The organism is Promicromonospora kroppenstedtii (assembly GCF_044389675.1).
Taxonomy (GTDB): domain Bacteria; phylum Actinomycetota; class Actinomycetes; order Actinomycetales; family Cellulomonadaceae; genus Promicromonospora; species Promicromonospora kroppenstedtii.
In genome coordinates this window covers 113945-171386 of the sequence record NZ_JBIRYI010000007.1, presented here as the reverse complement: position 1 = coordinate 171386, position 57442 = coordinate 113945, and the positions used below count along the sequence as shown (strand labels likewise).

The window sequence follows — 57442 nt, the reverse complement described above, 5'->3', positions numbered from 1 at the left end:
TCAGACGTACAGGTCCCCCGAGGGGCCTGTACGTCTGACCCGTACTACTTGGCCGGGCGGGCCGCCAGCGCCGCCGCGTACAGGTCCCGCTTGGCCACGCCCGCGGCGTCGGCCACCTCGGCGACCGCGGCCTTGAGGCGCTCGCCCGCGGCGACCCGTTCCAGGACCTCGCCCACGACGTCGTCCACGCTGGCCTGGACGGCGGGCGCCCCGCCGACCACCACGCAGATCTCGCCGCGGAGCTGCTCGGCGGCGGCACGCTCGGCCAGCTCCGCGAGCGGTCCGCGCAGCACCTCCTCGTAGGTCTTGGTGAGCTCGCGTGCGACGGCGGCCGGGCGGGTGCCGCCGAACGCGACCGCCATGGCACCGAGCGTCTCCGCGATCCGGTGCGGCGCCTCGAAGAACACCATGGTGCGCGGCTCGGCGGACACGGCGGCGAGCGTGCGGGACCGGTCGCCGGCCTTGCGTGGCAGGAAGCCCTCGAACGTGAACCGGTCGGTCGGCAGTCCGGACAGCGCGAGCGCCGTCAGCACGGCGCTCGGCCCGGGGGCGGCGGTCACCCGCAGGTCGCGCTCGATGGCGCGCTCGACCACGCGGTACCCCGGGTCCGAGACGGAGGGCATGCCCGCGTCGGTCACCACGACCACGGTGCCGCCGTCGGCGACGACGTCGAGCAGCTCGTCCGCGCGGGCCGTCTCGTTGTGCTCGTGGTAGCTCGTCACCTTGCCGCGCACCTCGACGCCGAGCCGCCCGGCGAGCGCGTGCAGGCGGCGGGTGTCCTCGGCGGCCACGACGTCGGCGTCGGCCAGCAGGCGGACCAGCCGGGGTGAGGCGTCCTCGGGGTTGCCGATCGGGGTGGCGGCCAGGACGAGGGTGCCGGCCTCGGGCGCGGGCCCAGGAGCCGGGGACGAGTCGGTCATGAACCACACTGTCCCACGCTCTATGCTGGCCCGGTGTCTCAGCAGCCTGAAGCCACCGGAGCGCATCACGCCACAGTGCCCCAGGCTCTGCCCGGAACGTACGGAGCACACATGCGCCGCGAGGCGGTGGGCGCGCGGATGACGTCCACGGGATCGTTCCCGGCCGTCCCGCCGGCCGAGCCGCCGGTGCGCGATCGTCTCCTGCGCGACCTGCTGGGCGAGCGCCGCCTCGCGCTGGGACGGCGCGCGTCGGACCGCTTCTGGGGCCTCTTCGGTGCCCTGGTCGTGACGGCGATCGCCGCGGGCGCGCGGCTGTGGGCGCTGGGCCGCCCGGGCAAGCTGGTCTTCGACGAGACGTACTACGTCAAGGAGGGCTGGTCGCTGGCCAGCCTCGGCTTCGAGGCCGCGTGGCCCGACAAGCCCAACCCGGCGTTCGAGGCCGGCGACGTGAGTTCGTACAAGACCGACGAGGCCGAGTACGTGGTCCACCCGCCCGTCGGCAAGTGGATGATCGCCATCGGCATGCGCCTCATGGGCGGGGCGACCGACCCGATGGCGTGGCGCATCGCGAGTGCCGTGATCGGCATCGTGGCCGTGTTCCTCATGGTGCGCATCGCGCGCCGCCTGTTCTCGTCCACCCTGCTGGGGCTGGCCGCGGGCCTGCTGCTCGCGGTCGACGGCGAGGCGATCGTGCACTCGCGCACCGGCCTGCTGGACCAGTTCCTCATGTTCTGGGTGCTCGTCGCGTTCGGGTGCCTGGTGATGGACCGCGAATGGGCCAGGCGCAGGCTCGCGGACCGCGTGGCCCAGATCGTCGAGGCGGGCGGCGCGGTCGGGCAGTACGGACCACGGCTCGGGTTCCGGTGGTGGCGCCTCGCGGCGGCGGTGTCGCTGGGCCTCGCGTGCGGCGTCAAGTGGTCGGGCCTCTACTTCGTCGCCGCGTTCTGCCTGCTCACCGTGGTGTGGGACGTCACGGCCCGGCGCACGGCCGGCATCGGCCGGTGGTGGGAGGACGCCCTGGTGGTGGACGCCGTCCCGGCCGCCCTGGTCGTGCTGCCCACCGTGCTCGCGGTGTACGTCGCGTCGTGGTCGGCGTGGTTCGCGCACCCGAAGTCGTACCTGCGCGACTGGGCCGTGGTCAACGGCGTGAACCCGCCGGGCTGGTGGCCGGACTGGGGCTGGGCGCAGGGCGCCTGGGAGGCCGGGCGGTCGCTGTGGGAGTACCACCGCATGATGTGGGACTTCCACACCGGCCTGAACTCGGACCACAACTACGCGTCGCACCCGCTGGGCTGGATCGTGCAGTGGCGTCCCACGTCGTTCTTCTGGGAGAAGTTCGCGCCCGGCCAGGGGCCCTGCCCCGCCGACGCCACCAGCGACTGCGCCACCGCCGTGACGTCGCTCGGCAACCCGCTCTTGTGGTGGCTGGGCGCCATCGCGATCCCCGTGGCCCTGGTGCTCGTGTTCCGGTACCGCGACTGGCGGGGCACCGCGGCCCTGGTGGGGATCGCCGCCGGCTGGCTGCCCTGGTTCCTCTACTCGTGGCCGCTCGCGGACCGCACCATCTTCACGTTCTACTCGATCGTGTTCACGCCGTTCGTGATTCTCACGCTGGTGTACCTGCTGGCCGTGGGGCTGGAACGGACCCCGCGCCGCAGCGCGGACCGGCGGATCGTGTGCTGGCTGGCCGCGGTGCTGATGCTGCTGATCGTGGCAGTGAGCGTGCTCTACTACCCGATCTGGACGGCGATGCCGGTGCCGTACGAGTACTGGCAGCGACTGATGCTGCTCCCGAGCTGGATCTAGCGGCAACGGCTGGTCGAGCCGCCTCTCCGGAGGGGCGGTGTCAGAGGGCCGAGGAGTCCCGGAGGTCCACGCCCGCGGCCCTCAGCTCGCGCTCGGCCTCCTCGCCCTGGGCGGGCGAGACCGGGATGGTCAGGTCGGTCAGCACCCGGGCGTGCAGGCCGGCGCGGCGCGCGTCGAGCGCGGTGTGCTTGACACAGTGCGACTCCACCAGGCCCACGACGTCGACGGCGGTCACCGCAGCCTCCGACAGGACCGTCGTGAGGCTGCGGCCGTGCTCGTCGGCGCCGTCGAAGCCGGAGTAGCCGTGGGAGTACTGGCCCTTCAGCAGCTTGGCGTCCGGGACGAGGTCGGCCAGGGCCGGGTGCAGCTCGGCGTTCGGTGAGCCGGCGACGCCGTGCGGCGGCCACGAGTCCACGAAGTCCGGGGTCTCGCTGAAGTGCTCGCCCGGGTCGATGTGCCAGTCCTGCGTGGTCACCACGGTCGTGTACCGGTCGCGGTGGGCCGCGACGTACGCGGCGACGCGGTACGCGATCTCGTTCGCGCCCTCCGTGGCCAGCTCGCCCCCCTCGCAGAACGTGGGCTGCACGTCGACGACGATGAGCGCCCTGCGCTCGGTTCCGGACTCGGTAAGGCTCATGTCCTCACTCTTCCACCGTGATGGCTGCGCGGGTACCCGCCCTGGTCTGTAGTTCGTCACATGATCGGCAGCTCCGATTGCCGATCATGTGACGAACCACAGACCACACGGCTTCCCTCGGTGCTTGGATGGGGACCGTGGACCCTATTGCGCGTCGGTTGGCAGTGCCCGTGCTGGTCTCGGCCCTGCTCGTGGGGGTGGCCGGGTGCGGCGGGGCGGCAGAGCCCGGCGTCGTGTCGCCGAGCCCGACCGCCTCGGCGAGCGAGGCGCCGTCGGGCGGTACCGCGCCCGCGGACGGGGCGGACCCCTCGGACGGCGGGGTGACCGCCGAGGCGGAGGTGGTGGCCCAGGAGCTCCCGGTCCCGTGGGGCATCGCGCCGCTGCCGGGCGAGCGCTTCCTGGTCACGATGCGCGACGACGCGTCGCTCGCCGTGGTGCACCCGAGCGGCGACGTCCACCCGCTGGAGGAGTCCGACGGCGTACGGGAGGTGGCCGACCAGACGGTGCCGAACGGCGAGGGTGGCCTGCTCGGCGTCGCGGTCGACCCGGAGGACACCGGGCCCATGTTCACGGTCTACCTGTACCGCACGGGCGCCGAGGACAACGCGGTGCTGCGTGCCGAGCTCGACCTGGACGGCATGACGCTGCGCGACGTCACCACGATCCTCGACGGCATCCCCAGCGCCTCCAACCACAACGGCGGCCGGATCGCGTTCGGGCCGGACGGGTACCTCTACGTCGCGACCGGCGACGCCGGCGACCCGGCGAACGCGCAGGACCCGGACTCGCTGGGCGGCAAGATCCTGCGGATCACGCCGGACGGCGAGCCCGCGCCGGGCAATCCCGACCCCGGTTCGCCCGTGTGGTCCCTGGGGCACCGCAACGTGCAGGGCCTGGGCTGGGACGCGAGCGGCCGCATGTTCGCCAGCGAGTTCGGGCAGAGCGCGCTGGACGAGCTGAACGTGATCGAGCCGGGTGGCAACTACGGCTGGCCCGACGTCGAGGGGCCCGGGGACCAGGAGGGGTTCGTCGACCCGGTCGCGTGGTGGCCGACGTCGGAGGCGTCGCCGTCGGGCATCGCGGTCACCGACGATGCGGTGTACCTGGCCGCGCTGCGCGGTGAGCGGCTGTGGCGCGTGCCGCTGCTCGGCACGGCAGAGGAGGTCGAGGCCGGTGAGAGCCCGGGTTTCGGCGAGCCGCAGGCGCTGCTGGCGGGCGAGTTCGGTCGCCTGCGCGCGGTCCAGGCCGGGCCCGACGGCGAGCTGTACGTGCTGACCGGCAACACCGACGGCCGGGGCGAGCCCGCGACCGAGGACGGCCGGGTGGTCGACGACCGGCTGCTGCGCGTCACGGTGGCCGCGGCGGAGTAGCGGGCTGGGGGAGCATCCACTGGCAGACGTCTAGGGCTGTGGATATCCTGGCTGCCGGGAACGGGCCGCGTCGTAGGCTCGGACCACCGGTTCTCGAGAGGGGTGAACAGGATGTCCGCAGAACCTGGCGGGTACCGCACGGTGCCGCGCGGCTACGTCTACGCCGACCACATTCCGTACGTCACCCCGGAGTCCCTGGACGACCTGAAGGGGCCGACGAAGGGCAGCGTCACCGTGGGGCCCCATATCGACACGAGCCTGAACCCGACGTACGACCTGGGCGACCCGGACCGGCAACGGAACCTGTACGCGAGAGTCGTGCGGTCGGGGTTCGTCCCTGACCAGGTCCGGTTCCTCGACCAGCGGACGCTGCTGGTGCTCTGGCCGTCGCTGAACCTGCCGGACAGGTGCAGGACCGTCTGGGAGCGGAAGTTCCCGGTGCTGGCCGCCCGGTCCGGAAAGCCGCGGGTCGCCTGATGCTGCCGTTCCATGAGCGCCTGGCCCGGATCGGGCTCCAGGCGCTGGAGGGTCATGGGTTCGTGCTCGCCGGCGGCTACGCCATCTCGACCAACGGAATCGGGAACCGCCCGTCCGCCGACGTCGACCTCTTCACCAACGTCTATGCGCCGAGCCTGTTCGAGGTCGCCGTGGCCAAGCTCCGTGCGGCGTTCCTGGGGGCGGGGTTCTCGGTCCACGACAACTTGATCGGGCAGACGTTCGCCGACTTCAGCGTGACCGATGACGCGACCCAGGAGACCAGCTCGATCCAGATAGGCGTGAACTACCGGGAGTTCGCCCCGGCGAGGTTCGAGATCGGGCCGGTGCTCGACGTGCGCGATGCCGTCGCGGGAAAGATGAGCGCGCTCTGGTCGCGCGGCGAGACCCGGGACTTCATCGACATCGACGCGGTGGTGCAGTCCGGTCGCTTCTCCCGGGACGAGGTGCTGGCGATCGGGGACCGGCAGGAGGCGCTGCCGTTTGACCGGGCCATGCTCGCCGACCGGTTCCGGGCGGCGCAGGGCAAGGAAGCGGCCGAGTTCGCGGCCTACGAGGTCGGGGACGCCTGGCGGCAGGAGATCGTCGACCGCTTCCTCGACTGGGCCGACGAGATCGACCCCGCCGTGGCCCGCTGACCCACCCATGGTGTGCGGCCCCCGCGCAACTACCATTGACGCCATGCCGGAAGCCCAGAAGTCCTTCTACCTCACGACGCCGATCTACTACGTGAACGACGCCCCGCACATCGGGCACGCGTACACGACGGTCGCCGCCGACGTCGTGACCCGCTGGCACCGCCAGCGCCAGGAGAACGTCTGGTTCCTGACCGGCACGGACGAGCACGGCGAGAAGGTGCTGCGCACCGCCGAGGCCAACGGCGTGAGCCCGCAGGTCTGGGCCGACCGGCTGGTCGAGACCGCGTGGAAGCCCGTGCTGCAGACGCTCGACGTGCGCAACGACGACTTCATCCGCACCACGGAGGAGCGGCACGAGACGGCGGTGCAGGCGTTCCTGACCGACCTGTACGACAAGGGCGAGATCTACGAGGGCTCGTACGAGGGTCCTTACTGCGTGGACTGCGAGGAGTACAAGCTCCCGGGCGACCTGCTCGACGGCACGGGGGAGTACGCGGGCCAGAAGGTGTGCTCCATCCACGGCAGGCCTGTCGAGATGCTCTCCGAGCAGAACTACTTCTTCCGGATGAGCGCGTACGCCGAGCGGCTGCTCGCGCTCTACGAGGAGCACCCCGAGTTCGTGCAGCCGGCGTCGGCCCGCAACGAGGTGGTCAGCTTCGTGCGGCAGGGCCTGCAGGACCTGTCGATCTCGCGTTCGACGTTCGACTGGGGCGTCCCCATCCCGTGGGACACCTCCCACGTGCTCTACGTCTGGTTCGACGCGCTGCTCAACTACGCCACTGCCGTCGGCCTGGACAGCGGCGACCCGGAGCGCAAGGCGCAGTTCGCGCGGACCTGGCCGGCCGACGTGCACCTGGTCGGCAAGGACATCCTGCGGTTCCACGCCGTGATCTGGCCGGCGATGCTGATGGCCGCCGGGCTGCCGCTGCCCAGGACGGTCTTCGCGCACGGCTGGCTGCTGGTGGGCGGCGAGAAGATGAGCAAGTCCAAGCTCACGGGCATCGCGCCGGCCGACATCATCGACACGTTCGGCTCGGACGCGTTCCGGTACTACTTCATGCGGACCATCGCGTTCGGCGGTGACGGCTCGTTCTCCTGGGAGGACATGACCGCCCGCTACAACGGCGAGCTCGCCAACGGGTTCGGCAACCTGGCCTCGCGGACCGCCGCGATGATCGGCAAGTACTTCGGCGGCTCCCTGCCTGCCCCGGGCCCGCTCACCGACGCCGAGACCGACCTTGCCCGGGTCGCGGCCCAGGCCGTGGCCGACGCCGAGGCGGCGATCGACCGGCTGGCGATCCACGACGCGGTCTCGGCGGTCTGGACCCTGGTGGACGCCACCAACGGCTACCTCGCGGACACCCAGCCGTGGAAGCTCGCCAAGGAGCCCGGCGAGGTCGACGAGTCCGGCGCGGGGGTCGACGGCGGTCGCCTGGCGACGTCGCTGGTCACCGCCACGGAGGCGCTGCGCTCGCTCGCGGTGCTGCTCAACCCGGTCACGCCGCGCGCGGCAGCCGGGCTCTGGGAGCTGTTGGGCGCGGAGGCGGCGCTCGGAGCCCTGGACGCCCAGCCGCTCCACGGCGCGGCGACGTTCGGCGCGCTGCCCGCCGGCACCATCGTGACCAAGGGCGCCGCCCTGTTCCCGCGCCTCGACGACACGGCCGCCTGAGCCGACGATGGCCAAGCGCACACGTGAACGCGGTTTCCCGGCCGCCCCGGAGCCCCTGCCCGTCCCCGTCGTGGACAACCACACCCACCTCGACCACATCGCCTCGGTGCTGCCGCCCACGGCGCCCGACGGCGAGCCGGGCACCTGGCCGCCGTCCGTGACCGACCACCTGGCGCGCGCCGCGGCCGCGGGCGTGGACCGCGTGGTCCAGGTGGGCTGCGATCTTCCGTCGGCCCGCTGGACCGACGCCCTCGTCCGCAGCGAGGCGCGGGCGGTGGGGGCGCTCGCGATCCATCCCAACGAGGCCACCCTGCACGCGGGCATCGACGAGGTCGGCCCGGACGGCCTCGTGCCGGAGCCCCAGGAGCACCACTCCGTGGGTCTCGACGACGCCATCGCCGAGATCGCCGACCTGGCCAAGGGCAACGACCGCGTCCGCGCGATCGGCGAGACGGGTATGGACCTGTTCCGCACCGGCCCGCGCGGTGAGGAGGCCCAGCGGCAGGCCTTCCGCGCGCACATCGCGCTGGCCAAGGAGCTCGGCCTGGCCCTGCAGATCCACGACAGGGACGCGCACGCCCAGGTCATCGAGGTCCTGCTGGCCGACGGCGCCCCTGAGCGCACCGTCTTCCACTGCTACAGCGGCGACGCCGAGATGGCCCGCGTCTGCGCCGAGAACGGCTGGTACCTGTCCTTCGCCGGCCCGGTCACGTTCAAGGCGAACGACCACCTGCGCGCGGCTCTGACCGAGGCACCGCGGGAGCTCGTGCTCCTGGAGACCGACGCCCCGTATCTCACGCCGCACCCGTACCGGGGGCAGCCGAACGCCCCCTTCGCGGCGGCCCACACGGTGCGGGCCATGGCCGCCTACCTCGGGGAAGACCTCGCCACGCTGTGCGCCGACATCAGCGCCAACTCCGGGCGTGTCTACGGCAACTGGTAAGAATGGCGCATTGGGCCGGAGAATGCGGCATTTGATTTCATAACCCCACATCTTTTCCTGCGAGGTTTGTTCCGTTACGGTCTGGTGCTCGTGGTGAGGTACGCACGGCCGTGGCTCGCGAGCAAACCGGCCCGCTGGCTGGTCCGTGGTGCCGTCGTCGGCATGCTCGCGGGCGTCAGCGGCGTGTACGTCGCCAACGCGGCGACCCTCACGATCGACTACAACGGCGACGTCCGCACGGTCGGCGTCTACGGCAGCACCGTGGCCGAGGCCCTCGCGTCGCAGCACATCGACCTGGAGCGCGACGACGTCGTGCAGCCGGCCGCCACGTCCGCCGTCGGTGCGGGCGGGACCGTGGTCGTCCGTACGAGCCGCGACGTGACCGTCGAGCTCGACGGCCAGATCATGACGCTGCGCACCACCGCCGGCACGGTGGGCGAGCTGCTCGCGGCCCTCGGGCCGCGCGGTGACGGCGCCGTCGCCACGGCGTCCCGCACCACGCAGCTCGACCGTGATCCGGTGCGGTTCTCCACGGTCAAGGAGGTCAACATCGCCGTGGACGGCTCGGTGCTCGAGTTCAGCACCACCGGGTCCACGGTGCGGTCCGTCTTCGAGGAGGCGGGCATCGCGCTGGCGAAGGGTGACGTCACGTCGGTGCCGCTCGACGCCGCGGCGGTGGACGGGATGATCGTCATGGTCAGCCGCGACGCGTCGTCGTCGCGCACGGTGACCGAGGTGGTGCCGTTCGAGACCGAGACGGTCGAGGACCCGAGCCTGCCCCAGGGTTACGAGTCCATCCGCACTGCGGGCGTGGCGGGCGAGGCCAAGGTGACGTACGAGGTCAAGACGGTCGGCGGCGCGGTCGTGGAACGCACCCTGGTGGACCGCAAGGTCACTCGCAAGCCGGTGAACGAGGTGCTCGTGGTCGGCACGATGGACGTCGCCACCGCGCCGGTGGACCCGGGCTCCGCGCGAGCCCTGGGCCAGGCGATGGCCGCGGAGCGCGGCTGGGGCGCCGCCGAGTTCTCCTGCCTGGACCAGCTCTGGCAGAAGGAGAGCGGCTGGCGCTGGAACGCCGACAACCCGAGCAGCGAGGCGTACGGGATCGCCCAGGCCAACCCGGGCTCCAAGATGGCCACCGTCGGGAGCGACTGGCTGACCAACCCGGCCACCCAGATCGGGTGGGGTCTGGGCTACATCTCCGGGCGGTACGGCACGCCGTGCGGTGCCTGGGCGCACTCCGTGGACATCGGCTGGTACTGATCCGGGGACGTTTTCACCCCGGAATATTTTGGACATTAATGGATCTATCCGTACGTTTCGGCGTGTCATTCCTCGAATAGGTCTTGCATTTGATAACGGCAGGGTTACGGTCTCCTGGACCGCCGGATCGGCCGGTCGGGCCCGCGCCCCGCGCGGGAGGTGCGTGCGACTCGTACCGTCCCGGCCCCCGTGCCCGGACCGCGCGAGGACTGGACCCGCGTGTCATCTCCCCACCCCGCTCAGGGCAGCCCCGACGGACTGTCCCCCAACCCTGAGGCCGGCGCCACCGCCGGAATCACCGAGATCTTCGATCCGCCCCCGACGGATCACACCCCCACCGAACCGGTCGTCCAAGTGCCGGTCACCCCTCTGCCGGCCCCGCCACGCAGACCCCGCCGCAGAGCGGCCTTCCTCGCCGGGGCGGCGGCCATCGCGGTCGTCGGTGCCGGCAGCATCACCGCTTTCGCCTCGGCCCACAAGTCCGTCACGCTGGACGTCGACGGCAGGGTCACGACGGTCGAGACCTTCCAGGGTGACGTCGCCGGCCTCCTGGCCGACCAGGGCGTCAGTGTCACGAGCCGGGACGCGGTGACACCCGGCACGGACGGCACCCTGCGGGACGGCGGGATGGTCGTGGTCCGCTACGGCCACGAGGTCACCCTGCGGGCCGACGGCAAGGAGCGGTCGACCTGGGTCACCGCGCTCGACGCCGACCAGGCGCTCGCCACGCTCGCCGAACGAGCCGACGACGTCGCCCTGGTCCCGTCCCGGTCCGGCGGCCGCGTGTCCCTCCCGCTGCGGCTCGACGCCGACAGCCCGGTCAACCTGGTGGTCGGCGGCGAGACCCAGCAGGTGGCCGACGGCGCCGCGCAGCTCGACGACCTGCTCGCTGCGAACGACGTCACCGTCGACGCCGACGACCGGGTCACCGTCCAGCGCGACGCCCCCGAGGGCGGGCAGCCGGCGGGCGCCGGCACGCCGACGCTGTCCGTCGTCGTCGAGCAGGTGCGGACCGCCGAGCGGGAGACCGTGACCAAGCTGTCGTACGACAAGGTGCGGAAGGCGGACCCCGACCGGTTCGAGGACCTCGAGCCCTACGTGGCGACGAAGGGCGTCGTCGGCAAGCGGGTCACCACGTGGGACGTCACCACGGTGGACGGCAAGGTCGTGGAGCGGGAGAAGCTCTCGTCGAAGGTCGAGCGCAAGCCCGTGGACCAGGTGACCGTGTACGGCACCAAGGTTCGTCCGGAGCCCGAGCCGGAACCCGAGCCGGAACCGAAGCCCGTGGCGCGGGAGAAGTCCGAGAGGACGGCGTCCGAGCCGAAGGCGGACGTCGTGGCGACCAGCGGCGTCTGGGCCCAGCTCGCGCAGTGCGAGTCGGGCGGCGACCCCACCACCAACACCGGCAACGGCTACTACGGCCTCTACCAGTTCTCGCAGCAGACCTGGGCGGCGATGGGCGGTTCCGGCCTCCCGTCGGACGCCTCGGCCAGCGAGCAGACCATGCGGGCCCAGAAGCTCCAGGCGCAGTCCGGCTGGGGACAGTGGCCCGGCTGTGCCGCGAAGCTCGGCCTGCTCTGACCCCCTCTTCCCTCGTGTCAGACGCACAGGTCACCCAAGTGATCTGTGCGTCTGACACGGGGGGCGAGTTGGACGGTTGTCCTAGACGAGTGATCGACAACACAGCCTGACAGCACCGAGAAACTTGGCCGGACGATAACGGATCAGTTACGTTCGGTTGTCCTCGCTGGCGTGAGGGTGCGAAGTGGTGTAGGCCACAGCGTCACCACGCCGGCCGGGGCGGCATCGGACGCGACCCGTCGTGCCCGATGTGAGACCGCCGGATCGGCCGGTCGAGACCGCGACGGCTCGCAAGAGTCGCCTGGCCCCCAGGCCGAATCGTGGTAGGGACACTCGCGCCTGCGCGTGGCCCGGCTCGCCGCCCGTGCCCGGGACGTCCGACGACTGGACACGAGTGAACCCCCGTTCTGAGCAGCAGAGTTCTGGCTCCATCCCCAGCATCAACTCAGAGTCCGAGGCCACGACCTCTCGGACGACCCCCGCGAAGCGCCGCCGCCGCTGGCCCCTGGTCGCCGGCCTCGCAGCCGTAGCGATCGCCACCTCCGGATCGGTCGCCTTCGCCGAGGCACGCAAGACCGTCACCCTCGACCTCGACGGCACCGTCAAGACCGTCACCACCTACTCCGGCTCCGTACAGGGCATGCTCGACTCGCAGGGCGTCCGCCTGGGCGAGCGCGACGTCGTCGCCCCCGGGGCCGGCGCCAAGCTCTCCGACGGCGACCAGATCGTGGTCCGCTACGCCCGCCAGGTCACCATGTCCGACGGCGAGGACGAGCGCGACGTCTGGGTCAACGTGACCGACGCCGCCGAAGCCCTGACCACGCTCGCCGAGCGTGGCGGCGACGTCGCCCTGGTGGCGTCCCGCTCCGGCGACCGCGCCTCGCTGCCGCTGCGCCTGAACGACGACGGCCCCGTCGCCGTCGTCGCGGACGGCGAGACGCGCGTGATCGAGGACCACGCCGACAGCGTCGACAGCGTGCTGAACAGCACCGAGATCGAGCTCGACAAGGACGACCTCGTCAACGTCGTCCCCGTCGCCACCCTGGCGAAGGACAAGACGATCGACGCGAAGTCCGCCGAGACCGCCGAGCAGGCGGGCGCGGACGTCGCCCTCCAGGTGCAGCGCGTCGAGACCAAGAAGGTCACCCGCGACGGCGCCGTGGGTTTCGACACCCACACCAGCAAGGACTCCGACCGGTACAAGGACGAGGGCAAGCTCGTCAAGAGCAAGGGCACCAAGGGCGTCCGCACCAAGGTGATCCAGGTGCGTACCGTCGACGGCGAGATCGTGCACCGTGAGGTGATCTCCAACCGGGTGACCAAGGAGCCGGTCGACCGAGTGGTCGTGTTCGGCACCAGGGAGCGCCCGGTGGAGAAGGTCCAGGCCACCAGCACCAAGAAGTCCACCAGCACCTCGGTGCCGTCCGGCTCGGTCAAGGAGATCGGTCAGCAGATGGCCGCCGCGCGGGGCTGGAGCGGCTCGGAGTGGACCTGCCTCGAGTCCCTCTGGGAGCGTGAGTCCGGCTGGAACTACAAGGCCGCCAACCCGTCGTCGGGTGCCTACGGCATCCCGCAGGCGCTGCCCGGTTCCAAGATGGGCTCAGCGGGCTCGGACTGGGCGACCAACCCGGCCACCCAGATCAAGTGGGGCCTCGGCTACATCGCGGACCGCTACGGCACGCCGTGCGGTGCGTGGGGCCACTCGGAGTCGGTGGGTTGGTACTGATCCACTGATGGTGACAATCTCCAGTTAGGCTCACCTGCATGAACGACACCTCAGGCGCCCTGCTCGGTCCCGCGGAGATCCGCGACCTGGCAGGGCGCTTGGGCGTCCGGCCCACCAAGACGCTCGGCCAGAACTTCCTGCACGACGGCGGCACCGTCCGCAAGATCGTGCGCACCGCGGGGCTGCGGCCCGGCGAGCGGGTCGTGGAGGTCGGGCCCGGGCTGGGCTCCCTGACACTGGGCCTCGTGGAGGCCGGCGCCTCCGTCGTGGCGATCGAGATCGACCCCGTCCTGGCCGGGCAGATCGCCGACACCGTGCACACCCGGTTCCCGGACTCCGACTTCGAGGTCGTGCTGTCCGACGCGCTGGACGTCACCGTCCTGCCCGGCGAGGCGCCGACGGCGCTCGTCGCGAACCTCCCGTACAACGTGGCCGTCCCGGTACTGCTCACCATGCTGCAGCGGTTCGACTCGCTCGAGCGCGTGCTCGTGATGGTCCAGGCCGAGGTGGCCGACCGCATCGCCGCCGTGCCGGGGAACAAGATCTACGGCATCCCGTCGGTGAAGGCCGCCTGGTACGCCTCGGCCCGTCGGGCGGGGACCATCGGGCGCAACGTGTTCTGGCCCGCCCCGAACGTCGACTCCGCGCTCGTGTACCTCGAGCGTCGGGACCCGCCGTCGACCACAGCGTCGCGTGAGCAGGTCTTCGCCGTCGTGGACGCCGCGTTCGCGCAGCGCCGCAAGACGCTGCGCGCCGCCCTGTCCGGGGTGTTCGGCTCCGGTGCCGCCGCCGAGGCGGCGCTCCGGGCCGCCGACGTCGACCCGGGCGCCCGGGGTGAGACGCTCGTGGTCGAGCAGTTCGCGCGCATCGCGGAGCAGCTTCCCGACGTGTCAGACCCTCAGGCCACCCGGGTGACCCCTGCGTCCGACACCGACGTGCAGGAGGGGGACCAGTGATCCCGCGTCTCGCGGCGGCCCCGCCGCCGTCCGTCCGGGTCCGCGCGCCCGGCAAGGTGAACCTCGGCCTGCGCGTGGGTCCCGTCGGCGACGACGGCTACCACCCGCTCGCGACCATCTTCCAGGCCGTCTCCCTCTACGAGGAGGTGACGGCGACCCAGGTGGCGCCCGGGTCCGGAATCTCGCTGACGGTCTCGGGGCCACAGGCCGACGTCGTCCCGACCGACGAGTCCAACCTCGCCTGGCGCGCCGCCGCGCTGCTGGCCGAGCGCACGGGCCTGGCCGCCGACGTCCAGCTGCACATCACCAAGGGCGTGCCGGTCGCCGGCGGCATGGCGGGCGGTTCGGCCGACGCCGCCGCGGCGCTCGTGGCCTGCGACGCGCTCTGGGAGGCCGGCATGCCCCGGCCGGAGCTCGTGGAGCTCGCCGCCGAGCTCGGCGCGGACGTGCCGTTCTCGCTGCTGGGGCACACCGCCGTCGGCACGGGCCGGGGCGACCTGCTGACCCCCGCGATGACGCGGGGCGAGTTCCACTGGTGCTTCGCGACGCAGCGGGAGGGGCTCTCGACGCCCACCGTGTTCCGCCGGTTCGACGAGCTGGCCGGCCCGTCGACGCCGCGGGTGGCGCCCACCGACGACACCGCGATCATGCACGCGCTGCGCGCGGGCGACCCCGTCGCCCTCGGCAAGGCGCTGCACAACGACCTGGAGGGCCCGGCGCTCGACCTGCGCCCCGAGCTCGCCGACGTGGTGGAGGTCGCGACCGAGTCCGGTGCCCTCGGCGTCGTCGTCTCCGGGTCCGGGCCCACGGTCGCGGCCCTGGGCCGGTCCCGGCAGCACGCGCTCGCGCTGGGCGCCGCGTGGACGGCGGCCGACGTCGTCGACGCGGTCTGGTGCGCCACCGGGCCCGCCCCGGGGACCCAGGTCATCACCCCGGTACGTGCGTAGCACCCCGCCGAGGAGAAGAGGTAGAAGAAGGTCAGTACGCGACCTGGGGCACGAAGACGTTCGCCAGGTGCGTGTGCCGCGTGACCCAGCGGGTGCGCCGCGTCGTCAGGTTGCTCTCGGCGGTCAGCACGCACTCGACCACGCGCTCGACCGAGCCCGTCATCGCGGCGAGCGCGAGGGCGGCGTTGCGGCCCCACTCCTCCAGCAGCACCTGGGCACCCGCACCCTGGGTGAGCTGCAGCGGCGTGCTCGCCCGGCGGGCGAACGCGACCAGCGAGTCCTTGTGCGCCGCCGGGATGTCGCCCTCTACCAGGGCGCACGCGAGGTCGGGCAGCAGCCCGGCCGCGGCCACCGCCGCGGCCGCCACCGGGCCGGTGCCCAGCACGGCGACCCGCGACGGGTCCACGCTCTCCAGCGTCCGCAGGGCCTGCACCGCCCGGAACGCATCGGTGAACGCGCCGCGGTTGTACGGGTCGTCGAGGTCGTCCGGTGGCACCTCGACGACCAGGTGGGCGAACCCGGCCGACGCCAGCCACTCGAGGTCGCGCGCCGCGGCCCCGCCGGCCGGGCGCAGCTCGACCAGCCCGGGCAGCGTCGCGGCCGCGCCGACGGGCAGCAGCAGCCAGCCCGTCACGGGGCGGCCCTGGAACCCGGCGAACGTCACCGTCTCCGCCTGGAGGTCCCGCGAGCGCGTGCCGGCGGTCGCGAGGGTCGGCGCCACCTCGATGTCCCGGTGGGCGGCGAGGTTCGCCGCCCAGAACGCGTCGAAGTCCTCGGGCTCGTCGGTGGCGGGCGGAGCGGCCGGCGCCACCGTGACGAGTGGCAGGTCGTACTCGGGCACGGGCGGTACCTCCGGGTCTTGGGCGTGCGCTCGGAGCGTACCGCCAGTCCCCGACACTCCCGACGCCGGTCCGGGACCCCCGGCCGTCAGATGATCTTGTTCAGCCATGCGAGCTTGCGGGGGAACCGGTAGTCCCCGCCGCCCTCGTGGTTGTTGTAGGGGTAGACGTCGATCTCCTTGTCCACCGCGCGGGAGCCGCCCGGCCCCCAGCCGTTGTACGCGGCGTACACGGTGGACGGCGGGCACGTGCCGTCCATCAGCGCCACCGAGAACAGGCCCGCCCCGCGGGCGCGCCGGGCGAACGACACCCCGTCGAGGTACGAGAACGTGCGCCAGACCTGCTCCTCGACCGCCGGGTCGCGGTGCACCGAGAGGTACTTCGTGATCTCGCTGTACGGCGCGTTGTCCGTGATCGACACCGCGCGGCGGTAGTGGCACAGGAACGGCACGTCGGGCATCGCGGCCACGACGTCGGGCACCAGGCCCGCGACCGCGATGGTGATGCCGCCGCCCTGGCTGCCGCCGCTCAGCGCCACGCGCGCCGGGTCGAGCCCGTCGATCGCCCGCACCGCGTCGACCGCGCGGACGCCGTCCGTGAAGACGCGCCGGTAGTAGTGGTCGTGCGGGTCCAGCACGCCGCGGGTCATGAACCCGGGGGACGCGGGGCCCGAGCCCACCGGGTCCGGCGTGTCCCCGCCCGCGCCCCAGCCGGAACCCTGGCCGCGCGTGTCCATCATGAGGTGCGCGTAGCCCGCGGCCGCCCACTGGATCCGCTCGTGCGGCAGGCCCCGGCCGCCGCCGTAGCCCTGGTACTCCACGACCACCGGCAGGTCGCCGGTCGCGTGCGCGGGCCGCGTCAGCCACGCCTTGACAGGGTGCCCGCCGAACCCGGGGAACGTCACGTCGTCCACCAGGATCTCGGTGAGGCCCACGTCGAGGCGCTCCACCTGCGGCGCCGTGTCGAACGTGCGGGCCTCGGCCACCGTGGCCGACCAGAACTCGTCGAAGTCGGCGGGCTCGTCGACCTCCGGCGTGTACTTCTCGAGATCGGGCAGCGGCATGTCGAACTGGGCCACGTGGATGCTCCTCGGCGTCATCGTCGTTCTGGGGTGCGGCGGCGAAGTCCTGCTGCGCGGCGCCGCGCCGTCCTGAGCTTGTCGAAGGGTCGACCGGGGTGAGCGTAGCGCGCGACTACCCTTGGTAGGTGGCACATCTCCTCGGCGCAGACGGCATCGCGCTGACCATCGGTACTCGCACCCTCCTCGCGGACGTCTCGCTGGGGCTCGACGACGGCGACCGCGTCGGCATCGTCGGCCCCAACGGCGCGGGCAAGTCCACCCTGCTGCGCATCTTCGCGGGCACCGCCCTGCCTGACGGCGGACGGGTCACCCGGGTGGGCGGCTCCACCCTGGGCATGCTCGACCAGCGCGACGAGCTGCCCGAAGACGCCACCGTGCTCGACATCGTGCACGGCGACGCCGAGACCCACGTCTGGGCCTCGGACGCGCGCGTGCGGGAGGTGCACGACGGCCTGATCGCCGAGCTCGCCTGGGACGCCCCGGTCGCCAAGCTGTCCGGCGGCCAGCGTCGCCGCGTGGCGCTCGCTGCCCTGCTCGTGCAGGACCCGGACGTGCTGCTCCTCGACGAGCCGACCAACCACCTCGACGTCGAGGGCGTGGCCTGGCTCGCGGCCCACCTGCGCGAGCGGTACGGCCGCCCGGGCACGTCGGGCGCGCTCGTCGTCGTCACCCACGACCGCTGGTTCCTCGACGAGGTCTGCTCCCGCATGTGGGAGGTGCGCGGCGACGGGACCGGCGCCGTCGACGGGTACGAGGGCGGGTACGCGGCCTACATCCTGGCGCGTGCCGAGCGGGCCCGGCAGGCCGCGACGGCCGCCGAGAAGCGCGACAACCTGCTGCGCAAAGAGCTCGCCTGGCTCCGCCGCGGCGCGCCCGCGCGCACGTCCAAGCCGAAGTTCCGCCTCGACGCCGCGTCCGCGCTGATCGACGACGAGCCGCCGCCGCGCGACTCGATGGAGCTCACCCGCATGGCGACGCGGCGGCTCGGCAAGGACGTGCTGGACCTCGAGTCGGTGTCGGTGACGGTGCCGGGCAAGGTCCTGTTCGACGACGTGACCTGGCGTCTCGGGCCGGGCGACCGGTACGGCGTCGTGGGCGTCAACGGGGCGGGCAAGACGACGCTGCTGGCGCTGCTGGCAGGCCGCCGCGAACCGGACTCGGGCCGGGTCAAGCGCGGCAAGACCATCCACGTGCAGGAGCTCTCGCAGGACGTCGCCGAGCTCGACGAGCTGGGGTCGCTGAAGGCCGTCGAGGTCATCGAGCAGGAGAAGGGCCGGGTCGTCGTCGACGGCAAGGAGCTCACCGCGGCGCAGCTCACCGAGAAGCTGGGCTTCACGCGCGAGCGGGCCTACACGCCGGTGCGGGACCTGTCGGGCGGCGAGCGGCGCCGGCTCCAGCTGCTGCGGCTCCTGGTGTCCGAGCCCAACGTGCTGCTGCTCGACGAGCCCACCAACGACCTCGACACCGACACGCTGGCCGCCGTCGAGGACCTGCTGGACGGCTGGCCGGGCACGCTGATCGTGGTCTCGCACGACCGGTACCTGCTGGAGCGGGTGGCCGACCGGCAGGTCGCGCTCCTCGGCGACGGAACCATCCGCGACCTTCCCGGGGGCGTGGAGGAGTACCTGCGGCTGCGGGCGGCAGCCAGGTCCACCGGCATCTCGGGCGCGGCCGCGGGTGGCGGCGCGCGCACGGGTTCCGGCAACCGCTCCGGCGGGGCGGCGACGGGGTCGGCCCCGGCGTCGGACGGTGCCCCGGCCGAGGAGCTCTCGCAGCGCGACATCCGCGCCGCGAAGAAGGAGGTCTCCCGAATCGAGCGGCAACTTGCGAAGATTGCCCAGAAGGAGGCCGAGCTGCACGAATCCATCGCGCAGCAGGCAACGGACTACCAGGCCGTCGCGCGGCTGGACGCGGAGCTCCGCGACCTCGGGACCGAACGCGACGAGCTCGAGGCGGCCTGGTTGGAAGCGGCGGAGGTGGCGGGATGACCGACAACGATCTGACACCGCTCGACGGGGTCGACAGGGCACTCGTCGACGCACTGCGCAAGGACGGCCGCACCACGCTCGCGGTGCTGTCCGAGATATCGGGGCTCTCCCTGTCCGCGGTGCAGGTGCGGGTGCGCAAGCTGGAGGCGCGCGGCGTCATCACGGGCTACCGGGCGGTCGTGAACCCGGAGGCGGTGGGCCTGCCGCTCTCCGCCTTCATCGAGATCACGCCCCTGGACCAGGCGCAGGAGGACGACGCGCCCGAGCGGCTGCGCGGCATGACCGGCATCGAGTCGTGCTACTCCGTGGCCGGCAACGCGAACTACCTGCTCACCGCACGCGTGGCGTCGCCGCGCGCGCTGGAGGAGCTGCTCGGCAAGATCCGGCGCACGGCCAAGGTGTCCACGCGCACGACGGTGGTGCTCCAGACGTACTTCGAGGGGCAGGCGGCCGAGCTCGACTGAGCCGGGCTCCACCGGGCCCGGCTCGGTCCGGTCGGGGCGCTGCCCCTCAGAGCGGCGCCAGGGCCGGGCGGTCGAGCGTCAGCGTGCCGGCGTCGGCGTCGAGCTCCGCCGCGACGCCGAACGGCACGGTGATCGGGTCGGGCCCGTGCCCGAACCCCAGCTCGCCCAGGATCGGGATGCCGAGCGGCCCGAGCAGGTCCAGGACGACCGGCTCGGCGGGCTCGCAGTCCTGCCACGAGCCCAGCACGATGCCGGTCGCGCCGTCGAACCAGCCCGACCGCAGCAGGTGGGTCAGGAACGAGTCGATCCGGTAGGCCTTCTCCTCGATGTCCTCCAGCAGCACGAGGCCGCCTGCGGCCGACGGCGAGGTGGGCCCGACGCCGACGGACGTCGTCAGCAGCGAGAGGCAGCCCCCGGTCGTGATGCCACGGGCGGTGCCCCCGACCAGCGGGTGGGCAGCCGGGCCGGTGAGCACCTGCGTGCTGCCCGGCTCGAACAGCGTGCGCCGCAGGTGCTCCCGGGAGGGCTCCGACTTGAGGAACGACATGGTCCCGGACATCGGCCCGTGCAGGGAGACCAGCCCGAGCCGGTTCGCGACCGCCTGGTGCAGCACCGTGCAGTCGCTGTACCCGACGAGCACCTTGGGGTCGGTGGCGGCGAGCGCGTCCCAGTCGACCAGGTCCACCATGCGCGCCGCCCCGTAGCCGCCCCGGGCCGCGACGACCGCCCGGACGTCGGGGTCCAGCCAGGCCTCCTGGAAGTCGGCCGCACGCGCCTCGTCGGTACCGGCCAGGTAGGCGCGGCCGGGGTGCTGGTCCAGGACGTGCGGCATGACCTGCACGTCGAGGCCCCAGTCCCGCAGGTGCCGCACTCCGTCGTCGAGCCGGTCCGCCGGCACGGGGCCGGACGGGGCGACGACGGCCACGGTGTCGCCCGGGCGCAGGTGCGGCGGGCTGGTCAGGGGACGCAGCATGTCGCCGACGCTACTCCCTGGTAGGGGTTGCGTCCGTCGGCGTCACTTTCTTTCAATCATCTGAAATCTGGCTCCGCAGCGCGGTGAGCCGGCCGAGCCACGCTGCATGGTCGATTCCAAGGGGTCGGTGGTCGTAGGCGGTGGCGCTGCGGCGGATGTCGGTTCCGCTGCAGCACATCGCTGGCGACGCTGCAGTCACCGCCGCCCGACCTCCGAGGTTCTGTTCAGGCCACGAACTTCTGCCCGCGAGAGCGAGCTTGAAGCGATACAACCTCGCGGCCTGAACAGAACCTCATGAGGTCGACCAGCAGCAGCGGCAGCAGTCCGGGTGCAACCGCCGGCCACGTCACCTCCATCGGAAAGCATGAGATCCGGTTTCGACTGGTGCGTCGCTTCCGTCTTGTAAGTGCAGATTGTTACCCTCGCACCTGCCAGTAGACCCGCCCGGCTCCGCCGTCGGGCACGAAGGAGCGCCGAGCGAATGCCCACCACCCGAACCTGGCTGCAGGCGGGCGGTGGCACCGTGGTCGTCGCCCTGATCGTCGCCGCCGTGGTCCAGGCGGCGAACTCGAGCGCGACCTGGGTGTCGAACGACCCGGTCGGCCAGTGCGGCAAGACCTCCGGCGGCCAGGTGGTCGCGGCCCAGAACGTCTTGTCGGCCGCCACCGGGCTGGAGCCGGTGGACGGCGGCTGGGACGCCGAGTCGGAGGTCGCGACCCGCGCGTTCCAGGCGTACAACGGGCTGCCGGTCGACGGCTGCGTGGACACCAGCACCTGGGTGACGATGCGCGCGCTGGCGATCTCCCTGTGCGACCCGGACTACAGCTGCCAGGGTCCCGACCACCGCATCCGGTACGCCGCCGCGGACGGCGCGCGGGACGCCTACCTCGCCGAGAACGACTGCGACTGGGGTTCCTACGTGCTGCCCGGCGTGGCGCGCAGCCCCGTCGCGTCGAACAAGATCATCGCGCTCTCGCGGGACGCCGTGACCGAGATCGAGTGCGGGGGCTGACGTGGTCACCACGATCGACGAGCCCAGGATCCGGCCCGAGTGGCTGCTCGGCGGTGCCGTGACACTGCTCGGCGCGATCATCATCGTGGTGGTCACGATGGTGCTCGGTTCGGGGGAGGAGAAGCCCGTCGTCGTCCCCGCGGACGCCACGGAGCTCACCGCCGGGACCTGTGCCGAGGACCTGCGCCAGCCGCACTGGGTGCCCGAGGACGTGCGGCGCGCCGTCGTCGAGTGCCCAGCCGAGATCTCGGCGGGGATGGGCCGCACCACCGCGGAGGACCACCTCGGCACCTGGATCACGTACGTGCTGGACGGTCCCGAGAACGAGGAGACGTTTCGCGGCGGCCCGGGCCCGGCGTGGCCGGAGGAGGACGTGCGCAGCGGTGCGTACCACCCGGCGTCGGCCGTGATCTACGTGGCCTACCCGGGGGCGCAGGAGCTGTCCGGCAAGCTCGCGGGCGACAACGTCACGATCGAGTGGCAGGACCTCAGGGAGTCCGGCCTGGAGGCGCGCGTCACCCGGGTGGACAACAACGGGTTCGGCCCGGTCCGCGTCGAGTGGACCGACGACGCCGGGTCCTACCTGCTGCTCTCGACCATCGGCCGCACGCCGACGGCGAACGCCGGGCCGTCGGTGGCCGAGCTGATCAGGATCGCCGACAGCGTCGCGGCCGACGACGAGTGAGCGAGGCCAGGCGCTCGGGAGGTCTGGGATCCCGAGCGCCTGACCGGTCCGTCAGAGGACGGCCGTCAGCGCCTCGTCGAGCGCCTGGACGCCGGCCTCAAGTGCTTCCGTGGTGACGGTCAGGGCGGGGCGGAACCGCACCGAGCGCTCGCCGCAGCCCAGCAGCAGCACGCTGCGCTCGGTCAGCGCGGCCAGCACGCGGTCGCGGACCTCCCGCGAGGGCAGGGTCAGCGCGCACATCAGGCCGCTGCCGCGCACGTTCGTCACGCCCTCGTGCCGCGCGGCGAGCTCGGTGAGGGCGTCCTTGAGCCGCTTGCCCATGGTCCTGGCCCGGTCGACCAGGCCTTCCTCCTCGTAGGTCTCCAGGATCCGGCGGGAGCGCACCATGTCGGTGAGGTTGCCGCCCCAGGTGGAGTTGATGCGCGAGGAGACGGCGAAGGCGTTGTCGGGGACCTCGTCCACGCGGCCGCCGGCCATGATGCCGCAGACCTGCGTCTTCTTGCCGAACGCGACGACGTCGGGGGCCACGCCGAGCTGCTGGTAGGCCCACGTGGTGCCGGTGATCCCGGCGCCGGTCTGCACCTCGTCCATGACGAACAGTGCGTCGAACTCCTGGCACAGCGCCTGCATGCCCTGCAGGAACGACGGACGGAAGTGGTGGTCGCCGCCCTCGCCCTGGATGGGCTCCATGATGAAGGCCGCGATGTCGTGCGGGTTGGCCTCGAACGCCGCACGGGCGGCCCCGAGCGCCGCGGCCTCGGCGGCGTCCATGTCCTTGCCCTCGGCGATGTACGGCGAGGGGATGCGCGGCCAGTCGAACTTGGGGAACCGCGCGACCTTGCCCGGCTCGGTGTTCGTGAGCGACATCGTGTAACCCGAGCGGCCGTGGAACGCGTGCTCCAGGTGCATCACCTTGGTGCCGAGCTCCGGGGACCGGCCGTTCGCCTCGTTCTGGCGGGACTTCCAGTCGAACGCCACCTTGAGCGCGTTCTCGACGGCGAGCGCGCCGCCGTCGATGAAGAACAGGTGCGGTAGGGCAGGATCGCCGAGCACACGCGCGAACGTGTCGGCGAAGCGCGCCATCTCGACCGTGTAGATGTCGGAGTTGGAGGGCTTGTTGATCGCGGCGGTGGCGAGCTCCTCCCGGAAGGCCGGGTCGTCGGCCAGCGCGGGATGGTTCATGCCGAGCGGTGAGGAGGCGAAGAAGGTGAACAGGTCCAGCCACTCCCGGCCGTCCCGCGCGTCGACGAGCGTGGAGCCGTGCGACCGGGTGAGGTCGAGGACCAGGTCGAACCCGTCGACCAGGAGGTGCTCGCGAAGGGTGGGGAGCACGGCGGTGGGCTCAAGGTGAGTCGTCATGCTGGAAAGGTAGGCAATGATCCTGCCAACTTTCAATGATTCTGGAAAAGTTCCTGCTATGGCCGGCGGGGCCGACGGCGGGTCGCGACCAGCTCGGCCGTGCCCAGTGCCAGCGTGGACCCCAGCATGACCAGCAGCGCCGCCGTCCAGCCGCCCGACGCCGCGTGCACCGCCCCGATCACCGCGGGTGCCGACGCCGCCACCGCGTACCCGAAGGCCTGCACGGCGGCGACCGTCCGCCGGGTCTGCGCGACGGTGCGGCACTGCTGCGCCACCACCGTGAAGATCACGACGAAGTTGCCGCCCTGCGCGATGCCCGCGAGGCTCACCCACACCAGCCACCACTGCGGCGCGAGCAGCAGTCCCACGGGCAGGGACACCCAGAGCAGACCCATCACCACCGCGGCGCCGCGCATCGGCACGCGGGCCGCCAGCGCGAGCGGCACGAGCACGCTGCCCGCGATCGCGAGGCCCTGGAACGGGGCGGCCGCGTTGCCCGCCGTGGTCACGGACACGCCGAGCAGGTCGCGCAGCAGCTCCGGGAGCCACCCCGTGACCGCGAAGTAGGAGAAGGACTGGCCCGCGAACGCGATGGTCAGCACCCACGTGATCGGACGGCGCAGCACCCCGCCCCAGGTCTCCTCCGGCCGCTCCGCCACGGGTGGAGCGGCCGTGCGTGCGGGCCGGTCCGGCAGGCGGTGCGTGGTGACCTGCCACACGACGAGCGCCACCACGGCGACGACCGACCACGAGGCGATGGCGCCCCGCCAGCCGAGCAGCGCCGCGAGAGGCGCGGTCAGCGACGTCGCGAAGACCGACCCGAGGTTCATCGTCGACGAGTACAGGCCGGTGGCCAGCGCCGTCCGCGCCGGGAAGTCCCGCGCGATGATCACCGGGACCACCACGTTGCCCACCGTGATGGCCGCGCCCAGCACCACGGTGCCCGCGAACGCCGCGACCGCACCCGTCGTGCCCGAGCCCGCCGACCGGATCAGCGTCCCCGCGATCACCCCGACCAGGGCGACCGTCACCGCCGCGTACGGGCCGACCCGGGCGATCAGGGTCGACGCCACCGGCGCCACCACGCTGAAGCAGAGCGCCGGGATGCCCACGAGGAGGCCCGCGAGGGTCTGGTCCAGGCCCAGCCCGGCGGCGACGTCGCCCATGACGGGCGGCAGCGAGGTGATGGGGGTGCGCAGGTTCAGGGCGAAGACGAGTACCGCGACGAGCAGCGCGGAGCCGCCGGCCGCTGTGCGGGTGTTGCTCATGATGCATTCATTGTGCGTGACGGTGTCGGTTGGTTGCGCGGGGCGTCCATCACATCGCCACAGGGTGTGCTGCTCGTCATCCCCGTTCCGCCAGGAGGTGTTCCGGCATCCCCGCTAGATTGGGCGACCGGTCACGACTGGAACAGCTGAGGTGTGGAATGAACCAGCGACAGGTCCTCCCCGCGGTGGGAGCACTCGTCGGCGTACTCCTGACGTCGGGCTGCGGCTTCGACCTGGGCAAGATCGACTACACCGAGCCGGAGTTCGTGGGCTCCTACGTGGGTGACGGCGCCGCGACCGTCGTCGCCCTCGGCGAGGACCGGACGTTCACCGCCGTGGGGGTTCCGGACGAGCTGCTCGGCGACGCGGTGGGTGGCGCTCCGGCCGAGATCGAGGGCACCTGGAAGTACAACTCGAAGAGCTCCGCGGACCATGTCGAGCTGACGGTCACCGACGCCGACGGCATGCCGGCCGAGCTCGGCGAGCTGCCGCTGTACGTCGCCGATGCCGACGACCTGTTCTTCCTGCCCGACCAGGTCGGGCGCGAGAAGGTCATGGTGACGCGGGACCGCTGAGCCTCCGGCTCAGGCTCTGCTTGTCTGACGACTGAGCCTGCGGTTCCGCTCCGGGCAGGTGCCTCGTCCCTCGGCCCCCACCCTGCGCTGCACCTCCGGCTCAGTCGTCGAACTGTGCGGTCACCGCGCGCAGGAGCGCAGCGAGCTGCGGGCGCTCCGCGGGCGACAGGGCGGTCAGCACCTTGGCCTCGATGTCGAGCAGGTCGCTCATGGCGGCGTCGACCCGGGCCAGGCCCTCGTCGGTGAGCTCGACGAGCACGCCGCGCCTGTCATCCGGGGAACGGTGCCGCTTGACGAACCCACGCGACTCCAGCCGGTCGATCCGGTTGGTCATGGTGCCGCTGGTCACCAGGGTCTGCGTCACGAGCGTGCCGGGCGACAGCCGAAAGGGTTCGCCGGCGCGGCGCAGCGCGGAGAGCACGTCGAACTCCCACGTCTCCAGGCTGTGCCGGGCGAACGCGGTGCGGCGCGCGAGATCGAGGTGCCGCGCCAGCCGGGACACCCGGCTGAACACCGTCAGGGGTTCGAGGTCGAGGTCGGGGCGCACGTGGTGCCACGCGGCGACGATGCGGTCGACCTCGTCGCCGTGACCTGAGTGCTCCATGGCGTGAGGCTACCGGATGTCTCGATATCAAGAATCTCGACAGGATGCACGGGGTGAAGCACGTGGTCGGCGGCGGCGCGGCGACCGTAGGCTCAGGCATCGTGGGAACAGACATCCATGTGCACGAGGTGTACGCCGGTCGAGTGCTGCAGGGTGCCGGGGCGCGGACCCTCGTGCCCGACGAGATCGAACGGCTCGGGGCGCGGCGGGTCCTGGTGGTGGCCGCACCGTCGTCCGCCGGGACGGCGCAGGACGTCGCCACGAGCCTGGGGGACCGGTACGCCGCGACCTTCGGCCGTCCCGTCCAGCACACGCCCGTCGAGGTGACCGCGCAGGCGCTGGCCCTGGCCCGCGAGGTGCGCGCCGACGCGCTCGTCGCGATCGGCGGCGGGTCGGCGATCGGGCTGGCCAAGGCGCTCGCCGTGCGGACCGGGATGCCGCAGGTCGCCGTGCCCACCACGTACGCCGGCTCCGAGGCGACCCCCGTGCTCGGCGAGACCGAGGGCGGCGTCAAGACCACGCGGCGCGAACCGGCGCTCGCGCCCGGCACCGTCGTGTACGACCCCGAGCTCACGCTGTCCATGCCCTACGGGCTCACCCTGACCTCCGCGCTCAACGCGCTGGCCCACGCCGTCGAGGCCCTGTGGGACGCCGAGGCGAGCGCGGCCACCCGGGCGTACGGGGTCGAGGCGGCGGACGGCATCCTCTCCGCGCTCCCCGCGGTGCTGGACCACCTGGGCGACGTCGGCGCGCGGGCCCGGCTGCAGGAGGCGGCCTGGCTCGCGGGCGCCTGCCTGGCGCAGGCGCGGATGGGCCTGCACCACCAGCTCGCGCACGTGCTCGGCGGCACCTACGGGCTGCCGCACGCGGAGCTGCACGCCCTGCTGCTGGCCCACGTGATGCGGTTCGACCTGCCCGCGGCTCCCGACGCCGCCGCCCGCCTGGCCCGCGTCGCGGCCGGCGACCCGGTCGGCGCGGTCGCGGCCCTGGCGGCCCGGCACGACGGCCCGACGACGCTGGGCGCGCTCGGCCTGCCCCGCACGGCGCTGCGCGAGGTGGCTGAGCGCGTCGCGGCCGCCCCCTACCCGAACCCGCGTCCCGTCGCGGCGGACGAGGTCGAGGAGCTGCTGCTCGGCGCCTGGTAGGCGCGTCCGGGGGCTTGTCCAGGGAGCCGCGCCCGGTGCGCTCAGGCGGCCTTGCGGGCCAGGAGGTGCGCCTGGGGGAAGCCGCGCACCGGGTCCTCGCCCGGCGCGAGCACCAGGCGGGCGACCTCGGTCACGCCGGACTGCCCGAGCAGGCCGAGCACGTGGCCGGGGGCGTACCGCCAGGCGGGCGACACCCGGTGGTCGAACGCCTCGCTGGTCCCGTCCGCGTCGTCGAGGGCCTGGAACGCGATCAGCAGGTGGCCGCCGGGCGCGAGCACGCGGCACAGCTCGGCGAGCGTCGCCGGGAGCGCGTCGGGCGGCGTGTGGATGACCGAGTAGTTCGCCAGCACCCCGGCGAGACCCGCCGTGGGCACGTCGAGCGCGCCCATGTCGCCGACGTCGAACCGCACGCCCGGGTGCGCCGCACGGGCGATCGCCACCAGCTCCGGCGAGAGGTCGACGCCGAACGCGTCGACGCCGCGCTCCCGCAGGTAGCCGGTCACGTGCCCGGGTCCGCAGCCGACGTCGGCCACCTGGCCGCCTCCCGTCTGCCGGACCAGGTCGGCGAAGGCCTGGACCAGCACGTGGTTCAGCGGCTGGTCGGCGAAGGCCTCGCCGACGAACGCGGTGTAGGCCTCGGCCATGTCGTCGTAGTCGGCACGGACGGTCGCGAGCTGCTCGGAGGACGTCACGCGCCGCAGCCTAGACGTGAGCCGTCCGGCGCCGCCCCCGCAACTGACTCCACTTCAGAAATATGTCCATTTCGTGGCGGACCATGGTGCAGTTTCACCCCCAATATCACAGGGTGAAACCGGGCGCGCATTAAACGCGAATATCCATTTCCCGTTGCAGAGTCCGTGTCGTGTGCTTAATGTATGGAACGCGAACACTGTTCCGCTCGCAGGTGATCATCCTGCGATTCCCGTTTTCCGGAAGGAAAAGCACCATGTCTGTTGTTGACATCGTCTCGACCCTGCTCGACTCCCTCGGCATCACCCTGGCGCAGATCCGCGTCCTGCTGGGCCTCTGAGCAGGTAGAACGAGGGCGCGGTGTTTTAAACCCGCGCTTGCAACATCCCCAGCCAAAGCGAATGCCCTCTGCGCAGAAAGCGCAGGGGGCATTCGTTCTTCTGCGCCCGCGCACACATTGTTGCGCGGACGCAAACTGACTTGACTGCATCGGGCATTTCAGGGTTGTCCGGCAATTTGCCGCGTTGCTGACGCTCGGTCAGCTATTCGACGGCTCCGGTTCAGCGGCCGAGCTTTGTCAGGGTCGGCTTCTTGTCCATGTTGTGCAGCCCGTTCCACGCCAGGTTCACCAGGTGCGCCGCTACCTCCGACTTCTTGGGGCTGCGAGCGTCCAGCCAGTACTGGCCGGTGAGCGCGATCATGCCGACGAGCATCTGCGCGTAGAGGGGCGCGGCCTTGGTCTCCAGCCCGTTGGCCCGGAACTGCGGCTCCAGGATCGCCTCCACCTGGGTGGCCACGTCGCCGATCAGGCTGGAGAACGTGCCGGTCGCCTGGGCCACGGGGGAGTCGCGCACGAGGATGCGGAACCCGTCCTCGGACGACTCGATGTAGTCCAGGAGGGCCAACGCCGTCCGCTCCAGGAGCACCTTGGGGTGCCCGCCGGAGCCCAGGGCTCCCGACAGGGCGTGCGTGAGCGCCTGCACCTCGCGGTCCACGACGACGGCGTAGACGCCCTCCTTGCCGCCGAAGTGCTCGTAGACGACGGGCTTGGAGACCTCGGCGCGGGACGCGATCTCCTCCACGCTGGTGCCCTCGAAGCCCTTCTGGGCGAACAGGCCGCGGCTGACCGTGAGCAGCTGCTCACGCCGCTGGCTGGCCGTCATGCGAGGTCTATGGGTACGTCGGTTTTCGGCGGCCATGAGGTTCATTGTGCCCGAGCGGCCGTTCCGGGCGTTGCCTGGCGGCCCGTGTGCGTGGACGTGCGCGCGGATGTGCGCGGATGTGGCTGACGACTCCACCCCTCCGGCATGGGGCACACCCCGGGACCTGGCAGACTGTTCACGGACGTGCGACGGTGGCACACGCCTGCTTCGGGTCACGACGGAGCCTCCCGCGCGCCCGGTCCGCCTTGGTGTAATCGGCAGCACAGAGGTTTTTGGTGCCTTTAGTCCAGGTTCGAATCCTGGGGGCGGAGCCATCCGGATCTGACGAACCCACCGATCGGAGCACTCGTGACCGAGACACCTCAGCCGGCAGCAGTGATCGTCCTCGCCGCCGGCCAGGGCACCCGCATGAAGTCAGCGTTGCCGAAGATCCTGCACCCGCTCGGCGGCAAGCCGATGGTGGGGCACGCGCTGACCGCCGCGCGGGAGCTCCAGCCCGGTCGGGTCGCGGTGGTGGTCCGGCACGAGCGCGACCTGGTCGCCGAGGCGGTCGGGCGGCTCGATCCCGAGGCGATCCTCGTGGACCAGGACGAGATCCCCGGCACGGGCCGCGCCGTGCAGTGCGCCCTGGAGGCGCTCGACTCCAAGGCGCAGGCCGCCGCGGCCGCCGCCGGCCTCGCCGACGGCGAGGTGGTGGGCGACGGCATCGAGGGTTCCGTGGTCGTGGTCGCGGGCGACGTCCCGCTGCTCGACGGCGCCACGCTCGGCCAGCTGCTGGCGGCGCACCACGCCGACGGCAACGCCGTCACGGTCCTGACCACCGAGGTGGACGACGCGACGGGTTACGGCCGCATCGTCCGCGAGAAGGACACCGGCGACGTGCTCGAGATCGTCGAGCACAAGGACGCGAGCGCGGACCAGCTCGCCATCCGGGAGATCAACTCGTCGGTCTACGTGTTCGACGCCGACACGCTGCGGCGCGGCCTGACCGGCCTGGACAGCAAGAACGCGCAGGGCGAGGTCTACCTGACCGACGTCGTCGCGTTCGCCCGCTCGCAGGGCCTCCACGTCCGGGCGCTGCTCGCCGACGACCCCATGCTGGTCGAGGGCGTCAACGACCGCGTCGCCCTCTCCGTCCTGGCCCGCGAGATGAACCGCCGCATCGTCGAGGAGTGGCAGCGCGCGGGCGTGACCGTGCAGGACCCGGCGACCACGTGGATCGACGTCGACGTCGAGCTCGCCCCGGACGTCACGCTCCTGCCCAACACGCAGCTCCAGGGCGCCACCGTGGTGGCCACGGGCGCCACGATCGGCCCGGACACCACGCTGACCGACGTCGAGGTCGGGGCCGGCGCCACCGTGGTCCGCACGCACGGGTCGCTCGCCGTCATCGGGGAGAGCGCGACCGTGGGCCCGTTCGCCTACCTGCGTCCGGGCACGAGCCTGGGCCGCAAGGGCAAGATCGGCACGTTCGTCGAGACGAAGAACGCCGAGATCGGCGAGGGCAGCAAGGTGCCGCACCTCTCCTACGTCGGCGACGCCTCGATCGGCGAGCACACCAACATCGGCGCCGCGTCGGTGACGGTCAACTACGACGGCGTGCACAAGCACCGCACGGTGATCGGCTCCCACGCGCGCACCGGGGCGGACAACATGTTCGTGGCCCCCGTGACCGTGGGCGACGGCGCGTACACCGCCGCCGGCTCCGTGATCCGCCGGGACGTACCCGCGGGCGCGCTCGGCGTCACGGCCGGGCAGCAGCGCAACATCGAGGGCTGGGTCGGCCGCCGCCGGCCCGGCACGGCCGCGGCGGACGCCGCAGCCGGCGCCCTCGGCGCCGAGTCCGGTCTGGGTGACCAGGCGCAGCGCCAGCTCGCCCAGCAGAACGCAGCCGGGGCCCCCACGGCCCCGCAGGCCGCGGCCACCCAGGCCGAACCGGCCGACCAGGCTCCCGCACCTGGGGCCGACAAGGAAGGAAAGTCCCACTGATGTCCAACTCCACTCCCGGACCCAACCGCCACCCGCTCGTCCTGGCCGCGGGCCGGGCACACCCCGAACTGGCGAAGAACGTCGCCAAGGAGCTGGGCATCGACCTGCTGGGCGTGTCCGCGTACGACTTCGCGAACAGCGAGACCTACGTCCGCTTCAGCGAGTCCGTGCGCGGCATGGACCTGTTCCTCCTCCAGTCGCACACGATGCCGGTCAACCAGTGGATCATGGAGCAGCTGCTCATGGTCGACGCCGCCAAGCGCGCCTCGGCGCACTCCGTCACCGTGGTTGCGCCGTTCTTCGGCTACGCCCGCCAGGACAAGAAGAGCCGCGGCCGCGAGCCGATCTCGGCCCGCCTCATCGCGGACCTGTTCAAGACGGCGGGTGCGGACCGCCTGATGAGCGTGGACCTGCACACCGCGCAGATCCAGGGCTTCTTCGACGGGCCGGTGGACCACCTGTGGGCCATGCCGATCCTCGTCGACTACGTGCGTACCCGCGTCGACGTCGAGAACGTCACCGTCGTGTCGCCCGACGCCGGCCGCATCCGCGTCGCCGAGATCTGGGCGTCCAAGCTGGGCGGCGGCCCGCTGGCCTTCGTGCACAAGACGCGCGACGTCACGCGGCCCAACCAGTCCGTGGCCAACCGCGTCGTCGGCGACGTCCAGGGCAAGGACTGCGTGCTGGTGGACGACCTGATCGACACCGGCGGCACCATCGCCGAGGCCGTCAAGGTCATCATGGCCGCGGGCGCCAAGTCGGTCACCGTCGCGGCCACGCACGGTGTACTGTCCGGTCCGGCCAAGCAGCGGCTCACGGAGTGCGGCGCGCGCGAGGTGGTCGTCACCGACACCCTGCCGATCGAGGAGGACCGCCGGTTCGACACGCTCAAGGTGCTCTCCATCGCGCCGCTGCTGGCCTCGGCGATCAACGAGGTCCACTCCGACGGGTCCGTGACCTCGCTGTTCGACGGCAACTCCTGATCCGGAGCGCCCGGCGGGGCACTTGACTCGGGCGCGGTCAACGGGAGACCGTGTCTTGACATCTATGGGGGAGGGTCAGTGACCGTCACCGTCGTGGTCCCGACGTTCAACGAGGGACCGAACGTCCGGGCGCTCACCGAGCGGCTCTGTGCCGCCTTCGGAGTGCTGCCCGACGGCGGTCGCGCCTCCGGCGTCGTGCAGGGACCCGAGGGCGGGCCCGCCCCCGTGGGGGCTCCCGCCCTGGCGGAGATCCTCTTCGTCGACGACTCGACGGACGACACCCCCGACCGGATCCGTGAGGTCGCGGCCACCACACCCGTCCCGGTGCGGCTGCTGCACCGGGAGAAGCCGGAGGGCGGCCTGAGCGGCGCGGTGGTGGCGGGCCTGCGCACCGTGACCACCGAGTGGGCGGTCGTGATGGACGGCGACCTGCAGCACCCGCCGGAGCTGGTGCCGGCGCTCGTCACTCGCGGCCGCGAGGCGGGGCTCGACCTCGTGGTCGCCTCCCGCTACACGGGCGACGGCGATGCCGGCGGCCTGGACGGCTGGTGGCGGCACGGCGTCTCGATCGCGTCGGCCCTGCTGGCGCGGTCCATGTTCCCGGTGCGGCTGCGCAACGTCACCGACCCGCTCACCGGCTTCTTCGCCGCCCGGGTGGACGCCCTGGACCTCGACGCCCTGCACCCGCGCGGCTTCAAGATCCTGCTCGAGCTGCTGGCGCGCAACACCCTGGCCGTGGGGGAGGAGCCGTTCGTGTTCGGCGAGCGGTACGCCGGGCACTCCAAGGCGACCTTCAAGACCGGCCTGCGCTACCTGGAGCAGCTCGCCGCACTGCGGTTCGGGCGGATGTCGCGGTTCGCGATCATCGGCGGCTTCGGAGCCGTGCTCAACGTGTTCATCCTGTGGCTCCTGACCGCGCTGGGAGTGCACTACGTGCAGGCCGCGGTGATCTCCGCCGTCGTCACGATCCTGATCAACTTCCTGCTGCAGGAGCGGCTCGTCTTCCGCGACCTGCGGAACGAGGGCCGCGGCGTCTGGTCGCGGTTCGCGCACTCGTTCGCGTTCAACGGCACCGAGGCGGCGATCCGCCTGCCCGTGCTGTGGTGGCTGGTCGAGCACACGGGCATGTGGCCCGTGCTGGTGCAGGCCGTGACGCTGGTCGTCGCGTTCCTGCTGCGCTTCGTGTTCCACGTCCAGGTGGTCTACAAGCCCAGGCGCACCCAGCCGGCGATCGGGGTCACACCGCCCCTCGGTGCGGACCGGGCGGACGAGCGGGTACAGTAGTCAGGTTGCCTCGGCGAGGGACGCCTGACGGCCGCGGCGGGACCTGATCCCGCAAGCACTTCGGCCGGCGTCCGTGATCGACTGGGCGGCCGTCGGCGGCCCCGGGCGGAGTACCCCTCCAGCACCTCGCCCCGCGTGCCCGCTCCGCGCCCGTCACGTGTCCCGCGCCGACGCAGCCGCCATCTTCGAGTTGCACACATATCTTCCAGGAGTGAATTCCCATGGCCGAGATCAAGCTCGCCGCTGAGCCCCGCACCGAGTTCGGCAAGGGTGCGGCCCGCCGCATCCGCCGCGACAACAAGATCCCCGCTGTCCTGTACGGGCACGGCACCGACCCGGTGCACGTGACCCTGCCGGGCCACGAGTCCATGCTGGCGCTGCGCCAGACCAACGTGCTGCTCAACATCGAGGTGGACGGCAAGGGCCAGCTCGCCGTCGCCAAGGACGTCCAGCGCGACCCGGTCCGCAACGTCATCGAGCACATCGACCTGCAGGTCGTGCGCGCGGGCGAGAAGATCACCGTCGACATCTCCGTGAACATCGTGGGCGAGTCGGCTCCCGGCACCATCCACCTCGTCGAGGAGCAGACGCTCTCGGTCGAGGCCGAGGCCACGCACCTGCCCGAGTCCGTCGAGGTCTCCATCGAGGGCCTGGAGTCCGGCGCGCAGGTCCACGCCGGCGAGGTCGCCCTGCCGGCCGGCTCGACGCTGCTCACCGACCCGAACGCGGTCGTCGTGCTCATCACCGAGCCGCGCGGCGAGGCCAGCCCGGACGAGGCCGAGGAGTCGGCGGAGTCCGCCGGTTCGGCCGCCGAGGCGTCCGCGGAGGGCTGAGCCCCTCCCGCGTCCCAGAGCGTCCCGGCCTGAGCCGGACGTACCGGGCCGAGGTGGAACTTCCTGGCGCGCGCACGAGACGATCGTGCGCGGCGCGGGTTCCACCTCGGCCCGACCTGTATGCGCCGCGGGGCGGGCAGCCCGCCGCCGTGACCACCGTGACCGCTGTCGTGGAAGGAACGTGACATGAGCGACCGGCCCTGGCTCGTCGTCGGGCTCGGCAACCCCGGTCCCAAGTACGCCGGTAACCGGCACAACGTGGGACAGATGGTGCTGGACCTGCTGGCCGAGCGTGCCGGCGCGCGCTTCTCGAAGCACGCGCGGGCCCAGGCCGTCGTGGCGGAGACCCGGCTCGGCGTGCTGCCCGGCGGGGCCCCCGGCCCCCGGGTGGTCCTGGCCAAGCCGACCACGTACATGAACACGTCCGGCGGCCCGGTCAGCGCGCTCGCCAAGTACTACGACGTACCCGCCGACCAGGTGGTCATGGTGCACGACGAGGTGGACATCCCCTTCGACACCATCAAGCTCAAGATCGGCGGAGGCGAGGGCGGCCACAACGGGCTGCGCGACACCTCCAAGGCGCTCGGCACCAAGGACTACCACCGGGTGCGCGTCGGCGTCGGCCGGCCGCCCGGCCGCATGGACACCGCGGACTACGTGCTGCGGGACTTCAGCGGAACCGAGAAGAAGGACCTGCCGATCCTGGTCGACGACGCCGCCGACGCCGTCGAGATGCTGCTCACGCAGGGTCTGCTGGCGGCCCAGGGCAAGTTCCACGTCGCCAAGGCCTGAGCCGACCCGGCCCGACGTGTCAGACCCCCAGGTCCCTCGGGCGACCTGGGGGTCTGACACGTTCTGAGGCGCCCGGGAGCGCCGTGGGCAGCCGGGTGAACCGGGGGTGATCTCCCCGTCCTGGTGCGACATCCTGGGCATCGCCGCTCCTAGGGTTGCGATGTGGGCAGCACCTTCGCACTTTCGTCACACCGGACCCGCCTGGGCCGTCGTCCCCTGGCGGCCTTCGTGGTCGCCGTGCTCGCGGTTTCCTCGGCGCTGTTGACCGTGGCCCCCGCGGCGACCGCCGAGCCCTGTGCTCCCGGGGGCAACCCGATCGTCTGCGAGAACTCGAAGCCCGGCACCTCTCCCCAGGTCTGGGACATCGAGGGTGCGGGCGACCCGAGCATCCAGGGCTTCGCGACCCAGATGAGCACCGACGCCGGCAACCGGGTCGACTTCAAGATCGACACCGACGCCCGGAACTACACGGTCGACATCTACCGCACCGGCTGGTACCAGGGCCTCGGCGCCCGCAAGATCGACTCGGTCACGCCGAGCGCCACCCTGCCGCAGAACCAGCCGGAGTGCGCCTGGGACGTGACCACCGAGCTGGTCGACTGCGGCAGCTGGGCCGTCTCGGCGGGCTGGAACGTCCCGGCGACCGCCGTGTCCGGCGTCTATGTCGCCCTCCTGACGCGGACGGACAACGGCGGCCAGAGCCACATCACGTTCGTCGTGCGCGACGACGGGTCCACCTCCGACATGGTCTTCCAGACGGCGGACACGACGTGGCAGGCCTACAACACGTACGGCGGGTCCAGCTTCTACTCCGGCGGCGCCAACAACCGGGCGTACAAGCTCAGCTACAACCGCCCGTTCGCCACCCGCGGCCTGGAGCGCGGCCGTGACTTCTACTTCAGCTCCGAGTACGCGATGGTGCGCTTCCTGGAGCAGAACGGCTACGACGTCACGTACATCGCGGGGGCCGACACCAGCCGCGACGGCGCCCGGCTGCTCGACCACAAGACGTTCCTCTCGGTGGGGCACGACGAGTACTGGTCCGGCCCGCAGCGGGCCGCCGTCGAGCAGGCCAGGGACGCCGGCGTGCACCTCGCCTTCTTCGCGGGCAACGACGTGTACTGGCGCACGCGCTGGGAGCCCTCGACGGCCGGTCCCTCGACGAGCCACCGCACCCTGGTCTCGTACAAGGAGACCTGGGGCAACGCCAAGATCGACCCGTCGAGCGAGTGGACCGGGACCTGGCGTGACCCGCGGTACGCCAGCCGTACGGCCGGCGCGGGCCGCCCCGAGAACGAGCTGATCGGCACTCTCTACACGACCAACTACTCCGACCTGCCCGTCACCGTCCCCGCGGAGGAGGGCGACCTGCGGATCTGGCGGAACACCGGGCTGGACGCCCTGCCCGCCGGGACGTCCCAGGCGCTGGCGGACCACACGGTCGGGTACGAGTCCAACGAGGACCTCGACAACGGGTCGCGGCCCCCGGGCCTGATCCGCATGTCGAAGACCGTCGGCGAGGTGCCCGAGTACCTGCAGGACTTCGGCAACGTGGTGGCGGCCGGCACGACCACGCACACCATCACGATGTACAAGGCGGCCAGCGGCGCGCTCGTGTTCTCGGCCGGCACCGTCCAGTGGGCGTGGGGTCTGGACCAGACGCACGACGGGAACGGCGCCCCGGCCGACGCCCGGATGCGGCAGGCCACCGTGAACCTGTTCGCGGACATGGGCGTCCAGCCGGACACGCTCGCCTCCGGTATCGCGCCGGCGACGAAGTCCACCGACACCACGGCGCCGACCGTCCAGATCACCGGTCCCGCGGCGCAGGCCCAGGTCGGCGGCGGCTCCCGGGTCACGGTCAGCGGCACGGCGGCCGACACCGGCGGCCGGGTCGCGGGCGTCGAGGTCTCGCTCGACGGCGGCGACACCTGGCACCCCGCGAACGGTCGCGCGAGCTGGACGTACACCGGCCAGGTCTTCGGCACCGGCGCCGTCGAGCTGCGGGCGCGGGCGATCGACGACAGCGCCAACATCGGTACCGCCGCCACCCGCGGCGTGCAGGTCGCCTGCCCGTGCAACGTCTTCGGCGACGGGCCGCCGCCGAACGGCGCAGCCGACGACTCGTCCGCCGTCGAGCTCGGCCTGCGCTTCACCGCGGCCGACGACGGCTATGTCAGCGGCGTCCGTTTCTACAAGGCCGCCGGCAACACGGGGGTGCACGAGGGCACGCTGTGGAGCGCCGCCGGCGCCCAGCTCGCCCGCGTGCAGTTCGGCGGTGAGTCGGCCACCGGGTGGCAGACGGCGTCGTTCACCACGCCTGTCCCCGTCCTCGCGGGGCAGAAGTACGTGGTCTCGTACACCGCCCCGAACGGCCGCTACGTCTCGACCCCCTGGGCCTTCCAGACGCACGGCCGGTCCGCCGGCCCGATCACGGTCGAGGGTGGGTTCGGGGCCGCTCCCGCGGGCCTGTACGGTGCGCCGGGCACCGTCCCCACGGAGTCGTGGGACAACTCCGCCTACTACGTGGACCCGGTGTTCACGGCGACCGACAACTCGGCGCTGCGCGTCAGCACGCGGGCCCCCGTGGACACGGAGGTGAGCGTCCCGCTGGACGCCCCGGTGCGCGCGACGTTCTCCAAGAACGTCGTGGCCTCCTCGATCGGCGTCGTGGTCAAGGACGCAGCGGGCGCCACGGTGCCCGGCACGGTGTCCTACGACGCACCGACCCGTACCGCCACGTTCACGCCGTCCGCCGCGTGGGCCGGCTTCGTCGAGCACTCGGTGACGGTCACCGCGCAGTCTGTCGACGGGCTCCCCGTGTCCGAGGGCGGCACATGGAGCTTCCGCACCGTCCGGCCGCCGTCGACCGTGTGCCCGTGCGGCCTGTACGACGACACGGTGGTGCCGGACATCACCGCGGCGGCCGACCCCGACGCCGTCGTTCTCGGCACCCGGTTCTCCCCGACCGCGGCCGGCGCGGTCTCCGGGATGCAGTTCTGGAAGTCGACGCAGATGGAGGGGCCCTTCGTCGCGTCCCTCTGGGGACCGTCCGGTCAGGTGCTGGCCCAGGCGACGATCGACGACCCGGTGGCGCAGGGCTGGCAGGAGGTCGAGTTCGACACCCCGGTCGACCTCACCGCGGGCCAGGAGTACACGGTGGGTTACCGCGCGCCGTCCGGCCGCTACCCGGCCACGCTCGGCGGGCTCGGGGAGGCACGGACCGTCGGGAAGCTGAGCACGCCGCAGAACGCCGGCGTCTACACCTACGGCACAGGGCGCCCGACGACGGCGGTGTCGACGGCCTACCTCGTCGACGTCCAGTTCGAGCCCGCCGCGTCCACTCCCACGATCGTGTCGCGGACGCCGTCGGCCGCCGCCGTCGACGTGCCGCTGGACACCGATGTGTCGGTCACCGCCTCGGAGGCGCTCGCCTCCGGCACCACGCTCACCCTCACGACGCCCGGCGGTCAGCCCGTCGCCGGGACCCTCACCCGGGACGGTGCGACGGCGACGCTGGCGCTCACGAACGACCTCGGCGCAGGCGCCACCTACACGGCGTCCTTCACCGGGAAGACCTCCGCGGGGGCGACGATCGGGCCCGTGACGTGGTCGTTCACGACGCAGGCGGCTGCGGGCTCGTGCCCGTGCTTCGTGTTCGGCAGCGCGGTGCCGCCGATCGCCGCCGCCGACGACGGCGCCGCCGTGGAGCTGGGCACCCAGTTCTCCGCCGACCGCGCCGGGTTCGTGACGGCGGTGCGCTTCTACCGGGGTCCGGGCAACACCGGGCCGCACACGGTGACGGTGTGGTCGGCCTCCGGGACGGCCCTGGCGTCCGCCGTGGCCCCGTCGGGCGGCGCGGAGGGCTGGCAGACGGTCCAGCTCGCCCAGCCGGTCCCGGTTACCGCGGGTACCACGTACGTCGTGTCCTACCTCGCGCCGCAGGGCCGGTACGCGGCCGGGCAGGGGTACTTCGCGCAGGCCCGGACCGTCGGGCCGCTGACCGCTCCGGTGGACGCCGGCCGGTACGCGTACGGCGGCGGGTTCCCGCAGTACTCGTGGCTCAGCACCGGGTACTGGGTCGATCCCGTGTTCGTCGTGGAGTGACGCCGCGCTGACACCCGTCGTGGCGTCGTCCTCCTCCGGGGGACGACGCCACCGGCTCGCCGACGGACGGGGGGCGGCTCAGCCGGCCGAGAGCGTGGCGAGCAGCTCGACGTCGCAGCCCTTGCGCTTCGGGGAGGTGACCAGCACGACGGTTCCGTCGTCCCGCTCCAGGGTCACGGTGGTGCGGTCGGGGCCGGCGGTGGTGCCGGTCTCGGCGAAGCCCCCGGTCGTGAACCACGAGCGGTACCCGAGCAGCACCTCGGTGCAGCCGTCCTTCGTGGTGACGTCCAGTGCCACCTGGAAGCGCCCGTCCTGCCCGGTCACCGAGCTGGTGTCCACGGTGGCGTCGTCCGGGACCCGCACGACGTCGGCGGGGAACTGGGCCACCAGGCCCGGCCCGTCGGCGGACCTCTGGGAGCGGCTCATCCGGCCGGCCGCGGGGAGCTCGGCGACGCGCTCGCCCGGCGAGGCGCCCGCCTCCCCGGCGTCGTCGGGCGGGGCGAGCTCGCTGCCGTCGCCGCCGCTCTGCCCGGCGCTGCCCCCGCTCGGCATGGGCGCGGTCCGCCCGTCCTCCTGGGGGTCCACCTCCGCGTCCGCGGTGGGAGGGGCGCTCGGCGCGGACCTGTCCTCGTCCGGCGCGTCGGAGCCGGTGCCGCTCGGCCTGGGGGACGCCGCCGCCGTGCCCTGCCCCTGCGCCGCCTCGGTAGCCCCGGACCCGGGCGGCGAGCCCGTGCAGCCGGTCAGCGCCAGGACCGCGGCCAGCAGCGGGGCGGTCGCGAGCGGCACGGTGTACCGCGGCGACGTGGCGGGCCGCAGCGGGGCGGCGGACCGGCCGGAGGCCGGCGTCGTCGGGCGGGTACTGCTCCTGCGGATCGTGCGCATGGTGTCATCCCCTGACCACGCTCGGGGACCAGGCCTGCGGGATGGCGACCACCGGATCGGTCGCGCCGTCCGCGGGCAGGGCCCAGACGTCGGTGGTGCCCGGCTCGTCGGCGCGGGGCAGCCCGTAGAGAAGCGTGGTGTCGTCGAGCCAGGTGATCTGGTCGTCGACGTTCCGCTCCTCGGTGTCGAGCACGGTGATCGCCATCGTGTCGAGGTCGAGCACCGCCGGGGTCCAGTGCGGCGTGGCCGTACCGGGCTCGCGGGCGTCGTGCTTGAAGGCCAGCCGGGTCCCGTCCGGCGACAGGGAGGGGCACTCCACGCCGTCGAGCAGCGTCACCAGCGTGCGGTCTGCGAGGTCGCCCCGCACGAGCCAGGTGCGGCCCAGCGACTGCGACTGGACCGTGGCGTAGAAGGTCCGCTCGTCCGCGAAGGTCACACCCCACACGTTCCGGTCCACGGGGGCGATCCGCTCGCCGTCGACCACCAGCGTGAAGTCCTCGAGGTTGCCGGACATGTCCGAGCCGTCGGCGCGGTGCACCGTGGTCTCGGTGGAGAAGCCCGTGGACGCGTAGGAGTGGCCCGAGACGAACGCGGTGGTGGCCACCAGGCCGTCCGGCGAGAGCCGGGTGCGGCTCGGGATGCCTGGCAGGGGCCAGCTCGCGGTGGTCTGCCAGGCGCCGTCGAGCACCTCGGCCTCGTAGGTGGTGACGACGCCGCGGCGGGTGTGCAGGCAGACGGTCGTGTCGCCGTCGGAGTCCACCCGGTCGCAGACGACGGGCGTCACCTCGCGGGGGCCCGACAGGTCGTCCAGGGCGACGGCGGACACCCGGCCGTACAGGTCGCCGGGCGCGGTGCCGCGGAACAGCACGTGCGGTCCGGCGAGCACGCCCTCCGCCTGCTCGACCGCGCTCGGGGCGGCCTGCTCGGCCCGGGCGCGCAGCACCTCGGTGGTGACGAACCAGCCGGTGGCGGCCAGGACCACGACGGTGAGCACGGCGAACGCCGTCCGGCGGCGGTGGGTGGGCGGTGCGCTCATGCGGGCGACCTCCGCAGCAGGAAGGCGCAGACCGGGACGGCGACCACGAGCGCCGCCGTGGCGATCCACAGGGCGTCGACCCGGCCGGCCGCGTACCAGAGCACGCCGAACCCGGCCGAGGCCGCCATCCGCGCCACGGCGGTGACCGTCTGCGCGGTGCCGATCGCGGTGCCCCGTACGTCGGCGGGCACGAGCGCGCTGGTCAGCGCGGAGAGCACGCCGTCGGTCGCGGCGTAGAAGGCGCCGAGCAGGACCAGGGCCACCACCGTCGTCGTCGCGCCCGCGAACGGGGCGGCCGCGCAGGCGTACGCGGCGGCGAGCAGCACGTGCCCCCAGACCAGCACGCGCGCCCGGCCGAACCGGTCGGCGAACCGGCCCACGGGCGCGGCGAGCAGCATGTACACGGCGTTCGTGCCCACGTACAGCAGCGGGAACCACTGCGTGGCGAACCCGTCGCGGTCCTGCAGCGCGAGGTAGACGAACCCGTCGCCGACCGTCAGCAGGCCCAGCAGCCCGGCCACGACGAGGATCCGCACCGTGGCGCCCCGGCGCAGGAAGCCCCACGAGAACGGCCGTCCGGTGAGCTGCAGGCCGCCGGGCGCCTCGCACGTGCAGCCCTTGCACTTCGGCAGCCCGCGCGACTCGCGGCTGCGGTGGGTGCGCAGCCAGGCGGCCTGCCGGGGCCGCAGGTCCGGGACCAGGAACACGAGGGCGCCCACACCGAGCACGGCGGCGCCGAGCGAGATCACGAAGACGGTCGTGTAGCCGTCCGGGATGGCCCAGAGCACCACGAACGCAAGCAGCGGGCCCAGCGCGGCCCCCGCGGTGTCCAGCGCCCGGTGCACCCCGAAGGACCGGCCGAGGTTGCGCGGGTTGGCGGACGCCGCGATCAGCGCGTCGCGCGGCGCCGTCCGCACGCCCTTGCCGACCCGGTCCGTCACCACGAGGCTCGCGATCGCCGGCAGCCCGGCGGCGAACAGCAGGCCCACCCGCGTCAGTGCGGAGAGTCCGTAGCCGACGGCGGCGACCCACTTGGGCCGGTCGGTCCGGTCGGAGGCCCAGCCGCCGGCCACCCGGACCAGTGCTCCGGCGCCCTGCACCAGCCCGTCGACGACGCCGTACGCGACCACCGAGAGGCCGAGCGCCGCGGTGACGTACAGCGGCAGGATCGCGGTGACGGCCTCGGAGGAGACATCGGTCAGGAAGCTGACGACGCCGAGCGTCACGACGGTGGACGACACCCGTCCCGCGCGGCGGCGGGCGGCGTCGGACCGGCCGCCCGATCGCGTGCCCGGACCGCCGGCTGATCGCGTGCTGGGTCGGTCGGCGGACGGAGATCCGGCCTGCGTGCCGGTCTCTCCCGGGGCGGCGCGGAGGAGCCCTGACATGTCGCTCAGGCTACGGCGGAGGCCCGGGCCGACGGCTTGTCGAACAGGGGTGAACTACGTTGTTCACCCGGGTGAGGCGGTTTCGCTGAGCGGTCGGCAGTTGGCATCGAGATCGGCTCAGCCCTGAGCCGATCTCGATGCCAACTGCCGAGTCCGCGGTGCGAACCAGCTGGGCGGGGCGAACAGCCAGCGCGCGCCGACCCGCGGCGCCAGCGCGCCCAGGCCCAGGCCGGCGCCGATCGCCGTCGCGCAGAGCGCCACCGGCAGCCACTGCGACTGCGGCGCGGGGATCCAGATCCCGTTGCTGTACAGCAGGTAGAGCAGCGCGAGCACCACGGACGTGTGCGTGACGAAGACCGGCAGCGTGCGCGCGCCCAGCCAGCGCAGCCCGAGCGCACCCGGCACGCGCGAGACCAGCACGCTCACGGCCACCCCGGCAGGTACGCCGGCGAGGTTGGCCAGAAGGTAGCAGCCGGGCACGTCGGCCAGGCCGAGCTGCCGCACCGCGACCTGGACCGTGAGCCAGAGGGCCATGGCGCCCAGCGCCCAGTACCACGTCATGCGCTCGGCGAACCGTTCGAGCAGCGACCGCAGGTGCAGGCCGCCCAGGAAGAACAGCGCGAACTGCGCCGTGCCGCGCCACGCGATGCTCTCCGGCTCCCAGCCCGCCAGCGCCCAGCCGCTCACCGCGGCCGCCGCCAGGAGCTGCAGCGGCACGGGCACCCGGCGCAGCGCCCGCGCGGCCACGAAGAACGCGGCCAGCGTCCAGAGGAACCACAGCTCCGAGCGGGGGACCAGCAGCGACCAGGCGAGCTGGTCGGCGAGGGTGCCCCAGTCGGCGTCGGCCACCTGGTAGTAGCCCGTGACCAGGCGGACCACCAGGGAGATGGGCTCCCACAGCACGAACACCCACGCGAAGTGCAGCAGCTTGCCGCGGGCCAGCGTGGTCCACGGCACCGCCGTCCACTTGCCGGCGAACATGCCCGCCACCGCGAAGAAGAGCGGCATGCGCAGGCTGCGCAGGGTCTCGTTGACCTCGCGCAGCACGCTCACCTCGTAGCCCGTGGACCACGTCCAGTTGGTCGCGTGGTAGAGCACCACCAGTCCGATGGCGAGGCCACGGGCGGCGTCGGGCCAGTCGAGCCGGAGAGCGGAACGGTACGCGACGGCGGCTCGTCCCGGGGCGGGTGTGCCGTGCCGCGGGGAGCCAGAGGGGGTGAACATCGCCGGTCATCGTAGGACAGAGCGGGACGGAAGGCACCGCAAGGGCGTGGTGTCAGTGCCCAGGAGTAGCCTGGGACCAGCCCCTCACCACATGACCCCTACCCGGGTCATGCCCGTGAAGGGCCCGTCGTCGTGCGCCCTCGAAGGAACAGATCTATGAACCTCACCGGCCTCCTCCCCACACTTCTGCGCGATCCCGGCGCTTCCGCCGCCGTGGAGCACGTGCGCGCCCGCGGGTTCGCGGACGTGGTGGGCCCGGTGGGGGTGCGCCCGCCGCTGCTCGTCGCGGCGGCCGAGCGGCGGCCCCTCGTGGTCGTGACCGCGACGGGCCGGGAGGCCGACGACCTGGCGGCGAGCCTGCGTGGCTACCTCCCCGAGGAGCGGTCCGACGACGTCGCCGTGCTGCCGTCGTGGGAGACCCTGCCGCACGAGCGGCTCAGCCCGCGCGCGGACACCGTGGCCAAGCGCCTGGCGGTGTTCCGCCGACTGGCGCACCCGGCCGAGGGCCACGGCCAGGCCGGCGAGATCCGCATCCTGGTGATGCCGGTGCGCGCCCTGCTGCAGCCGGTCGTGGCGGGCCTGGGGGAGCTGGAACCCGTGCAGCTCGACTCCGGCACCACGGCCGACCTGACCGACGTCGCCGAGCGCCTCACCGCCGCCGCCTACACGCGCGTGGACATGGTCGAGCGGCGCGGCGAGTTCGCGGTGCGCGGCGGCATCCTGGACGTCTTCCCGCCCACGGAGGACCATCCCCTGCGCTGCGAGTTCTGGGGCGACGAGGTCACCGAGATCCGCTGGTTCGCCGTGGCCGACCAGCGCAGCCTGGAGATCGCGGAGCGCGGCGTCTGGGCCCCGCCGTGCCGCGAGATCCTGCTCGACGACGCCGTCCGGCAGCGCGCGGCCGACCTGGTGCCCAGCCTGCCCGGCGCGGTCGAGATGCTCGACAAGCTCGCCGCAGGCGTCGCCGTCGAGGGTATGGAGTCCCTCGCCCCGGTGCTGGTGGACCACATGGTCCCGGTGCTCGAGCTGGTACCCGAGGACGCGCTGCTCGTGGTCAACGAGCCCGAGCGCGTGCGCCGGCGTGCGCACGACCTCGTGGCGACGACCGAGGAGTTCCTCGCCGCCGCCTGGACCGGTGCGGTGGCCGGCGGAGCAGCGCCGATCGACCTGTCCGCCGCGTCCTTCGAGACCTTCGCCGAGGTGCGCGAGATCGCAGCCCGGCGCGGGCTGGGCTGGTGGACGCTCTCGGCCTTCACGCAGGACACGGAGCTGGCCGACGCCGACTCGCCGGGTGGAGACGGGTCCGAGACCGTGTTCACGATCAGCGCGCGGGACGTCGAGTCCTACCGCGGCGACCTGGCCCGGGCGCTGGACGACGTGCACGGTCTGCAGGTCGCGAGCTGGCGGCTGGTGCTGACCACCGAGGGCCACGGCCCGGCCAAGCGCATGACCGAGCAGCTCTCGGCGGCGGGCACCGCGGCCCGGCTCGCGGTGTCGCTGGAGGAGGAGCCCGAGCCCGGCGTCGTGCACGTGCTCGCGGGCGGCGCCGGCAAGGGCTTCGTGGCCCCTGAGCTGCAGCTCGCCGTCTTCTCCGAGCAGGACCTCACCGGGCGCGCCGGCTCCGGCACGCGCGACATGCGCCGCATGCCCAGCCGGCGCCGCAACGTCGTCGACCCCCTCCAGCTCAAGGCCGGCGACTTCGTGGTGCACGAGCAGCACGGCGTGGGCCGGTTCGTCGAGATGGCGCAGCGCACCATGGGCACCGGGGGCAACCGGGCCACGCGCGAGTACCTCGTGATCGAGTACGCGAGCAGCAAGCGGGGCCAGCCCGGCGACCGGCTGTTCGTGCCCACCGACCAGCTCGACCAGGTCACCAAGTACACGGGCGGGGAGGCGCCGTCGCTGTCCAAGATGGGCGGCGCCGACTGGAAGAACACCAAGGCCAAGGCGCGCAAGCACGTGCGTGAGATCGCGAGCGAGCTGATCCGGCTGTACAGCGCGCGCATGGCCACGCAGGGCCACGCCTACGGCCCGGACACCCCGTGGCAGCGCGAGCTGGAGGACGCCTTCGCGTACGTCGAGACGCCCGACCAGCTCGCCACCATCGACGAGGTCAAGGCCGACATGGAGAAGTCCGTGCCGATGGACCGTCTGGTCTGCGGCGACGTCGGCTACGGCAAGACCGAGATCGCCATCCGGGCGGCCTTCAAGGCGGTGCAGGACGGCAAGCAGGTCGCTGTCCTGGTGCCCACCACGCTCCTGGTGCAGCAGCACTACGAGACCTTCTCCGAGCGCTACACGGGATTCCCCGTGAACGTGCGGGCGCTGAGCCGGTTCCAGTCGGCCAAGGAGTCCGAGGAGACGCTCGCCGGCCTCAAGGACGGCAGCGTCGACATCGTGATCGGCACGCACCGCCTCATCACCGGGTCCGTCGCGTTCAAGGACCTGGGCCTCGTCGTGATCGACGAGGAGCAGCGGTTCGGCGTCGAGCACAAGGAGACGCTCAAGCAGCTGCGCACCAACGTCGACGTGCTGGCGATGTCCGCCACCCCGATCCCGCGCACGCTGGAGATGGCCGTGACCGGCATCCGCGAGATGTCCACGCTGGCCACCCCGCCGGAGGAGCGGCACCCCGTGCTCACCTACGTGGGCGCCTACGAGGAGAAGCAGATCGCGGCCGCCCTGCGGCGCGAGCTGCTGCGCGAGGGCCAGGTCTTCTACGTGCACAACAAGGTGGAGACGATCCAGCGCGCCGCGTCCCGGCTGAGCGAGCTCGTGCCCGAGGCCCGCATCGGCGTGGCCCACGGCAAGATGAGCGAGCACCAGCTCGACCAGGTCATCCGCGCCTTCTGGGAGAAGGAGCTCGACGTGCTGGTCTGCACCACGATCATCGAGACCGGCCTGGACATCTCCAACGCCAACACCCTGATCCTGGAACGCTCCGACATGCTGGGCCTGTCCCAGCTCCACCAGCTCCGCGGCCGCGTGGGCCGCGGTCGCGAGCGCGCCTACGCCTACTTCCTGTACCCGCCCGAGAAGCCGCTCACCGAGACCGCGCACGACCGGCTCGCCACCATGGCCGCCCACACCGACCTCGGTGCCGGCATGCAGATCGCCATGAAGGACCTCGAGATCCGCGGCGCGGGCAACCTGCTCGGCGGCGAGCAGTCCGGCCACATCGCCGGCGTCGGGTTCGACCTCTACGTGCGCATGGTCGGCGAGGCCGTGTCCGCCTTCCGCGGCGACGCGGAGGAGGAGGCGCCCGAGGTCACCATCGAGCTGCCCGTCGACGCCCACCTGCCGGAGGCGTACATCGCCACCGAGCGGCTCCGGCTCGAGGCCTACAAGAAGATCGCCACCGCGCAGGACGCCGCGGCGCTCGCGGAGGTCCGTGCGGAGCTCACCGACCGCTACGGCGCGCTGCCCGAGGTCGCGGACGCGCTGTTCGACGTCGCCGACTTCCGCAACCACGTGCGCAAGGCCGGGCTCACCGACGTCACGGCCCAGGGCAAGTACATCCGGTTCGCGCCGGTCAACCTGCCGGAGTCGGCGCAGCTGCGTCTCAAGCGGCTCTACCCGGGCACCATCCTCAAGCCGGCGATCCGCGCGTTCCTCGTGCCGTTCCCGTCGACCGCCCGGATCGGCGGGCGCCCGCTGCGCGGCACCGAGGTGCTCCAGTGGGCCCGCGGCCTCATCGACGCGGTGATTCTGGCGGACGTGGGGGCTGCCGCTAAGGTCGGCACACGCTCGTGACGCCGGGGTCGTTGCCGTGGGCGTAGGTGAAACTCGAATTCACAGCAAATGACCCGGACCGTATAGGCTCCACCCGCGTAACCCGCTCATCATGTCGTTTCGTGGAGGACACCGCATGGCACTCGGACATCGCGTGCGTGGACGCCGCGCACGCGCGGTCATCGGCTCGATCGCGGTGCTGACCGCGCTCGGCGGCCTGCTGACCGGCTGCGCGACCGACTCCGCCGAGTCGGCGGAGGGCAGCGCCCAGGCGATCGAGGTGCACCCGGAGCTGCAGGCGATGCTGCCAGGTGAGCTGCGGGCCAACTCGGCGCGCATCGCCGTCGGTACGGAGTCGGGCTACCCGCCCTTCGAGTACACGAACGAGGCCGGCCGCATCGTCGGCTTCGAGATCGACCTGTTCGACGCCGCGTCGAAGCGGCTGGGTCTGAAGTACAACTTTGTGGACATGCCGTTCGACTCGCTGCTGGGCGAGCTGTACGCGAGCAACGTCGACGTCCTGGCCGCCGCGATGTCGGACACGACCGAGCGCCAGGTCGACTACGACTTCGTCGACTACTACAACGACAGCGACGCGATCATGGTCCCGGCCGGCAACCCGGAGGGCATCAAGGAGCTCAAGGACCTCTGCGGTCGCACGGTCGCCGTGCTCACGGGTTCGACCCAGGCCGAGGCGCTCAGCGCGCTGAACCAGAAGGAGTGCCGGGCCAAGCCGGTCAACGTGATCGGGTTCGACACGGACGCCGACGCGCTCGCGCAGGTCCAGGCAGGCAAGGCGGACGCGGAGCTCACCCAGTGGTCCACCGGCGCCTACAACGCCAAGCAGGTCGGCTCCGGCGACATCTTCGAGGTCGCGAACTCCGAGGTCATCAACCCGTCGCCGCTGGGCTTCGTGTTCCAGAAGGGCGACGTCGAGATGGTGCGGGCCTACCAGGCCGCGCTCCAGAGCATCATCGACGACGGCACCTACGCCGAGATCCTGGAGAAGCACGACCTCTCCGTCGGTGCCCTGGAGACGGCCACGGTCAACAACCAGCAGCCATGATGCGCCGCTGAACGCAGCACCAGGAGGGCCGCCCCACACCGTGTGGGGCGGCCCTCCTGTTTTCCCGCGATCCGGCGCGCGCCGTGGGTCCCCGGGCCCGACACGCCGTCCTGCCCGCCGCGCGATTCCGCACCACGAAATAGTGGCTACCACAGTGACCGTTACCAGGCCCGTCGGTTAGCCTGGTAACCGAAAGGAGCGGTCATGGCCAGAACATCCCTCCGTACCCAGCGCGATCTCACGTCGCTCGGCGACCACGTGCGTGCCTGGCGCAAGATCCACGGCCTCACGGCCCAGCTCGTCGCGGACCGTGCGGGCATCACCCGCACCACGCTGCGGGCCATCGAGACCGGCACGGGGACGGTCAGTCTCGAGAACACGTTCGCGGTGCTGCGGGTGCTCGGCATGGCCGACGCCGTCGTCGGCGCGAGCGACCCGCTGACCACCGAGATGGGCCGGTTCCACGCGGAACGAGCCCTGCCGCAGCGAGTCAGGGTCCCCAGCTGAACGAGAAGAGAAGGTGAGCGCCGTTGTCGATTCGTGTCGAGGTCGAGCTTCCCGGCGGGGGTCAGGTCCGCGCAGGTGACCTCGACATGCATCTCAACCGCGGCGGCGCCCTCGTGGGCTGCACGTTCCGTTACGACGCCGCGTACCTGCGCGACCAACGGGCGTACGCCCTGTGCCCCGAGCTGCCGCTGACGCCGGGGAACATCCCGTCGGGCAGCGACCGGCCCCTGTTCGGCGTCCTGGCCGACTGCCAGCCCGACCAGTGGGGTCGCACGCTGCTGTTCAACGCGGAGCGACGTGCGGCCCGTGCCGAGGGACGCGGCTTCATGACGCTGACCGAGGTGGACTTCCTGCTCGGCGTGCAGGACGAGACCCGGCTGGGCGCACTGCGCTTCTCGCTCGACGAGGGCAAGTCGTTCATGGGGCCGCCGCGCGCCGAGGTCCCCGACCTGGTGGACCTGCCGTCGCTGACCGACGCCGCGGACGCCGTCGCGCAGCACCGGGAGACCGACCACGACGTGCGGCTCCTGGTCGCTGCGGGAACCTCGATGGGCGGCGCCCGCCCCAAGGTGACGGTGAAGGACGCCGAGGGCGACCTGTGGATGGCCAAGCTGCCCGAGAGCGGCGACCGGTGGGACGTCCAGGCGTGGGAGTACCTGACGCTGCGCCTGGCCTCGGACGCCGGCATCGAGGTGCCCGTCGCGCGGCTGCACCGCATCGGCCCGTCCCGTTCCATCCTGCTGACCCGCCGCTTCGACCGGCGGCCGGACGGCGGCCGCATCGGCTTCCTGTCCGCGGACAGCCTCACGCAGAAGGCGTTCTTCGAGGTCATCGACTATCGCACGCTCGCCGAGACGCTGGCGGACCACTCGGGCCGGCCGGCCACCGACGGGCACGACCTGTTCCGCCGCGTCGCGTTCACCCTGCTCGTGCGCAACGTGGACGACCACATGAAGAACCACGGTTTCCTCCGCCGCGCGGACGGCTGGTCGCTGTCCCCGCTGTTCGACGTGAACCCCAACCCGTTCGCCGTCGTCGAGTCCACGCCGCTGCGTCCGGGCGGCACTCGCATCGACCGGGACGTGCGGGTGCTGCTCGCCACCGCGGACTCCTACGGCCTGCGGCAGGACGACGCCCGTCGGGTGCTCGGCGAGGTCGCCGCGGCGACGTCGGGCTGGTCGCGGATCGCGCGTGACATGTCGCTGCCGCCGGAGGAGATCGCGCTGATGGCGGAGGCGTTCGAGAACCCCAACCGGGACGAGGCACAGGCCGCCTGAGCGGGCGGGGTTACGCTCGCCCCATGAGCGGCAACACCCGGCCCATCGAGGCCTCCATCCGCACGGACTTCCGCGACGAGATGGACTACGGCTCCTACCTGGGGCTCGACGCGCTCCTCTCGGCGCAGCACCCGGTGAGCGACCCACCGCACCACGACGAGCTGCTGTTCATCATCCAGCACCAGACCACGGAGCTGTGGCTCAAGCTGGTGGTGCACGAGCTGCGCGGCGTGCGGCGGTTCCTCGACAGCGACGACCTGCCCCGGGCCCTCAAGGGCCTGGCCCGCGTCAAGCACATCCAGCGCACCATCACCGAGCAGTGGTCCGTCCTGGCCACCCTGACTCCGAGCGAGTACGCGGAGTTCCGGGGCTCGCTGGGGCAGTCCTCGGGCTTCCAGTCCCACCAGTACCGCGCCGTGGAGTTCCTGCTCGGCAACAAGCACGCCGGGATGCTCCAGGTGTTCCGGGACAAGCCGGAGATCCACGCGCAGCTCGCGCAGCTGCTCCAGGAGCCCACGGTCTACGACGCGTTCCTGCGCCTGCTGGCCCGGCGCGGCCACGCGGTGCCGACCGAGATCCTGGACCGCGACGTCACGCAGGCCTGGACCGAGCATCCCGAGCTGATCGCCGTGTTCAAGACGATCTACGAGGACCCGCACGCCTACTGGGAGCTGTACGAGGCGTGCGAGGACCTGGTCGACATCGAGGATGCGTTCCAGCTCTGGCGGTTCCGCCACCTGCGCACGGTGCAGCGCACCATCGGCTTCAAGACCGGCACGGGCGGCTCCAGCGGCGTCGGCTTCCTCAAGCGGGCCCTGGACCTGACGTTCTTCCCCGAGCTCATCTCGGTCCGCACCGAGATCGACGGCCCGCTCGGTGTCTGACGGCGGGGCCACGACGCTGCCCGGCGTCGTCGACCACCACGTGCACCTGGGGCTGGTCGACCGGGGCGTGCTTGCCGACGGGCCGGTGGTCGAGGTGCACGACCTGGGCTGGGTCCCTCGTGAGGTGACCGCCTGGGCGGCCGAGCCGCCGTCGGGCGTCCGGATCCGGTATGCCGGGCCGTTCCACACCGCGCCGGGCGGGTACCCGAGCGGGCGCTCGTGGGCGCCGGACGCCGCGGTGCGGCACGTCGCCTCCCCGGAGCAGGCCGTCGCGGCGGTGGCCGACGTCGTCGCGGCGGGCGGGTTCGCCGTCAAGGTCGCCCTGCACGCGGGCATGGCCCTGCTGCCCGACGACGTCCTGCGGGCCCTCGTGGATGCGGCGCATGCCGCGGGGCTGCCGGTGCTTGTGCACGCGGAGGGCACGGGCCAGGCGGAGCGCGCGATCGACGCGGGCGCGGACACCCTGGTGCACGTGCCGTGGACCGAGGAGCTGCCGGCCGGCGTGATCGCCCGGGCAGTGCACATGACCTGGATCTCGACCCTCGCGATCCACGACGCGCCGGGCGGGTCGGCCGGTCTGACGCTCGCGCTCGCCAACGCGCGGCGGTTCGTCGCGGCGGGCGGGCGGCTCGTGTACGGCACGGACATGGGCAACGGTCCGACGCCGGTCGGGGTCAACGAGCGGGAGGTCGAGCTCCTCGGGACGGTGCTCACCGGGGAGGCGCTACGGCGGGCGGTCCTCGGCCCGCTCGACGCGGCGCCCGTGCTCGCGGCCCCGCTGCCGGTGCCGGAGTCGGCGTCCGACCTGATCGCGTGGCTCCGGGCGGCGACGCGCCTCTGAGCTCGGCCGCTCAACGCTGGCCGAGCTTGTCGAGACCCGGGTCTCGACGAGCCCGACCAGCGGGTACCGCCTCCTACCTCAGTTGCGGTTGATGGTGAACGTCGACGTCGGGTTCTCGATGTCGCGGAAGTTGTTCCCGAACGTCAGCCCGTTGAACGTCGCGGACCCGACCGCCGGGCCCTGCCCCGCCTCCGGCAGCGGGTTGGCCCAGATGCCGTAGCCGGACTTCGCGTCGTACTGGTCACCGCTGCGCTGGGCGCCGGTGATCGACACGTCCGTGAACACCGTGTCCTGGACCGGGTTCACCGGCTGCCCGCCGACGTACTGGGTCTGGAACATGATCCCCGAGTACGTCGGGTCCACGATGTCCAGGTCGTTCACCCGGATGGCGGTGAACGTCTTGGACGCCGAGAACAGCCACACCGCCGGGAACACCTGCGCGCCCCAGAAGTGCCCGCCGGAGCGCACCACGGAGATGCCCTCGAAGACGGTCGGCGCCGGGCCGAAGCCTTCCATCGGGTACCCGAAGTCCAGCGAGCTGATGGTCACGCCCGAGTACACGAGCGTGTCGGCGATGTAGATGTTGCGGAACGTGTTGTCCTGCCCGCCGTAGACGGCCAGGCCCGCCGCCCGCCAGGTGTTGGTGGACGTCAGGTTCTCGAACACGTTGCCCCGCTGGCCGCTACCGCCGGCGTCGGTCGCCGCGAACAGGGCGAACGAGTCGTCGCCGGTTCCGCGTGCCTGGTTGTCGTGCACGTGGTTGTTCGCGCTGCCGTTGGTCATGTTCAGCGCGTCGGCGAACGTGTTCCGGATGCGGGAGTCCTTGATCTCCGAGTCGTCCATGTTGGCCGCCCAGAACATGCAGATCATGTGCTCGACCCAGATGTTGTCGATCGTCATGTCGCGCACGTTGGCGAAGTCGAAGACCTTGCCCGGGCCGTCGATACGCGAGGTGTAGTTGCCGAAGTACGCGAAGTCGCGGAACGTCGAGCCGTTCGCCGTCCCTTCGGCCCGGAAGCCGATGTCCGTGTTCTCCTGGCCGGCCGGCGCGTGGAACCGCGTGAACCACGGCCCGGCGCCCACGATGTCGACGGCCTTGCCGTACACCTGGAACTTGCTCGCCGTCTGGTAGTCGCCCGCCGGCAGGTAGACGCCGGCCAGGTTGCCGGTCGTGTCCATCCGGAACCGGTCGAGCGCGTTCTGCACGTCCTGGTGGGTGAAGCCCGCGGGCTCGACATACCTGGCCGGGTCGGGGTTGGCCTGCGCCGTCGCCTGCTCCAGATCCACGAAGTCGACGGTGTACGGGCCGGGGTTGCTCGCCGTCTTCTGCAGCCGGATCGTCGAGCCCGCCGGGACGTTCCGCCCGAGCAGCGCGTTGGCCTCGTCGTAGATGTGCCGCGGGGCGCCCTGGCCGGGCTGGTTGCCCGGGCTCGCCTCGTTGCCGTACAGCCACGCGTAGCGCGAGGTCAGGTCGATGTTCTTGACGAACTGCCCGTCCACGTAGACGCCGAGCGAGCCGGTGGTGCCGCCGCCGCCCGCGGCGTCCGGCATGGAGAAGCGCACCACCAGGGAGTTGGCGGGCGCCCGCGTGGTCCACTCGACGTACGCGCCGGTCTGGCCCAGCGTGACCGCCTTGCGGCCGGACGCCTCGCCCGCCAGGTCGCCCACCACCCGGTTGGGCCCGACGGCGGTCGCGCCGCCGCCGGACGCGCCGTCCTCCGCCTCGTAGGTGTCGAACGGCATGTTGGCGCCGCGGCCGACGAACAGCGACCGCGTGACCTCGTTGTTCGCCCGCTTGGCCGCGACCTCGGTCGGGTCGGGGGCCGCCGTCACGGTGACGTCGAACGAGCCGTCGGCCGCGGTCCACGTGCCCAGGTTCACGCTCTGGCTGGTGGCGCCGGGCGCGATGGCGCCGGAGACCGAACCGGTCAGCGTGCGCACCACCGTGCCCGAACCGTTCCGCAGCACGACCGTCAGACCGTGCGCGCCGGACGACGCCGCGAGCGAACCGCGGTTCGCGATGGTCGCCGAGAAGGTGACCGCCTCGCCGGCGGCGGGGGTGGACGGCGTCCACGACACGGTCGGGACCAGGTCCGAGCTGGCGACCTCGGTGACCACCAGCGGGTCCGGCCGCGTGTAGCCGTTGTCGCTCTCGGACTGCTCGGCCACGGCACCCGACGGGTCCGCCTCGGCGCCGATCTCGTACGACCCGGCCGTCAACGTGCCGACGTCGGCCGTGACCGTCGCCTGTGCGCCCGCGGCGAGCGCGCCCACCTGGCCCGTCGCCACCTCGTCGCCGTCCACCGTGAACGAGACGTCGGTGGCAGTCGAGGCCCGCGTGCCGATGTTCTTCACGACGGCGGAGAGGGTCACGTCGTCCGACTCCGTGGGCGACGCCGGCGTGGCCGTGACGCCCGTGACCGTCAGGTTGGGGTTGGCCGCCGGCGTGCCGAACACCTGCAGCTCTGCCACCTGACCGTTGCCCGAGCCCGTGTTCGCCGTGAACCGGAGACGCACCTCCCGCGCGGTACCCGTGACCGGCACGGTCACCGTGTTGCCCGTCGCGGGGGAGAAGGCACGCGCGGCCGACGGCGCGAGCGTCGCCCACGCATCACCCGACCCCGTGCGGCCCTGCACCTCGAAGGTCTGCGTGCGTGGCCCCCAGGCCGTGGCGGGCGGCAGCTTCACGACGACGGCGCTCAGCTCCGCCGCGGACGCCAGCGTCACCGCGAGCGTGCTCGGGTACTGCCCGCCCGCGCCCTCCCAGTAGGTGCCCGTGTCGCCGTCGGTGGCGTTCGCCGCGACGTACGTCCACTCCGTCGACGACGCCGCCACGGGGCGGCCCGCCGCGAGGTCCGTGCCGTCAGCCGGCTCCTCCGGGTCCGGGGCGTCGCGGGTGCCACGCACCTCCAGCTCCGAGAGCTGACCCGCCGGCCAGCCCGTGTTCGCCGTGATCGCGACCCTCACGTACCGGGCCTCGGTGTTCGGCACGTCGATCGTCACCGTGTTGCCCGACGCCGGGTCGAACCGGCGCTGGGCGCTCGCGGCGAGGGTGGTGAAGGTGGAGCCGTCGGCACCTGCCTGCACCGACAGGGTCTGTGTGCGGGCCCCCCACGACGCGGGCAGCTTGAGCACCACCTCCTCGACGGTGGCGCCCGAGCCGAGGTCGACCTGGGCCCACTGCGGCAGGCTGCCGTTGGTCGACTCCCAGTACGTGCCGGCGTTCCCGTCGGTGAGGTTGTCGGCCAGGTAGGGGGCGTTGGCGCTGCTGGCCGCCGCGGCGGCGCCCGTGGACAGGACGCCGGGCGCGGCGCTGGCCGGCGCCGGCACGAGGACCGCCGCGGTCAGGGCGGCGGCGGTGAGTACCGACATCAGGCCGGGTGCGAGCCCCGGTCTGGTGGCATGGCGCGAGGTGGAGCGGAACATCGTCGTCCCCGATCTCCCGTCGTCGTCGACGGGTGTCGTCACCAGGATTGTCCGTGCGTACTTGCCATGGTTCTGTAAGTAAAAACGCGCAGTCTTGTCGACTTCTTGCGTTCGGATGGCACGGACATTACTGAGCCGCGCCCTGGGGCGTCAAGGGTTCCGGCCGGACCGCCCCGTGCACGACGTACGCTCGGGCCGGAACCGATCGACCTGGAGCCCCCGTGACCGACACCGCACCGTCCGCCCCGCAGCCCGCGACCCCGCCCACCGACCTGCCCGCCGTGCTGCGCGAGCGCGCCGCCGCCCTCGACGCCGCCGACCCGCTGGCCGCCTACCGCGACCTGTTCGTCCCGAGCGAGGGCCTGGTCGCCTACCTCGACGGCAACTCGCTGGGCCGGCCGCTGACCGCGACCCGCGAGCGGCTGGCGTCGTTCGTCGACGGGCCCTGGGCGGCGCGGCTGATCCGGTCCTGGGACGAGAGCTGGATGGACGCGCCGACCGAGCTCGGCGACGAGCTGGGCCGGGTCGCGCTGGGCGCGGCGCCTGGCCAGACCGTCGTCGCCGACTCCACCACCGTGCTCCTCTACAAGCTGGCCCGCGCTGCTGTCGACGCGCGGCCCGGCCGCACCGTGATCGTCGCCGACACCGAGAACTTCCCCACGGACCGGTTCGTGCTGCAGGGCATCGCGGCCGAGCGCGGCCTCGAGATCCGCTGGATCGCGCCCGACGCCGAGGCCGGCGTCACGCCCGAGGAGGTGGCGGCCGCCGTCGGGCCGGACACCGCGCTCGTGCTGCTCAGCCACGTCGCCTTCAAGTCCGGCTATATCGCCGACCTGCCCGCCATCACGCGGGTCGTCCACGACGCCGGCGCCCTGGTCCTGTGGGACCTGTGCCACTCGGCGGGCTCGGTGCCGCTCGACCTGGACGCCGACGGCGTGGACATCGCCGTCGGCTGCACCTACAAGTACCTGAACGGCGGGCCTGGCTCGCCGGCCTTCGCCTACCTGGCCGCCGGCCTGCAGGGGGAGGTGCGCCAGCCGGTGCAGGGCTGGATGGGGGCCGCCGACCCGTTCGCGATGGGCCCCGAGTACGAGCCCGCGGCCGGCATCCGCCAGCTCATCAGCGGCACGCCGCCGATCGTCGGCATGCTGCCGATGCGGGACATGCTCGCCCTGATCGACCGGGCGGGCATGCCCGCCGTGCGCGCGAAGTCGCTCGCGCTGACCGGCTTCGCGATCGAGATCGCGGACGAGCACCTGCCCGGCGTGCGCGTTGCCTCACCGCGCGACCCGGAGCGCCGGGGCAGCCACGTCATGCTCGACCACCCGGACTTCAAGCGGGTGGTGGCGGACGCCTGGGCGCGGGGTGTGATCCCGGACTTCCGTCCGCCGCAGGGCCTGAGGGTGGGCCTGTCGCCGCTGTCGACGAGCTTCACGGAGCTGGCGGAGGGGCTCTGGGCGGTCCGTACGCTGCTGCGCTGAACCTGATCCCCTTCGAGGCCTAAGTTTCTTCGCTTTGCGCCGGCGCAAAGCGAAGAAACTTAGGCCTCGAAGGGGGCGGGTCGGTCGGACTGTCCGGAGGTCAGGAGAGGTCCCGGCGGACGACCTTGCCCGTCGGGTTGCGAGGGAGCTCGTCCAGGAAGTGGATGTCGCGGGGGAGCGAGAAGCGCGGGAGCTCCGCCCGGAGCCGGTCCAGCAGGGCCTCCGCGGTGAGCGTCGCGCCCTCGCGCAGCACCACGTACGCGGCGAACCGGTGGCCGAACCGCTCGTCGGGCACGCCGAACACCGCGACGTCCGCGACCTCCGGCTGGGCCGTGATCGCGTCCTCCACCGGGCGCGGGAACACGTTCTCGCCGCCCGAGACGATCATGTCGTCGGCGCGACCCAGCACGTAGAGGCGGCCCTCGTCGTCGAGCCGACCGCGGTCGCCCGTGGCCATCAGGTCGCCGAACATCGGCTTGCCCGTGCCGTTCGTGTATCCCTCGAACAGCATGCCGTTCCCCACGCAGATCTGGCCGACGGCGCCGCGGGGCACCGGCCGGCCGGCGTCGTCCAGGATGCCGATGCGGGTGCCGAGCGGGGGCCGGCCCGCCGTCGTCGGCTCCGCCGCGAGGTCCTCGGGCGTCGAGATGGAGGCCCAGGAGGCCTCCGTCGAGCCGTAGAGGCCGTACAGCACCGGGCCGAACTCGTCGAGGAACTGGGTGATCCGGTCGGCGGGCATGGCCGATCCGGAGTAGGCGACGACGCGCAGCGACGAGGTGTCGTAGCGGGCCTTGACCTCCGCGGGCAGGTCGAGGATGCGCTGCAGCATCACCGGGACCGCGATCAGGGCGGTTACCCGGTGCTCGGCGATCATGCGAAGGGTCGTCTCGGGGTCGAAGCGCCGGGGCAGCAC

The 57442-nt window shown here is 72.4% G+C and carries 47 protein-coding genes and 1 tRNA gene (1 of these 48 only partly in view); 32 read left to right on the top strand and 16 right to left on the bottom strand.

The features are described 5' to 3' along the window. Positions 1 to 44: 44 nt before the first annotated feature. Positions 45 to 920, bottom strand: a complete 876-nt coding sequence (gene rsmI, locus ACH47X_RS13035; RefSeq protein ID WP_397404874.1) for a 16S rRNA (cytidine(1402)-2'-O)-methyltransferase — start codon at positions 918 to 920, stop codon at positions 45 to 47. Positions 921 to 1031: 111 nt separating this feature from the next. Between rsmI and ACH47X_RS13030 the strand changes: the two genes are divergently transcribed. Further along, positions 1032 to 2726, top strand: a complete 1695-nt coding sequence (locus ACH47X_RS13030; RefSeq protein ID WP_397404872.1) for a dolichyl-phosphate-mannose--protein mannosyltransferase — start codon at positions 1032 to 1034, stop codon at positions 2724 to 2726. A 40-nt stretch (positions 2727 to 2766) separates the two neighbouring features. On the opposite strand, the gene ACH47X_RS13025 is transcribed toward ACH47X_RS13030, so the two are convergent. After that, a complete protein-coding gene (locus ACH47X_RS13025) occupies positions 2767 to 3363 on the bottom strand; it encodes an isochorismatase family protein (protein WP_397404870.1) in 597 nt (198 codons plus the stop codon). A 128-nt stretch (positions 3364 to 3491) separates the two neighbouring features. Between ACH47X_RS13025 and ACH47X_RS13020 the strand changes: the two genes are divergently transcribed. From ACH47X_RS13020 to ACH47X_RS12975, 10 genes are all read left to right on the top strand, one after another. Continuing rightward, complete coding sequence (locus ACH47X_RS13020) at positions 3492 to 4733, top strand: PQQ-dependent sugar dehydrogenase (RefSeq protein WP_397404868.1); 1242 nt, start codon at positions 3492 to 3494, stop codon at positions 4731 to 4733. Between the two features lie 111 nt (positions 4734 to 4844). Next, positions 4845 to 5210, top strand: a complete 366-nt coding sequence (locus ACH47X_RS13015; RefSeq protein ID WP_397404866.1) for a hypothetical protein — start codon at positions 4845 to 4847, stop codon at positions 5208 to 5210. Then, a complete protein-coding gene (locus ACH47X_RS13010) occupies positions 5210 to 5866 on the top strand; it encodes a nucleotidyl transferase AbiEii/AbiGii toxin family protein (protein WP_397404864.1) in 657 nt (218 codons plus the stop codon). Before ACH47X_RS13015 ends, ACH47X_RS13010 begins: the two co-directional genes overlap by 1 nt. Before the next feature lie 43 nt (positions 5867 to 5909). Continuing rightward, positions 5910 to 7535: a methionine--tRNA ligase gene (gene metG, locus ACH47X_RS13005; RefSeq protein ID WP_397404862.1), complete on the top strand. Its 1626-nt coding sequence runs from the start codon at positions 5910 to 5912 to the stop codon at positions 7533 to 7535. A 7-nt stretch (positions 7536 to 7542) separates the two neighbouring features. Next, entirely contained in the window at positions 7543 to 8478 is a 936-nt protein-coding gene (locus ACH47X_RS13000) for a TatD family hydrolase (RefSeq protein ID WP_397404860.1), read from the top strand. Between the two features lie 90 nt (positions 8479 to 8568). Beyond that, on the top strand, positions 8569 to 9741 hold the full coding sequence (locus ACH47X_RS12995; protein ID WP_397404858.1) for an aggregation-promoting factor C-terminal-like domain-containing protein: 1173 nt from the start codon (positions 8569 to 8571) through the stop codon (positions 9739 to 9741). Between the two features lie 354 nt (positions 9742 to 10095). Then, positions 10096 to 11322: a transglycosylase family protein gene (locus ACH47X_RS12990; RefSeq protein ID WP_397404856.1), complete on the top strand. Its 1227-nt coding sequence runs from the start codon at positions 10096 to 10098 to the stop codon at positions 11320 to 11322. A gap of 394 nt (positions 11323 to 11716) precedes the next feature. Further along, positions 11717 to 13048: an aggregation-promoting factor C-terminal-like domain-containing protein gene (locus ACH47X_RS12985; RefSeq protein ID WP_397404854.1), complete on the top strand. Its 1332-nt coding sequence runs from the start codon at positions 11717 to 11719 to the stop codon at positions 13046 to 13048. Positions 13049 to 13086: 38 nt separating this feature from the next. Continuing rightward, positions 13087 to 14004 carry a 16S rRNA (adenine(1518)-N(6)/adenine(1519)-N(6))-dimethyltransferase RsmA gene (rsmA, locus tag ACH47X_RS12980; RefSeq protein ID WP_397404852.1) on the top strand — a complete coding sequence of 306 codons (918 nt, stop codon included), beginning with the start codon at positions 13087 to 13089 and terminating at the stop codon, positions 14002 to 14004. After that, positions 14001 to 14951: a 4-(cytidine 5'-diphospho)-2-C-methyl-D-erythritol kinase gene (locus ACH47X_RS12975; RefSeq protein ID WP_397404850.1), complete on the top strand. Its 951-nt coding sequence runs from the start codon at positions 14001 to 14003 to the stop codon at positions 14949 to 14951. Before rsmA ends, ACH47X_RS12975 begins: the two co-directional genes overlap by 4 nt. A 31-nt stretch (positions 14952 to 14982) precedes the next feature. Here the strand turns inward: ACH47X_RS12975 and ACH47X_RS12970 are convergent, their stop codons facing one another. Beyond that, positions 14983 to 15792, bottom strand: a complete 810-nt coding sequence (locus ACH47X_RS12970; RefSeq protein WP_397404848.1) for an acetylxylan esterase — start codon at positions 15790 to 15792, stop codon at positions 14983 to 14985. An 86-nt stretch (positions 15793 to 15878) separates the two neighbouring features. Continuing rightward, on the bottom strand, positions 15879 to 16868 hold the full coding sequence (locus tag ACH47X_RS12965; protein ID WP_397404846.1) for an acetylxylan esterase: 990 nt from the start codon (positions 16866 to 16868) through the stop codon (positions 15879 to 15881). 128 nt (positions 16869 to 16996) lie between these two features. On the opposite strand from ACH47X_RS12965, the gene ACH47X_RS12960 reads away from it, so the two are divergent. After that, on the top strand, positions 16997 to 18859 hold the full coding sequence (locus ACH47X_RS12960) for an ABC-F family ATP-binding cassette domain-containing protein (RefSeq protein ID WP_397404844.1): 1863 nt from the start codon (positions 16997 to 16999) through the stop codon (positions 18857 to 18859). Continuing rightward, positions 18856 to 19323 (top strand): Lrp/AsnC family transcriptional regulator, encoded by a 468-nt coding sequence (locus tag ACH47X_RS12955; protein WP_020017109.1) that lies wholly within the window; start codon positions 18856 to 18858, stop codon positions 19321 to 19323. Before ACH47X_RS12960 ends, ACH47X_RS12955 begins: the two co-directional genes overlap by 4 nt. A gap of 46 nt (positions 19324 to 19369) precedes the next feature. On the opposite strand, the gene ACH47X_RS12950 is transcribed toward ACH47X_RS12955, so the two are convergent. Beyond that, entirely contained in the window at positions 19370 to 20296 is a 927-nt protein-coding gene (locus tag ACH47X_RS12950; RefSeq protein ID WP_397404841.1) for an LD-carboxypeptidase, read from the bottom strand. Between the two features lie 481 nt (positions 20297 to 20777). On the opposite strand from ACH47X_RS12950, the gene ACH47X_RS12945 reads away from it, so the two are divergent. Both ACH47X_RS12945 and ACH47X_RS12940 read left to right on the top strand, forming a co-directional pair. Further along, positions 20778 to 21308 carry a peptidoglycan-binding protein gene (locus tag ACH47X_RS12945; RefSeq protein WP_397404839.1) on the top strand — a complete coding sequence of 177 codons (531 nt, stop codon included), beginning with the start codon at positions 20778 to 20780 and terminating at the stop codon, positions 21306 to 21308. Position 21309: 1 nt separating this feature from the next. Next, a complete protein-coding gene (locus ACH47X_RS12940; protein WP_397404837.1) occupies positions 21310 to 21993 on the top strand; it encodes a hypothetical protein in 684 nt (227 codons plus the stop codon). 51 nt (positions 21994 to 22044) lie between these two features. On the opposite strand, the gene lat is transcribed toward ACH47X_RS12940, so the two are convergent. Together lat and ACH47X_RS12930 are read right to left on the bottom strand one after the other, a co-directional pair. Next, positions 22045 to 23352: an L-lysine 6-transaminase gene (lat, locus tag ACH47X_RS12935; protein ID WP_397404835.1), complete on the bottom strand. Its 1308-nt coding sequence runs from the start codon at positions 23350 to 23352 to the stop codon at positions 22045 to 22047. A gap of 56 nt (positions 23353 to 23408) precedes the next feature. Next, positions 23409 to 24620 carry a CynX/NimT family MFS transporter gene (locus ACH47X_RS12930; RefSeq protein ID WP_397404833.1) on the bottom strand — a complete coding sequence of 404 codons (1212 nt, stop codon included), beginning with the start codon at positions 24618 to 24620 and terminating at the stop codon, positions 23409 to 23411. 158 nt (positions 24621 to 24778) lie between these two features. On the opposite strand from ACH47X_RS12930, the gene ACH47X_RS12925 reads away from it, so the two are divergent. Next, the gene (locus ACH47X_RS12925) at positions 24779 to 25195 is read left to right on the top strand and encodes a hypothetical protein (protein WP_397404831.1); all 417 of its coding nucleotides are present in this window, start codon (positions 24779 to 24781) and stop codon (positions 25193 to 25195) included. 100 nt (positions 25196 to 25295) lie between these two features. Here ACH47X_RS12925 and ACH47X_RS12920 read toward each other — a convergent pair whose 3' ends face one another. After that, a complete protein-coding gene (locus ACH47X_RS12920) occupies positions 25296 to 25799 on the bottom strand; it encodes a MarR family winged helix-turn-helix transcriptional regulator (protein ID WP_121386876.1) in 504 nt (167 codons plus the stop codon). 101 nt (positions 25800 to 25900) lie between these two features. Here ACH47X_RS12920 and ACH47X_RS12915 point away from each other — a divergent pair, with 101 nt between their 5' ends. Beyond that, positions 25901 to 26944 carry a maleylacetate reductase gene (locus ACH47X_RS12915; RefSeq protein WP_397404829.1) on the top strand — a complete coding sequence of 348 codons (1044 nt, stop codon included), beginning with the start codon at positions 25901 to 25903 and terminating at the stop codon, positions 26942 to 26944. A 41-nt stretch (positions 26945 to 26985) separates the two neighbouring features. Here ACH47X_RS12915 and ACH47X_RS12910 read toward each other — a convergent pair whose 3' ends face one another. Further along, positions 26986 to 27636 (bottom strand): class I SAM-dependent DNA methyltransferase, encoded by a 651-nt coding sequence (locus tag ACH47X_RS12910; protein ID WP_397404827.1) that lies wholly within the window; start codon positions 27634 to 27636, stop codon positions 26986 to 26988. Positions 27637 to 27848: 212 nt separating this feature from the next. Between ACH47X_RS12910 and ACH47X_RS12905 the strand changes: the two genes are divergently transcribed. Then, on the top strand, positions 27849 to 27974 hold the full coding sequence (locus ACH47X_RS12905; protein WP_281171730.1) for a hypothetical protein: 126 nt from the start codon (positions 27849 to 27851) through the stop codon (positions 27972 to 27974). A 220-nt stretch (positions 27975 to 28194) separates the two neighbouring features. Here ACH47X_RS12905 and ACH47X_RS12900 read toward each other — a convergent pair whose 3' ends face one another. Next, entirely contained in the window at positions 28195 to 28797 is a 603-nt protein-coding gene (locus ACH47X_RS12900) for a TetR/AcrR family transcriptional regulator (RefSeq protein ID WP_397404825.1), read from the bottom strand. Positions 28798 to 29036: 239 nt separating this feature from the next. Between ACH47X_RS12900 and ACH47X_RS12895 the strand changes: the two genes are divergently transcribed. The 7 genes from ACH47X_RS12895 to ACH47X_RS12865 all read left to right on the top strand — a co-directional run bounded on the left by ACH47X_RS12895 (position 29037) and on the right by ACH47X_RS12865 (position 38785). Further along, positions 29037 to 29111, top strand: a tRNA-Gln gene (locus ACH47X_RS12895). Positions 29112 to 29145: 34 nt separating this feature from the next. Beyond that, positions 29146 to 30786 (top strand): bifunctional UDP-N-acetylglucosamine diphosphorylase/glucosamine-1-phosphate N-acetyltransferase GlmU, encoded by a 1641-nt coding sequence (glmU, locus tag ACH47X_RS12890; protein WP_397404823.1) that lies wholly within the window; start codon positions 29146 to 29148, stop codon positions 30784 to 30786. After that, entirely contained in the window at positions 30786 to 31769 is a 984-nt protein-coding gene (locus tag ACH47X_RS12885; protein WP_020017097.1) for a ribose-phosphate diphosphokinase, read from the top strand. The genes glmU and ACH47X_RS12885 overlap by 1 nt, the downstream gene beginning before the upstream one ends. A 78-nt stretch (positions 31770 to 31847) precedes the next feature. Continuing rightward, the gene (locus tag ACH47X_RS12880) at positions 31848 to 33053 is read left to right on the top strand and encodes a glycosyltransferase (protein ID WP_397404821.1); all 1206 of its coding nucleotides are present in this window, start codon (positions 31848 to 31850) and stop codon (positions 33051 to 33053) included. A 221-nt stretch (positions 33054 to 33274) separates the two neighbouring features. Beyond that, complete coding sequence (locus ACH47X_RS12875) at positions 33275 to 33886, top strand: 50S ribosomal protein L25/general stress protein Ctc (protein ID WP_397404819.1); 612 nt, start codon at positions 33275 to 33277, stop codon at positions 33884 to 33886. A gap of 186 nt (positions 33887 to 34072) precedes the next feature. Then, complete coding sequence (gene pth, locus ACH47X_RS12870; protein ID WP_397404817.1) at positions 34073 to 34678, top strand: aminoacyl-tRNA hydrolase; 606 nt, start codon at positions 34073 to 34075, stop codon at positions 34676 to 34678. Positions 34679 to 34840: 162 nt separating this feature from the next. Then, a complete protein-coding gene (locus ACH47X_RS12865) occupies positions 34841 to 38785 on the top strand; it encodes a DUF4082 domain-containing protein (RefSeq protein ID WP_397404815.1) in 3945 nt (1314 codons plus the stop codon). 78 nt (positions 38786 to 38863) lie between these two features. Here the strand turns inward: ACH47X_RS12865 and ACH47X_RS12860 are convergent, their stop codons facing one another. The 4 genes from ACH47X_RS12860 to ACH47X_RS12845 form a co-directional block, all read right to left on the bottom strand. Further along, a complete protein-coding gene (locus ACH47X_RS12860) occupies positions 38864 to 39667 on the bottom strand; it encodes a hypothetical protein (protein ID WP_397404813.1) in 804 nt (267 codons plus the stop codon). Positions 39668 to 39671: 4 nt separating this feature from the next. Next, positions 39672 to 40703: a hypothetical protein gene (locus ACH47X_RS12855; protein ID WP_397404811.1), complete on the bottom strand. Its 1032-nt coding sequence runs from the start codon at positions 40701 to 40703 to the stop codon at positions 39672 to 39674. Further along, positions 40700 to 41929 carry an MFS transporter gene (locus tag ACH47X_RS12850; protein WP_397405137.1) on the bottom strand — a complete coding sequence of 410 codons (1230 nt, stop codon included), beginning with the start codon at positions 41927 to 41929 and terminating at the stop codon, positions 40700 to 40702. Before ACH47X_RS12850 ends, ACH47X_RS12855 begins: the two co-directional genes overlap by 4 nt. 279 nt (positions 41930 to 42208) lie before the next feature. Next, a complete protein-coding gene (locus tag ACH47X_RS12845) occupies positions 42209 to 43315 on the bottom strand; it encodes an acyltransferase family protein (protein WP_397404809.1) in 1107 nt (368 codons plus the stop codon). Positions 43316 to 43471: 156 nt separating this feature from the next. Here ACH47X_RS12845 and mfd point away from each other — a divergent pair, with 156 nt between their 5' ends. From mfd to ACH47X_RS12815, 6 genes are all read left to right on the top strand, one after another. Next, positions 43472 to 47068: a transcription-repair coupling factor gene (mfd, locus tag ACH47X_RS12840; RefSeq protein WP_397404807.1), complete on the top strand. Its 3597-nt coding sequence runs from the start codon at positions 43472 to 43474 to the stop codon at positions 47066 to 47068. A 115-nt stretch (positions 47069 to 47183) separates the two neighbouring features. Further along, positions 47184 to 48113: an ABC transporter substrate-binding protein gene (locus ACH47X_RS12835; RefSeq protein WP_397404805.1), complete on the top strand. Its 930-nt coding sequence runs from the start codon at positions 47184 to 47186 to the stop codon at positions 48111 to 48113. 204 nt (positions 48114 to 48317) lie between these two features. After that, a complete protein-coding gene (locus tag ACH47X_RS12830; RefSeq protein WP_026365986.1) occupies positions 48318 to 48620 on the top strand; it encodes a helix-turn-helix transcriptional regulator in 303 nt (100 codons plus the stop codon). Positions 48621 to 48706: 86 nt separating this feature from the next. Continuing rightward, positions 48707 to 49897, top strand: a complete 1191-nt coding sequence (locus ACH47X_RS12825; RefSeq protein ID WP_051433095.1) for a HipA domain-containing protein — start codon at positions 48707 to 48709, stop codon at positions 49895 to 49897. A 23-nt stretch (positions 49898 to 49920) separates the two neighbouring features. Then, on the top strand, positions 49921 to 50781 hold the full coding sequence (gene kynA, locus ACH47X_RS12820) for a tryptophan 2,3-dioxygenase (protein ID WP_036965102.1): 861 nt from the start codon (positions 49921 to 49923) through the stop codon (positions 50779 to 50781). Next, positions 50774 to 51622 (top strand): amidohydrolase family protein, encoded by an 849-nt coding sequence (locus ACH47X_RS12815; RefSeq protein ID WP_397404800.1) that lies wholly within the window; start codon positions 50774 to 50776, stop codon positions 51620 to 51622. The genes kynA and ACH47X_RS12815 overlap by 8 nt, the downstream gene beginning before the upstream one ends. A gap of 78 nt (positions 51623 to 51700) precedes the next feature. On the opposite strand, the gene ACH47X_RS12810 is transcribed toward ACH47X_RS12815, so the two are convergent. Beyond that, positions 51701 to 55090: a discoidin domain-containing protein gene (locus ACH47X_RS12810; protein ID WP_397404798.1), complete on the bottom strand. Its 3390-nt coding sequence runs from the start codon at positions 55088 to 55090 to the stop codon at positions 51701 to 51703. A gap of 179 nt (positions 55091 to 55269) precedes the next feature. On the opposite strand from ACH47X_RS12810, the gene ACH47X_RS12805 reads away from it, so the two are divergent. Further along, the gene (locus tag ACH47X_RS12805) at positions 55270 to 56529 is read left to right on the top strand and encodes a kynureninase (RefSeq protein ID WP_397404796.1); all 1260 of its coding nucleotides are present in this window, start codon (positions 55270 to 55272) and stop codon (positions 56527 to 56529) included. A gap of 100 nt (positions 56530 to 56629) precedes the next feature. Here the strand turns inward: ACH47X_RS12805 and ACH47X_RS12800 are convergent, their stop codons facing one another. Continuing rightward, positions 56630 to 57442, bottom strand: the end of a protein-coding gene (locus tag ACH47X_RS12800; RefSeq protein WP_397404794.1) for an AMP-binding protein. It continues 825 nt past the right edge of the window; only the last 813 of its 1638 coding nucleotides appear in the window; its start codon lies beyond the right edge, outside the window — the gene reads right to left on this strand; it ends in the stop codon at positions 56630 to 56632.

Bases quoted from the DNA above. Each gene is read 5' to 3' on its own strand.
- rsmI (WP_397404874.1), bottom strand. From the start codon at position 920: ATGACCGACTCGTCCCCGGCTCCTGGGCCCGCGCCCGAGGCCGGCACC.
- ACH47X_RS13030 (WP_397404872.1), top strand. From the start codon at position 1,032: ATGCGCCGCGAGGCGGTGGGCGCGCGGATGACGTCCACGGGATCGTTC.
- ACH47X_RS13025 (WP_397404870.1), bottom strand. From the start codon at position 3,363: ATGAGCCTTACCGAGTCCGGAACCGAGCGCAGGGCGCTCATCGTCGTC.
- ACH47X_RS13020 (WP_397404868.1), top strand. From the start codon at position 3,492: ATGGGGACCGTGGACCCTATTGCGCGTCGGTTGGCAGTGCCCGTGCTG.
- ACH47X_RS13015 (WP_397404866.1), top strand. From the start codon at position 4,845: ATGTCCGCAGAACCTGGCGGGTACCGCACGGTGCCGCGCGGCTACGTC.
- ACH47X_RS13010 (WP_397404864.1), top strand. From the start codon at position 5,210: ATGCTGCCGTTCCATGAGCGCCTGGCCCGGATCGGGCTCCAGGCGCTG.
- metG (WP_397404862.1), top strand. From the start codon at position 5,910: ATGCCGGAAGCCCAGAAGTCCTTCTACCTCACGACGCCGATCTACTAC.
- ACH47X_RS13000 (WP_397404860.1), top strand. From the start codon at position 7,543: ATGGCCAAGCGCACACGTGAACGCGGTTTCCCGGCCGCCCCGGAGCCC.
- rsmA (WP_397404852.1), top strand. From the start codon at position 13,087: ATGAACGACACCTCAGGCGCCCTGCTCGGTCCCGCGGAGATCCGCGAC.
- ACH47X_RS12955 (WP_020017109.1), top strand. From the start codon at position 18,856: ATGACCGACAACGATCTGACACCGCTCGACGGGGTCGACAGGGCACTC.
- ACH47X_RS12950 (WP_397404841.1), bottom strand. From the start codon at position 20,296: ATGCTGCGTCCCCTGACCAGCCCGCCGCACCTGCGCCCGGGCGACACC.
- ACH47X_RS12945 (WP_397404839.1), top strand. From the start codon at position 20,778: ATGCCCACCACCCGAACCTGGCTGCAGGCGGGCGGTGGCACCGTGGTC.
- lat (WP_397404835.1), bottom strand. From the start codon at position 23,352: ATGACGACTCACCTTGAGCCCACCGCCGTGCTCCCCACCCTTCGCGAG.
- ACH47X_RS12930 (WP_397404833.1), bottom strand. From the start codon at position 24,620: ATGAGCAACACCCGCACAGCGGCCGGCGGCTCCGCGCTGCTCGTCGCG.
- ACH47X_RS12925 (WP_397404831.1), top strand. From the start codon at position 24,779: ATGAACCAGCGACAGGTCCTCCCCGCGGTGGGAGCACTCGTCGGCGTA.
- ACH47X_RS12920 (WP_121386876.1), bottom strand. From the start codon at position 25,799: ATGGAGCACTCAGGTCACGGCGACGAGGTCGACCGCATCGTCGCCGCG.
- ACH47X_RS12900 (WP_397404825.1), bottom strand. From the start codon at position 28,797: ATGACGGCCAGCCAGCGGCGTGAGCAGCTGCTCACGGTCAGCCGCGGC.
- ACH47X_RS12885 (WP_020017097.1), top strand. From the start codon at position 30,786: ATGTCCAACTCCACTCCCGGACCCAACCGCCACCCGCTCGTCCTGGCC.
- ACH47X_RS12875 (WP_397404819.1), top strand. From the start codon at position 33,275: ATGGCCGAGATCAAGCTCGCCGCTGAGCCCCGCACCGAGTTCGGCAAG.
- pth (WP_397404817.1), top strand. From the start codon at position 34,073: ATGAGCGACCGGCCCTGGCTCGTCGTCGGGCTCGGCAACCCCGGTCCC.
- ACH47X_RS12860 (WP_397404813.1), bottom strand. From the start codon at position 39,667: ATGCGCACGATCCGCAGGAGCAGTACCCGCCCGACGACGCCGGCCTCC.
- ACH47X_RS12855 (WP_397404811.1), bottom strand. From the start codon at position 40,703: ATGAGCGCACCGCCCACCCACCGCCGCCGGACGGCGTTCGCCGTGCTC.
- ACH47X_RS12845 (WP_397404809.1), bottom strand. From the start codon at position 43,315: ATGTTCACCCCCTCTGGCTCCCCGCGGCACGGCACACCCGCCCCGGGA.
- mfd (WP_397404807.1), top strand. From the start codon at position 43,472: ATGAACCTCACCGGCCTCCTCCCCACACTTCTGCGCGATCCCGGCGCT.
- ACH47X_RS12835 (WP_397404805.1), top strand. From the start codon at position 47,184: ATGGCACTCGGACATCGCGTGCGTGGACGCCGCGCACGCGCGGTCATC.
- ACH47X_RS12830 (WP_026365986.1), top strand. From the start codon at position 48,318: ATGGCCAGAACATCCCTCCGTACCCAGCGCGATCTCACGTCGCTCGGC.
- ACH47X_RS12825 (WP_051433095.1), top strand. From the start codon at position 48,707: ATGCATCTCAACCGCGGCGGCGCCCTCGTGGGCTGCACGTTCCGTTAC.
- kynA (WP_036965102.1), top strand. From the start codon at position 49,921: ATGAGCGGCAACACCCGGCCCATCGAGGCCTCCATCCGCACGGACTTC.